Origin of the sequence: Dyadobacter sp. 22481, from assembly GCF_052044875.1 — a bacterium.
Lineage (GTDB): Bacteria > Bacteroidota > Bacteroidia > Cytophagales > Spirosomataceae > Dyadobacter > Dyadobacter endophyticus.
Genome location: NZ_JBQENV010000003.1, coordinates 1,095,757 through 1,153,427 on the forward strand (window position 1 = coordinate 1,095,757; position 57,671 = coordinate 1,153,427).

45 protein-coding genes (2 of these 45 only partly in view) are annotated in these 57,671 nt (G+C 49.3%); 28 read left to right on the forward strand and 17 right to left on the reverse strand.

The window, feature by feature from the left end:
- On the forward strand, nt 1-1,431 hold the final stretch of the coding sequence (locus ACTJJJ_RS23220; RefSeq protein ID WP_188936076.1) for an efflux RND transporter permease subunit. It extends 1,677 nt beyond the left edge of the window; the window shows 1,431 of its 3,108 coding nt (coding positions 1,678-3,108); its start codon lies off the left edge, out of view; the stop codon is at nt 1,429-1,431.
- A 77-nt stretch (nt 1,432-1,508) separates the two neighbouring features.
- Here the strand turns inward: ACTJJJ_RS23220 and ACTJJJ_RS23225 are convergent, their stop codons facing one another.
- From ACTJJJ_RS23225 to ACTJJJ_RS23245, 5 genes are all read right to left on the reverse strand, one after another.
- Nucleotides 1,509-2,372, reverse strand: a complete 864-nt coding sequence (locus tag ACTJJJ_RS23225; RefSeq protein WP_440703165.1) for a hypothetical protein — start codon at nt 2,370-2,372, stop codon at nt 1,509-1,511.
- Between the two features lie 85 nt (nt 2,373-2,457).
- Nucleotides 2,458-3,888, reverse strand: coding sequence for an ATP-binding protein (locus ACTJJJ_RS23230; protein WP_440703166.1), 1,431 nt, complete (start codon nt 3,886-3,888; stop codon nt 2,458-2,460).
- Between the two features lie 20 nt (nt 3,889-3,908).
- On the reverse strand, nt 3,909-5,369 hold the full coding sequence (locus ACTJJJ_RS23235) for a sigma-54-dependent transcriptional regulator (RefSeq protein ID WP_440703167.1): 1,461 nt from the start codon (nt 5,367-5,369) through the stop codon (nt 3,909-3,911).
- A gap of 29 nt (nt 5,370-5,398) precedes the next feature.
- A complete protein-coding gene (rpoN, locus tag ACTJJJ_RS23240; RefSeq protein WP_188936083.1) occupies nt 5,399-6,841 on the reverse strand; it encodes an RNA polymerase factor sigma-54 in 1,443 nt (480 codons plus the stop codon).
- 462 nt (nt 6,842-7,303) lie between these two features.
- Nucleotides 7,304-7,570, reverse strand: coding sequence for a YtxH domain-containing protein (locus tag ACTJJJ_RS23245; protein ID WP_188936085.1), 267 nt, complete (start codon nt 7,568-7,570; stop codon nt 7,304-7,306).
- A gap of 208 nt (nt 7,571-7,778) precedes the next feature.
- On the opposite strand from ACTJJJ_RS23245, the gene ACTJJJ_RS23250 reads away from it, so the two are divergent.
- Nucleotides 7,779-8,156, forward strand: a complete 378-nt coding sequence (locus tag ACTJJJ_RS23250; protein WP_188936087.1) for a response regulator — start codon at nt 7,779-7,781, stop codon at nt 8,154-8,156.
- A 127-nt stretch (nt 8,157-8,283) separates the two neighbouring features.
- On the opposite strand, the gene ACTJJJ_RS23255 is transcribed toward ACTJJJ_RS23250, so the two are convergent.
- From ACTJJJ_RS23255 to pgmB, 3 genes are all read right to left on the reverse strand, one after another.
- On the reverse strand, nt 8,284-10,560 hold the full coding sequence (locus ACTJJJ_RS23255) for a tetratricopeptide repeat protein (RefSeq protein WP_188936089.1): 2,277 nt from the start codon (nt 10,558-10,560) through the stop codon (nt 8,284-8,286).
- 141 nt (nt 10,561-10,701) lie between these two features.
- A complete protein-coding gene (locus tag ACTJJJ_RS23260) occupies nt 10,702-13,017 on the reverse strand; it encodes a glycoside hydrolase family 65 protein (RefSeq protein ID WP_440703168.1) in 2,316 nt (771 codons plus the stop codon).
- On the reverse strand, nt 13,014-13,664 hold the full coding sequence (pgmB, locus tag ACTJJJ_RS23265; protein WP_440703169.1) for a beta-phosphoglucomutase: 651 nt from the start codon (nt 13,662-13,664) through the stop codon (nt 13,014-13,016). Before pgmB ends, ACTJJJ_RS23260 begins: the two co-directional genes overlap by 4 nt.
- A 132-nt stretch (nt 13,665-13,796) precedes the next feature.
- Between pgmB and ACTJJJ_RS23270 the strand changes: the two genes are divergently transcribed.
- The 3 genes from ACTJJJ_RS23270 (at nt 13,797) to ACTJJJ_RS23280 (ending at nt 17,573) form a co-directional block, all read left to right on the forward strand.
- Complete coding sequence (locus tag ACTJJJ_RS23270) at nt 13,797-15,536, forward strand: alpha-amylase family glycosyl hydrolase (protein ID WP_440703170.1); 1,740 nt, start codon at nt 13,797-13,799, stop codon at nt 15,534-15,536.
- Between the two features lie 131 nt (nt 15,537-15,667).
- Nucleotides 15,668-16,486: an N-acetylmuramoyl-L-alanine amidase-like domain-containing protein gene (locus ACTJJJ_RS23275; protein WP_188936097.1), complete on the forward strand. Its 819-nt coding sequence runs from the start codon at nt 15,668-15,670 to the stop codon at nt 16,484-16,486.
- A gap of 7 nt (nt 16,487-16,493) precedes the next feature.
- A complete protein-coding gene (locus tag ACTJJJ_RS23280; protein WP_440703171.1) occupies nt 16,494-17,573 on the forward strand; it encodes a mechanosensitive ion channel family protein in 1,080 nt (359 codons plus the stop codon).
- A gap of 286 nt (nt 17,574-17,859) precedes the next feature.
- On the opposite strand, the gene ACTJJJ_RS23285 is transcribed toward ACTJJJ_RS23280, so the two are convergent.
- The 3 genes from ACTJJJ_RS23285 to ACTJJJ_RS23295 all read right to left on the reverse strand — a co-directional run bounded on the left by ACTJJJ_RS23285 (nt 17,860) and on the right by ACTJJJ_RS23295 (nt 20,674).
- Nucleotides 17,860-19,230, reverse strand: coding sequence for a HAMP domain-containing sensor histidine kinase (locus tag ACTJJJ_RS23285; protein WP_440703172.1), 1,371 nt, complete (start codon nt 19,228-19,230; stop codon nt 17,860-17,862).
- On the reverse strand, nt 19,227-19,904 hold the full coding sequence (locus tag ACTJJJ_RS23290) for a response regulator (RefSeq protein ID WP_188936103.1): 678 nt from the start codon (nt 19,902-19,904) through the stop codon (nt 19,227-19,229). The genes ACTJJJ_RS23285 and ACTJJJ_RS23290 overlap by 4 nt, the downstream gene beginning before the upstream one ends.
- A gap of 209 nt (nt 19,905-20,113) precedes the next feature.
- Nucleotides 20,114-20,674: a DinB family protein gene (locus ACTJJJ_RS23295; protein ID WP_188936105.1), complete on the reverse strand. Its 561-nt coding sequence runs from the start codon at nt 20,672-20,674 to the stop codon at nt 20,114-20,116.
- A 271-nt stretch (nt 20,675-20,945) separates the two neighbouring features.
- On the opposite strand from ACTJJJ_RS23295, the gene ACTJJJ_RS23300 reads away from it, so the two are divergent.
- Genes ACTJJJ_RS23300 through ACTJJJ_RS23310 form a run of 3 tightly spaced genes read left to right on the forward strand, consistent with a single transcriptional unit; the run spans nt 20,946 to nt 24,396 of the window.
- On the forward strand, nt 20,946-21,554 hold the full coding sequence (locus ACTJJJ_RS23300; RefSeq protein WP_188936107.1) for a DUF4136 domain-containing protein: 609 nt from the start codon (nt 20,946-20,948) through the stop codon (nt 21,552-21,554).
- Nucleotides 21,555-21,557: 3 nt separating this feature from the next.
- On the forward strand, nt 21,558-22,217 hold the full coding sequence (locus ACTJJJ_RS23305; RefSeq protein WP_188936109.1) for an OmpW family outer membrane protein: 660 nt from the start codon (nt 21,558-21,560) through the stop codon (nt 22,215-22,217).
- 10 nt (nt 22,218-22,227) lie between these two features.
- Nucleotides 22,228-24,396: a hypothetical protein gene (locus tag ACTJJJ_RS23310; protein ID WP_440703173.1), complete on the forward strand. Its 2,169-nt coding sequence runs from the start codon at nt 22,228-22,230 to the stop codon at nt 24,394-24,396.
- Nucleotides 24,397-24,465: 69 nt separating this feature from the next.
- Here ACTJJJ_RS23310 and pheA read toward each other — a convergent pair whose 3' ends face one another.
- Both pheA and ACTJJJ_RS23320 read right to left on the reverse strand, forming a co-directional pair.
- The gene (gene pheA, locus ACTJJJ_RS23315) at nt 24,466-25,539 is read right to left on the reverse strand and encodes a prephenate dehydratase (RefSeq protein WP_188936111.1); all 1,074 of its coding nucleotides are present in this window, start codon (nt 25,537-25,539) and stop codon (nt 24,466-24,468) included.
- A gap of 108 nt (nt 25,540-25,647) precedes the next feature.
- Nucleotides 25,648-27,519, reverse strand: a complete 1,872-nt coding sequence (locus ACTJJJ_RS23320) for a DNA topoisomerase IV subunit B (RefSeq protein WP_440703174.1) — start codon at nt 27,517-27,519, stop codon at nt 25,648-25,650.
- 276 nt (nt 27,520-27,795) lie between these two features.
- On the opposite strand from ACTJJJ_RS23320, the gene ACTJJJ_RS23325 reads away from it, so the two are divergent.
- From ACTJJJ_RS23325 to nagA, 18 genes are read left to right on the forward strand one after another with little or no spacing between them, the layout of a single operon-like run.
- Nucleotides 27,796-30,327: an SLBB domain-containing protein gene (locus ACTJJJ_RS23325; protein ID WP_426291715.1), complete on the forward strand. Its 2,532-nt coding sequence runs from the start codon at nt 27,796-27,798 to the stop codon at nt 30,325-30,327.
- Nucleotides 30,328-30,329: 2 nt separating this feature from the next.
- Nucleotides 30,330-31,424: a hypothetical protein gene (locus ACTJJJ_RS23330; protein WP_426291716.1), complete on the forward strand. Its 1,095-nt coding sequence runs from the start codon at nt 30,330-30,332 to the stop codon at nt 31,422-31,424.
- Between the two features lie 2 nt (nt 31,425-31,426).
- Nucleotides 31,427-32,260: an ABC transporter permease gene (locus tag ACTJJJ_RS23335; RefSeq protein ID WP_188936119.1), complete on the forward strand. Its 834-nt coding sequence runs from the start codon at nt 31,427-31,429 to the stop codon at nt 32,258-32,260.
- Nucleotides 32,261-32,277: 17 nt separating this feature from the next.
- Nucleotides 32,278-33,534 (forward strand): ABC transporter ATP-binding protein, encoded by a 1,257-nt coding sequence (locus ACTJJJ_RS23340; protein ID WP_188936121.1) that lies wholly within the window; start codon nt 32,278-32,280, stop codon nt 33,532-33,534.
- Nucleotides 33,527-34,609 carry a DegT/DnrJ/EryC1/StrS family aminotransferase gene (locus ACTJJJ_RS23345; protein WP_188936123.1) on the forward strand — a complete coding sequence of 361 codons (1,083 nt, stop codon included), beginning with the start codon at nt 33,527-33,529 and terminating at the stop codon, nt 34,607-34,609. The genes ACTJJJ_RS23340 and ACTJJJ_RS23345 overlap by 8 nt, the downstream gene beginning before the upstream one ends.
- A gap of 4 nt (nt 34,610-34,613) precedes the next feature.
- Nucleotides 34,614-36,671: an ArnT family glycosyltransferase gene (locus ACTJJJ_RS23350; protein ID WP_440703175.1), complete on the forward strand. Its 2,058-nt coding sequence runs from the start codon at nt 34,614-34,616 to the stop codon at nt 36,669-36,671.
- Between the two features lie 8 nt (nt 36,672-36,679).
- Nucleotides 36,680-37,378, forward strand: coding sequence for a WbqC family protein (locus ACTJJJ_RS23355; protein ID WP_440703176.1), 699 nt, complete (start codon nt 36,680-36,682; stop codon nt 37,376-37,378).
- Between the two features lie 2 nt (nt 37,379-37,380).
- Nucleotides 37,381-38,037, forward strand: coding sequence for an acetyltransferase (locus ACTJJJ_RS23360; protein WP_188936129.1), 657 nt, complete (start codon nt 37,381-37,383; stop codon nt 38,035-38,037).
- Between the two features lie 41 nt (nt 38,038-38,078).
- On the forward strand, nt 38,079-39,302 hold the full coding sequence (locus tag ACTJJJ_RS23365; protein ID WP_440703177.1) for a glycosyltransferase family 4 protein: 1,224 nt from the start codon (nt 38,079-38,081) through the stop codon (nt 39,300-39,302).
- A complete protein-coding gene (locus ACTJJJ_RS23370) occupies nt 39,299-40,282 on the forward strand; it encodes a glycosyl transferase (protein WP_188936132.1) in 984 nt (327 codons plus the stop codon). The genes ACTJJJ_RS23365 and ACTJJJ_RS23370 overlap by 4 nt, the downstream gene beginning before the upstream one ends.
- A complete protein-coding gene (locus ACTJJJ_RS23375) occupies nt 40,282-41,037 on the forward strand; it encodes a DUF5672 family protein (protein ID WP_440703178.1) in 756 nt (251 codons plus the stop codon). Before ACTJJJ_RS23370 ends, ACTJJJ_RS23375 begins: the two co-directional genes overlap by 1 nt.
- A 6-nt stretch (nt 41,038-41,043) precedes the next feature.
- Entirely contained in the window at nt 41,044-41,997 is a 954-nt protein-coding gene (locus ACTJJJ_RS23380) for a hypothetical protein (protein WP_440703179.1), read from the forward strand.
- A gap of 10 nt (nt 41,998-42,007) precedes the next feature.
- Nucleotides 42,008-42,892 carry a glycosyltransferase family 2 protein gene (locus ACTJJJ_RS23385; protein ID WP_188936138.1) on the forward strand — a complete coding sequence of 295 codons (885 nt, stop codon included), beginning with the start codon at nt 42,008-42,010 and terminating at the stop codon, nt 42,890-42,892.
- Nucleotides 42,889-44,235, forward strand: a complete 1,347-nt coding sequence (locus ACTJJJ_RS23390; RefSeq protein WP_440703180.1) for a hypothetical protein — start codon at nt 42,889-42,891, stop codon at nt 44,233-44,235. Before ACTJJJ_RS23385 ends, ACTJJJ_RS23390 begins: the two co-directional genes overlap by 4 nt.
- A 51-nt stretch (nt 44,236-44,286) precedes the next feature.
- Nucleotides 44,287-45,336 carry an acyltransferase family protein gene (locus ACTJJJ_RS23395; RefSeq protein WP_188936142.1) on the forward strand — a complete coding sequence of 350 codons (1,050 nt, stop codon included), beginning with the start codon at nt 44,287-44,289 and terminating at the stop codon, nt 45,334-45,336.
- A gap of 55 nt (nt 45,337-45,391) precedes the next feature.
- On the forward strand, nt 45,392-45,688 hold the full coding sequence (gene trxA / locus ACTJJJ_RS23400; RefSeq protein ID WP_188936144.1) for a thioredoxin: 297 nt from the start codon (nt 45,392-45,394) through the stop codon (nt 45,686-45,688).
- A 15-nt stretch (nt 45,689-45,703) separates the two neighbouring features.
- The gene (locus ACTJJJ_RS23405; protein WP_440703181.1) at nt 45,704-46,267 is read left to right on the forward strand and encodes a pentapeptide repeat-containing protein; all 564 of its coding nucleotides are present in this window, start codon (nt 45,704-45,706) and stop codon (nt 46,265-46,267) included.
- Between the two features lie 59 nt (nt 46,268-46,326).
- Nucleotides 46,327-47,436 carry an N-acetylglucosamine-6-phosphate deacetylase gene (nagA, locus tag ACTJJJ_RS23410; RefSeq protein ID WP_440703182.1) on the forward strand — a complete coding sequence of 370 codons (1,110 nt, stop codon included), beginning with the start codon at nt 46,327-46,329 and terminating at the stop codon, nt 47,434-47,436.
- 4 nt (nt 47,437-47,440) lie between these two features.
- Here nagA and ACTJJJ_RS23415 read toward each other — a convergent pair whose 3' ends face one another.
- Complete coding sequence (locus ACTJJJ_RS23415; protein WP_440703183.1) at nt 47,441-49,639, reverse strand: B12-binding domain-containing radical SAM protein; 2,199 nt, start codon at nt 49,637-49,639, stop codon at nt 47,441-47,443.
- Nucleotides 49,640-49,731: 92 nt separating this feature from the next.
- On the opposite strand from ACTJJJ_RS23415, the gene ACTJJJ_RS23420 reads away from it, so the two are divergent.
- Nucleotides 49,732-50,505: a Fic family protein gene (locus tag ACTJJJ_RS23420; RefSeq protein ID WP_440703184.1), complete on the forward strand. Its 774-nt coding sequence runs from the start codon at nt 49,732-49,734 to the stop codon at nt 50,503-50,505.
- A gap of 176 nt (nt 50,506-50,681) precedes the next feature.
- Nucleotides 50,682-52,085, forward strand: coding sequence for a fibronectin type III domain-containing protein (locus ACTJJJ_RS23425; RefSeq protein WP_440703185.1), 1,404 nt, complete (start codon nt 50,682-50,684; stop codon nt 52,083-52,085).
- Between the two features lie 43 nt (nt 52,086-52,128).
- On the opposite strand, the gene ACTJJJ_RS23430 is transcribed toward ACTJJJ_RS23425, so the two are convergent.
- The 3 genes in view from ACTJJJ_RS23430 to ACTJJJ_RS23440 are tightly spaced (at most 48 nt apart) and all read right to left on the reverse strand, a layout consistent with a single transcriptional unit that may run on beyond the window.
- On the reverse strand, nt 52,129-55,113 hold the full coding sequence (locus ACTJJJ_RS23430; protein ID WP_440703186.1) for a glycosyl hydrolase family 28-related protein: 2,985 nt from the start codon (nt 55,111-55,113) through the stop codon (nt 52,129-52,131).
- Between the two features lie 6 nt (nt 55,114-55,119).
- Nucleotides 55,120-55,890 (reverse strand): ThuA domain-containing protein, encoded by a 771-nt coding sequence (locus tag ACTJJJ_RS23435; protein WP_440703187.1) that lies wholly within the window; start codon nt 55,888-55,890, stop codon nt 55,120-55,122.
- Between the two features lie 48 nt (nt 55,891-55,938).
- Nucleotides 55,939-57,671, reverse strand: the 3' portion of a protein-coding gene (locus ACTJJJ_RS23440) for a CocE/NonD family hydrolase (RefSeq protein WP_440703188.1). It continues 139 nt past the right edge of the window; the window shows 1,733 of its 1,872 coding nt (coding positions 140-1,872); its start codon lies off the right edge, out of view; the stop codon is at nt 55,939-55,941.

The window sequence follows — 57,671 nt, forward strand, 5'->3', positions numbered from 1 at the left end:
ACGCTTAATGAAGGCGCGTTGTGGGTGGAAGCCAAAATGCCGATGAGCAGCTCGCTGGCCGAAACTACCAAAATGGTGACGACGCTTCGCGCCAAACTGAATGAATTTCCGGAAGTAAACGGGGTATTATCCCAAACTGGCCGCTCCAACGACGGTACCGACCCCTCAGGCTTCTATTATGTGCAAATGCAGGTGAATTTGAAACCGAAGGATGAATGGAAGCGCAAAATCAGCCAGGATGACCTGATCGAGGAAATGGACACAAAACTGAAACAATTCCAGGGAATCAACTACAACTATTCGCAGCCCATTATCGACAACGTGGCGGAGGCCGTGGCGGGAATGAATGCGAGTAATGCGGTGAAAATTTACGGAGACGACCTCGAAACATTGAATAACAAGGCCAACCAGGTGCTGGAAGCGATCAAGGACGTGCCGGGTATCAAAGACGTAGGTATTTTACGGAATATCGGCCAGCCGGAGATCAGCGTGATCCTGCACGACCATAAAATGGCGCAATACGGTGTAAGCATCGCCGACGCACAAGCCGTAATCGAAATGGCGATAGGCGGTAAAACGGCGTCTATCCTCTACGAAGGCGAGCGGAAGTTCGATATCCGGCTGCGATACGAGCAACAATACCGCCGCACCGTCGACGACATTCAGCAACTGATGGTACCCACGCTTACAGGCGGCAAGATTCCTTTGAAAGAAATCTCGACGATTCGCACTGTGACCGGGCCGGCATTTGTGTACCGCGACAACAACAAACGCTTTATCGGTGTGAAATTCTCCGTCCGCGAGCGTGACCTCGGCAGCACCATTGCAGAAGCGCAGTCGAAAGTCAAACCATTGCTTTCTTCTTTGCCAAAAGGTTATTCGGTAAGCTGGTCGGGAGAGTTCGAGAACCAGGTGCGGGCAACGGCGCGTTTGGGACAAGTAGTGCCTATCAGCCTGATCGGGATATTCATCTTGCTTTTCATCATGTTCAGCAACGCAAAAGATGCCGGGCTGGTGTTAATCAACGTACCCTTCGCGCTGATCGGCGGTATCCTCGCGCTCCACGTCACACACATGAACTTCGGTATTTCCGCGGGTGTGGGTTTCATAGCACTTTTCGGCCTGTGCGTGCAGAACGGCGTGATATTGATTTCGGTCTTCAACAAAAACCTGGCTGCGAGGATGACGCTGGATGAGGCGATACGGCAGGGGGTGAAATCCCGCATCAGGCCCGTGATCATGACGGCGCTGATGGCCGCTATCGGGTTGTTACCGGCCGCGGTTTCAACCGGCATTGGTTCTGAAACGCAAAAGCCACTGGCTATTGTCGTAATCGGCGGCCTGATCACCGCCACGGTGCTCACGCTATTGATATTCCCGATCATTTACGGCTTCTTCAACCGGAAGGTCAAAGTTTCTAAGTATGCTTGATTTCCGTAGTCATGCAGAGCGGAGTCGAAGCATCACGCAAGATGATACTTCGACTCCGTTCAGCATGACACCTCATTTTATATTTTGCCGCTGCTATGATTCAGCTTAGAGAAGTCGTATTGAATATGAAACACATAGCGAAGCGAAATGCCGAAATTCCAGCCGGAGCCGTCGCCTTCGATCCGCGCTCGTTCCGTTTCCACACCATTGACCTTGTAGACCAGATCGGTTGTTAGCGAATTACCCATACCCCACTGCTTGCGGGCAAAAAGCGACATGTCAATCGATTTGGCAACTTTGACCACATATTCTGCCGACGCTTCCACAAGGCCTGTCATGGATTTGGCAATGTGTGTATCGCTCGACAAGAACAAAGTATCGACGCCCAGCCGCCGCCCCTTCTCCCGGTAACCCGAAAACTCCATATAATCCTTCGACCTCCCCGAATTAGGCACCAGTCCCGCACCCGCCCCAATCCAGAATGCCGATTTACGGACGGAAGGTCTACCAAAAAGCAGCCGCATTTTCCCGCGGAGGATCAGGCTATTCTTGTCGTTTTCCATCTGGTATTTCAGCGGATTATCGCCATAAATCATCAGCACATTATGGATTGCCGAGCGATCATATGCCAATTCGACATTCCATTGCTCTTTAAAAACCCACCCGGCAGCAACACCCCATGCCGATACCGTGGGCGACTCGGTGCCTATCAGTTCATCGAAATCGTTATCGATCGTATTCCTGTCGTTTCGTACAAAGCCGCTCACACCCACATACCAGCGGTCATGGATTCTCACATCGCCGAACTTTTTCAACAACGATTCGGCATTGTACGGCTTTTCGCCAATGGGCCTGGTGTAGATTTTCCGGTAGTAATCCGCGTCCTGTGCCCGGACGTGCAGGAAAATGGTTAAGAAGAGGATCGTAAAAATGGGTTTCATAGAAGTGCGTCGGTTTTTTCTCCCCTTACGCGTGTCCCCAACCGATCGTTGCATCAAAAAAGCCGACTGGTGCAGTCGGCTGTAATTATTTGGCAGTCTGGAAACTAATGGTGAAAGTAGTGCCCAGCCCCAGCTCCGATTGTACCTCGATGCGCCCGTGATGCGCATGAATAATGCTCATGGTCGTTGATAAACCGATACCCATTCCATTGTTTTTACCGGTGAAATAAGGCTCGAAGATCTTGTCCATATGCTCCTCGCTGATTCCCGAGCCATTATCCGCAAACAGGACCTCGATGTGGTCGCTGTGGTTTCGGGTCGTGATCCGCAGCACGCCCTTATCCTCTTCCATGGCCTCGATAGCGTTGGTAATGAGGTTCAGAAATGCCATTTGCAGCGACACACGGTCGAGCGGGAATGCGAGCTCTTCATCGGCAAACTCGTTCACGATCTGGATCCTTTTGAGCTGCACGCGGTCGAGCGCAGCGCTGATCGCCTGACTGAGCACCGCGTGTACCGAGCTTTCCACCAGCTCAATATCCTCCGACCCAGACGGTTGCAGCAACTGTGTAATAAGGTCGTTGATACGGGTGCAGTTGCGCTTGATGATTTGGGTGTAAAACTTGTGGTCTTCGTCGGCCAGCTCCATTTCCAGCTGCTCGGCCGAGAGGTTCACGTTTGTGAGCGGGTTGCGTACCTCGTGCGCAAGCATACGTACGAGGCGCCCAGTAACTGCCATTTGCTCGGAAAATAATCTTTCTTTTTCCGATTGCTTCCGCGCGGTCATATCATGCAGGCGCCCCTGGATATACGGATGGTTGTCATCTACTTCTACCGAAGCCGAAAACAGGCAGTATTTTTTATCGTTGTCTTTTGCCAGAAGGCGGACCTCGTGGTCGTGAATGGGGTGATCGGCAATCTCTTTCCAGCGCGTCGAGAACAAGGGATCTTCTACCAGCTCGGTGATCTTTTTCTCTTTCAACTGGTCGTCTGAATACCCCGTCAGGATACTCGCCGCTTCATTGAAGTCGATGATATTGCCGTCAAGGTCACTGATAAACAGAAAATCATTCGATTCTTCAAAAACCCGGCGGTAGCGTCGCTCGCTGTGGCGTAGTGCTTTCAAAACGGACGTCCGCTCCAATGCATACCGGATGCTTCGTTCCAGTTTTTCGGCATCCAGCTCGCTTTTGATGAGGTAGTCGGCGGCTCCGAGGCGTAAAGCCTCGACTGCGATCTTGGTATCGCCCTTGCCCGTCAGCAGGATAATCGGCTCCTCACATTCGAAATTGCACGCGAGCTCGATCAGGTCTATCCCGGTACTTTCGCCGAGCAGGTAATCGAACAGGTAAAGGTCGTATTTATTGTTTTTGATCTGCGCCTCCGCGTCCCTGAAAGTGGCGCACCAGGTGATATCGAATTTCCAGTTGACCAGGTCCTGAAAATATTCGCGGGTCAGGAAATAATCATCCTCGTCATCGTCCACCAACAATACCCTGATCAGTCTATTACTCATTCCGCAATGCTATTCCTCTTTCAGATATCAAATTGTTTCATTTTGTTATAAAGCGTCTTGCGGTCGATGTTCAGCAAACGCGCCGCCTTACTTTTATTGAAATTGACATCCCGCAGCACCTGCATGATCATGTCATATTCTGCCTCATTGGCAACCGTTTTCAGGCTCGGCTTAGTATCATCTCCGTCGGCATTGTCCGACAATTGTGATATTCCGGAACTTGCAGCCGGTGTCGGCTCGTCGTCCAGGTCTTTCAGCCGTTTATAATTAACGATCTCGAACGGCAGTGCTTTTTCCTCGATCAGTTCGCCGTCGGAAAGCAGTGTGGCTCGCTTGATCACGTTTTTTAGCTCGCGAAGGTTACCCGGCCACGAGTAGTTGAGAAAATCGTTTTTAACCTCCTCCGAAAATCCTTTCACATTCTTGCCCAACTCCACATTGGTTGTTTCCAGAAACGAACCGGCAAAAAGCATCATATCTTCTCTGCGGTTACGTAATGCGGGGACTTCGATCGTGAACTCGTTGAAACGGTAGTAAAGATCTTCCCTGAACTTGCCGCTACGCGCCGAATCCAGCAGCCGTTCGTTACTTGCGACGAGAATCCGCACATCCAGATCGATCTCTTTCGATCCGCCGATGCGGCGCATTTTGCGCTCCTGCACGACGCGCAGCAACGCAACCTGTATTTCGTAGGAAAGATTGGATACCTCGTCCAGGAACAGCGTACCACCGTTCGCCAACTCGAAATGCCCGATTTTGGTCTGTAATGCACCTGTAAAGGAACCTTTTTCATGCCCGAACAACTCACTGCCCGCCAATTCTTTGGAAATAGCACCGCAGTCCATCGCTACAAAAGGCATGTCCTTACGCCTCGACCGGTTATGAATTTCCTGCGCGATCGCCTCTTTTCCGGAACCGCTTTCGCCGTAAATAATCACACTGAAATTGGTAGGAGCTACGAGGTCTACCTGCTTGAAAAGGTTGTCCGAAACCTCGCCATTGCCCATAACATAGCCCGCCTTGGTCCGTAAACTACTCTTGCGGGCTGGTTTGACCGGGTCGGCGGTGCCGTCCGATGACGCCGGGGCAACATATTGCTGATCCTCATTTTGCGATGCTTCGGCATCGGCAATGGCCTTCTTTACGGTAACCAGGATTTCGTCTGGGAACAAGGGTTTGGTAATGTAGTCGTATGCGCCCAGCTTCATCACATTCACCGCAACTTTGATATCTGAATAACCGGTGATGATCAGTACGGGAACGTTGGGTCTTTTGGATTTAATGGTCGTCAATAACTCGGTACCAGTAATATCACCCAGCCTGAAATCGGTCATGACCAGGTCCGGAGAAATGGATTCTATCAAAGCGAGGCCATCTTTACCGTTCTGGGCTGTTTCAACTATAAAATCATTTTTTGATAAAAAACGCTTCAAAAGGAAGCAAATATCCGCTTCATCATCAACAACAACTATTTTTTTCATGCCTGTTATAAGGGCTTAACTTAGTTTGCTTAAATAGTAACTCTCAACCTCGCGGTGGGTATATTCAACTGCTCGCGGTATTTGGCTACCGTTCTTCTGGCAACAGAATAACCTTTCTCTGCAAGCATATCCGTAATTTGTTGGTCATTATAAGGGTGGCGTTTGTCCTCGTCGATTACAATCTCGCGGATCGCTTCCTGAATCTCCCGGTTCGAAACCTCCGTCCCGTCTTCATTTGTCACACCTTCCGTAAAGAGATCTTTCAATAACACGATCCCGAACGGTGTCTGCACATATTTGTTTGTGGTAACTCTGGATACGGTAGAAATATCCATATCGATGATTTCCGCCACATCTTTCAGGATCATCGGGCGCAATTTCTTGATATCGCCCGTCTGAAAATAATCATATTGGAGCCTTACAATTGCTTTCAGCGTGTTCAGCATTGTATTTTCACGTTGCTTGATGGCATCGATAAACCACTTAGCCGAGTTCATTTTGTTTTTGAGGAACTGGTTGGTGGCCTTATCCTGCTTTTGCTCCGCCATTTGGGTAAATACCTTGTTCAGCTTCAAGGCCGGGCTGTTTCCCCACGTCAGCTGCACTTCGATTTCGCCGTCTTCGGTGTACCAAAGCATAAAATCGGGCTTGATGCTTTCATTGACAATGGAGTCATTCCGCAGGCCCGACGCCGGTTTCGGATTGAGAGTGGTGATTAGCTGGATGGCTTTTTTCAGCGACTCCTCGTCCAGGCCGGTAATCCGCATGATTTTATCGTAATTGCGCGATCCGAGCTCGTCGAATGCATCCGTCACGATCTTATAGGCCCATTTCCAAGTGTCGTTCTGATTTTCCATGCGGTTCAGCTGGATAAACAGGCATTCCCGCAAATCGCTGGCTGCAATTCCCGGCGGATCGAGCTGTTGGATGATTTTCAGCATTGTGTTCACTTCCTCGGTATCGATAAACATGCTGTTAGCAAATGAAATATCGTCCGCAATCACGTCACTCTCCCTTCTGAGGAACCCATCTTCATCGAGTGAGTCGAGGATGAAGTCGGCGATCAGTTGCTGACGTTCATCCAGTTGCAGAAAGTGTACCTGCTGTTTGAGATCATCTCTGAACGAGATCGTCTCCACCATCGGTCGGGTATATAGTTCGTTGTCCGCCGATTGGTTGTTTGCATACGTTTTATAGTCCGGAATATCATCGTCCCGGAACTCGTCCCAGTCGTAGTAGTCTTGTACAGAATTGTCTTCTCCGCCCGATAAATTGTCTGCGTCATCGAATTCTTCGGGCGCTTCATCCGACGCACTCTCCTCCTTCCCTTCTTCCAGTATAGGATTCTCTTCGAGTTCTTCCTTAATTCTTTGTTCAAGCTCCATTGTAGTCAGGTGCAGTAAATTCAGCATCTGAATTTGCAAGGGAGAGTATTTTAAAGTCTGTCTCTGCGTCTGCGTCTGTCTTTGCATATAGCAACTAAGGGTAAAATTTACATTCTCTTGGTGCTTTAAATTTACGATTCTTTATCCAATCTTGACCCAACAAAGAGGTGCGTTACCGAAGATTGCGTAGTTATTTCCACATACTGAGTATTATAATTCAGAATGTAGAGCGAATCCCCATTTAAAAACGCGCCTGCGGTTACCCCGGCTGACTTTTGCCCGGCTGTCGAACCCGCGGCTTCGGGCGGGGAATCTGAACTCTCCTTCCGCATCCTCCCGTTCTATCTGACTGACAATCAAATATATCGTAACTTTCAAAGGGCTTCCCGCCTCCATTTCCCGATAGTCCCATGTTGATCACGCGGCATGGGGCTTGTCGAAACAACACTATACGAAAAGCAAAACCCTTGCCTACCCCTAAACGTCGGAACCCTCCGGCAAGGAGGGTTCCATATCTGATGTACGTGATGTCTAAGGTTTCCTACGCGATCACGGGGTGGAGCCTGCATACTCGCCGGCTTTTTCAACGGCCTCGTTGGCGTAAGCCTCCCCATCCTTTTTAAGCTGGCCCGCCGCATCTGCTACCTGGTTTTTGCTTTTCTCCAAAGCAGCGATCAGGTCGCCTGCCAGGCTATTCGTTTTCTTTTTAAGTTTCCTGATTGTCTTTCTGCTTTCCTCCGGTGCGAGCAACAAGCCTATTACCGCTCCTGCCACCGCCGCTGTCACCAGCCCTAAAATGATTTTGTTCGTCGACATAACACACTCGGTTTTAATGTGGATCATTTTGTTTCATTCAAAAACGCGGAAAATCTTGTACCAACCAACACCCCTTCCCGCAGCCGCCATATGGCAGGATTATTGCCTAATCCCCCCAAAGGTTAGCTTGTAATCCAACGCTCCACGAATGGCGCCGGAAAACACCTCCACTATCGATGGCTGAAATTATTACTTCTCACACAATGCTATGAAAATTGTTATTATAGAAGATGAACGGGATTTGGGAGTGTTGATGCGCAATTTTCTAATAAGGCAACTGAATATTAAAACACCCGAGGGATTGGTCCTGGTGGTCGCTTCATTATCCGAGGGACTGGATTGCGTCAGGGATCAGAGTCCCGATTGGGTATTCATAGACAACAACTTACCTGATGGAAAAGGCGTGGAGGCAATCAGGCAAATACGCGAGGCCCACCCGGCCAAACGCGCGAAAGTGGTCATGATGAGTGCCATGACTAACCTTAAAGAAGAGGCTTTCCGAAACGGTGCCGACTTTTTCCTCGACAAACCGATAAGCTTTGTAGAAGTCAAGAATATCTTCACAAAACACGCAAACGAACTCTGAGCTTACCAACCACCGGCATCGCTTCCAAATAGTGGAAAAATTTACATCAATTGGGGATTATCTTCGATTGGTCGTGGAAAATATTACTCAAAAAGGCCATTCCGGGCTGTTTAATCGCAGTTAACTTCTAAAACAGCACAGGACATTTTGTCCCGGACCGCGCCCTGCTTCCGGGCATCTTTACTTTCTGGCTACGATACCGCGCGTGCTTTTTCTTTTCGGGACTAGTCTTCTTTTTCTCGTAAGGAACGAGTTTTAAATCGTATTCAGGGATAAAATAGTCTTCCTTATACTCAGCTACCGGCAATGGCATGTAGTGGCGGCCCGGAAAAGTCAGTACATCGTATTCGTAGTCGTAGAGGTAGATGGTTACGAAACCATCGCGGCTGTACTTGATTCCAATATCTGAAAACGGGCTGTCCTCGTCCGCCGAAGCCACCAGCCGCATCATCTCCTTTTGTTTGCCTTTCACCAGAACCGTCATATTGTACTGGAAAACGCGATGCAGCGAGTCGATCTGGATGGCGACGCCGAGGTAATACTTTGCGTCTTTAAGCCGCTCCTGGCCCGCATACATAACTGCCGTATTGTTCAATGCACTTTTGTCCTGGTAAGTCTGGTAACTCAGCTTTGCGTCGTCGAACCGCTCCATATACCGGTACACATTTCCCTGGTTCACGTTATAAAACTTCCGGCCGGGTGCAGCTGCCATCGCGAGCTTGAAATCCTCGAAAGCGCCGTTATACCGGGCATTGGCCTCGTTCACCTGGTGCTTCTGGTCGTGCCGGTTACCAATGTAAGCCTGTACGATCCCGTGGTTGTTGTGCAGGAACGGCAGCTCCGGCTTCTCGCGCACAAGACTGTCAAAAACGGCCATCGACTTATCCAGCTGGTCATTTTCCAGCAGTGCGATTCCCCACCCGTTCTGGGCGTTGACATTCGAGGGATTGAGCGAAACCGCTTTTTTGAAAACCTGATAACCCTTTTTATACATATCAAAATGCAGCAGCAGGTTTCCGTAGTTACTCCACATAAGGTCGTACCCCTGCTCATACTGGAGTGCTTTGGCCAGATATTGCCCCGCCTCCGAATACCGCTTCTGATCGATCATAATGCCGCTCATCCCCGCCAATGCTTCGTACCGTATCGGGTCGAGCTTGATTGCCTTCTGAAAATCTTCCTGTGCCAGGGCGCTCTTTTTCAGGTAGTATTCTGAAAAAGCCTTGGTCACAAAAAGGTCGGCAAAGAACTTGTTATCCTCGTTCAATGCCTTCTCGCCCTTCTTGAAATCTTTCAGTGCGAGGTCATATTTCTTTTGGCCATAGTTGGCAACTGCCCTTCCGAGGTAAGCTGGCAAATACGTTGAATCTTTTTTGATAACCCTGTCAAAAAGGGTGAATGCAGTCTGGTACTCATGCTTGCTAAGATGGGTATTCGCGATTCCGGATTGCAATGCGGGTGTTTCGCGTTTTAAAGTCGATGCAAGTTTGTAATACCGTTGCGCCTCACCGATCTGGTGCAGCCCGTAGCACGAATGTGCCATTCCCAGGTAAGCATCGCCGCGAAAGGTACGGTCGTCGGTTTCGAGGTATTTTTCAAAAACAGCCTTGGCCATCCCGAACTGGTTGAGCGAAAGCAGCGCATTCGCGTAGCGTATCTGCGCCTTCAGGTGCGTGCGTGCTACCTTCTCGAAATCCTTCACTGCCCGCTTTTCATTGCCGGTGCGCATTAGGATATCGCCGCGTTGCAGCCGGTAAGCCATCTCATCCTTCTGGCGAATCGCGGTAGTCAGTTCATCCACGGCTTCCTCCATACGTCCGCTGTACTTATGTACCATCCCGACGTTGAAATTCCATTTTCCGCCGGTGTTTTTCGCCGAATTATCACTCGCGAAGCTGGTCGCTTCCTGATACTTTTTCTGCTTCCCCAGCGCCACCAAAGTATTCAGCGTCGCCTCGGAACCACCGGGTGAATCGGCAAAATCGTTGCGTGCAGCATCGAATTTGCCCGATAGCAACGCAAAAAGTCCACGGTTATAATGCATATGCGGGTCACCCTCGGCGAGATCGAGCGCTTCCATGATGTGCAATGCCTTTTGGTAATTCCCTGAAAGCGCGAGGATCACGGCCTCGTTGTTCATGCGCTGAACCGAATCCGAAGGTTGGAAGGCCAGCTTGTGGTAGGCCGCATAGGCTACCTGCAAATTGCGGACGCCACGCTGGTATTCCTCGCCGCGCAATAATGCAGGATTATTCTCTTCGAATGATTTATTAAAAAGGGGTAGAAGTTCTTTTACAAATCGTTGGCACTCACTAAAATCCTGGGCTGAGAGCTGCCGAGGTGCTAACACCATCAACATCAGCAACATACCTGTCATCACAAGTAAGTGAATTTTCTGTACCATAGGGGGTGCTTAATGGCTCAAAAGCTACTAACCTACAAGTATTCTCGGAAAATTACAATTATTGCTTAGACCGTTTGATAAATTATCAGCAAAATATAACTTTTTAAATAAATAAGATCATTATAAGTAAACTGCCGTTGATTAAAGTTGCACAGAAGCGAGCGCATCGATAAATATCTTCTTATCATTAACCAAAACAGTGAGCGCACTTTCCGAGGCATTTTCAATTGAAATCGATTGCTTTGACACCGTTACTTTCAGCAAAACGCTCCTGAACCCGATCCGGAAAGAATATCCTTCCCATTGCTCAGGAATGTAAGGTTTAAACGATAGCAAGCTGTCTTTCACGCGCTGCCCAGCAAAGCCTTTTACAACGCTCATCCAGGTACCGGCCATCGAAGTAATATGCAGTCCGTCCTCGGTGTCGTTATTGTAATCGTCCAAATCCAGGCGGGCTGTCCGGAGGTACATTTCATACACTTTTTCACGCATGCCCAGCCCGGCTGCGAGGATCGAGTGCACGCACGGCGACAGCGACGACTCGTGCACGGTCATCGGTTCATAGAATTCGAAATTCCGGCGGATGGTCGCCTCGTCGAATTCATGCTCGAAGAAGTAAAGACCCTGCAAAACATCGGCTTGCTTGATGAAGCACGAGCGCAATATCCTGTCCCACGACCACCGCTGGTTAATTGGCCGCTGCTCGGCAATGTCGGCTACGGTGAGCAGTTCCTTGTCGAGGAAACCCTGCTGCTGCAAATACACCTGCCTGTTTTCATCAAATGGGTAATGCATATTATCCACAATATGCTTCCAATCAGCCAGTTCCGTATTAAGTTGCAGATTCGTTTTGAAAATAACCTCGTTCAATTTCCGGGAATCTTCCTTCCACAGCTTATCGATCACTTCCAGCGTGTAGCGAAGCGTCCAGCAGGCGATGTAGTTGGTATACCAGTTGTTGTTGACATTATTTTCATATTCATTCGGTCCGGTCACGCCCAGCATCACATATTGCCCCTTTTCTTCCGACCAGTTGATCCGCTGCTTCCAGAACCGGGAAATGCCGATCAGTACTTCAAGACCCTGGTCGGTTGCGTAGCTTTCGTCACCCGTGTAGCGGGCATAGTCGTAGATCGCGTAAGCAATGGCTCCGTTGCGGTGGATTTCTTCAAAAGTAATTTCCCACTCATTATGGCATTCTTCGCCGTTCATGGTCACCATCGGATAAAGCGCGGCGCCATCGGAAAAACCGAGTTTCGCTGCATTCTCGATGGCTTTTTGCAAATGTTTGTAACGGTAAACGAGCAGATTGCGCGCTACTTTATCGTCGGCCGTCGAGAGGTAGAACGGAATGCAATAGGCCTCCGTGTCCCAGTAGGTACTCCCGCCGTATTTCTCCCCGGTAAAGCCTTTTGGCCCGATGTTCAGGCGCTCGTCCTCGCCGGTGTAGGTTTGCCCCAAATGAAAGATATTGAACCGGATACCCTGCTGCGCGGCCACGTCGCCGGCAATAGTAATATCGTTTTTCTCCCACTTGCCTGCCCACGCCTGTACCTGCTCCGCGTACATGCGGTCGAATCCCTTTTCCGCTATGCGGGCAATGTAGGCTTTGGCTTTGGAAATGAGCTCCTCGTGCGGGTAGTTGGCCGACGAGAGGTTTACGGCATATTTATAAATGGTAATCTCCTGCCCTTCCCGCACTTCAACCTGGGCGGTACCGGCTACATATTTATCCCTGGAAGCCGTTTGCACGGTTGCCGCTGCCTGCATTCCATTCAGTTTTATATCAAACTTCATCCCGGTCGCAACGCGGAACTGCTCTACCTGATAGGGGTTGCTTTTTGTTTCAAGCACCAGGTATCCTTCCGGGCCGTACGCCTCATGCGCGATGCCGTTCCAGAACGATTCATCATAGTTGGAATCACGATTACGGATATTGCCGTCCAGGAATGGGGTAATGGTGAAATGATCGGTAAAATTGAGCGGTACCATGCTGTAACTGATGGCGCCGGCCTCGTCGTCGGCCATGCTGCAAAATCGCCTGGAATGAATGCGCAGCTTTCTGCCGCCGGTGAGTGTAACAGTTGCAGTGCGCTCAAGGACACCTTCCTTCATATTCAGCACACGGCGAAACTCGTCGATTTGGCAGGTATTCAAGTCGAGCAGCTCGCCACCGACGCGGATTTCAATGCCCGTCCAATTGCAGGCGTTGAGTACTTTGGCGAAATAGTTGGGATAGCCGTTCTTCCACCAGCCAACCCGTGTTTTATCAGGAAAATAAACACCCGCAACATAATTCCCAAGCAGTGTTTTACCTGAATATCCTTCCTCAAAATTGCCCCGCTGGCCCATCCGGCCATTGCCAAGGCTCATGAGGCTTTCGGTGATTTCGTTGTGTTCGGGGTGAAAACCTTCTTCTACGATGCACCATTCATCGTGTGTAATATAGTTCTTCATATTTTTTCCAATTGGGGCAGACCAAAATTTTCAAAACCGGGGATCACAATATCGGCTTCGGTCAGTACCGACGCTTCCCCTATGCCTACCGCCAGCATTCCGGCGGCCTTTGCCGACTCGATACCAGCCACCGCATCCTCGAATACCGCGCAATGCGCGGGCGTTACATTTAAATCGGCCGCGCCCATGAGGAATACCTGAGGGTCGGGTTTGCCTTTTGTAATGCGGTTACCATCTACGATCGTATCGAAGTAATGCAGCATATCAATCCTTTCCAGAATGACCTTCGCATTCTTGCTCGCTGAGCCCAGGCCACTTGGAATGCCGTTCTGTTTCAGTTCGTCGAGGAAACGGCGCACGCCGGGCAATGCGTCGTCGGGCGTCATTTGCATGCAAAGGTCGAGGTAACGGGCATTCTTGCCAGCAGCTCTGCGAAGTTTCTCTTCTTCCGATAGGTGAACACCTCCGATAGACAGCACTATCTCCAGCGATTCCATCCGGCTGATGCCTTTAAGTCGTTCATTTTCTTCGCGCGTAAGGTCGAAACCGAGATCCTGCGCCATTTCGCGCCAGGCGATGTAATGGAATTGTGCAGTGTCAACGATCACCCCGTCGAGATCAAAAAGGCAAGCTTGTATTGAGGGCATATCATTTCAAATTTAATATCTTGCAAAATAGTAAAAAATAGCAATTTGCTGCGCCAAGGCCGAAATACAGGCCTTCCGGCCTCGCCGGGCCGTAGCTTACGCTTTCTTGTAACATTCACAAAACCGAAAGAGATGTCCGCCGTTAACAAGGATAAATTCATTATATACCAGCTATTTACACGCCTGTTCGGCAACCGGGAAACGACCAACAAGCTTTACGGAACGATCGAAGAAAACGGATGCGGAAAATTCAACGATATCGACGATACCGCCCTGGCCGCATTGAAGGCGTTTGGCGTTACGCATCTTTGGTATACCGGCGTGCTCGAACATGCCACCCTGACGGATTACTCGCAATTCGGCATTAATGCCGATCATCCGTTGATCGTGAAAGGCATCGCAGGTTCACCATATGCCGTGAAAGATTATTATGATGTGGATCCCGATCTGGCCGTGGATGTACCTAACCGGATGCAGGAGTTTGAAAATCTCGTCGCCCGCACCCATGCGCACGATCTCAAGGTGATCATTGATTTTATCCCAAACCACGTTGCGCGGCAATATCACTCGGATGTGCGCCCCGAGGGCATCAGGGACTTTGGTGAGGACGACGATAATACCGTTACTTTCAATCCTGCCAACAACTTTTATTACATTCCGAACCACGACTTCATCGTACCGGAAGGGCACAAGCCGCCGCTCCCCGTAACATCACCCTACCACGAGCGACCCGCGAAAGCGACCGGTAACGACGTTTTTCAGGCCCAGCCAAGTCAGTTCGACTGGTACGAGACGGTCAAACTGAACTATGGCGTCGATTACCTCGACGGCCGGTCCCGCCATTTCGACCCTCTTCCTTCGACCTGGCTCAAAATGCGGGACATACTCATTTACTGGACTAGAAAAGGGGTAGACGGTTTCCGGTGCGATATGGCCGAAATGGTGCCGGTCGAGTTCTGGGGCTGGGTGATCCCGGAAGTAAAAAAGGAGAATCCTGCGGTCATTTTTATCGCGGAGATCTATAATCCGTTTGAATACCGCAATTATATCAATATCGGCAAGTTTGATTACCTGTATGATAAAGTAGGGTTGTACAACTCGCTGCGGCGTATCATCGAAGGCCACGGCAGCGCCGAGGACATTACGCGCATCTGGCAGCAAGAGTCGGGCGATTTCAGCGAGCATATGCTGCGGTTTCTCGAAAATCACGACGAGCAGCGCATCGCTTCCCGCTATTTTGCGGGCAATCCGTGGACGGCTTTGCCTGCCATGGTCCTGAGCGCCACTTTGCATACCGGCCCGCTCATGGTCTATTTCGGACAAGAACTGGGCGTGGATCCTACCCAGCAAGAGGGCTTTCAGGGCGAAGACGGCCGGACTACCATTTTCGATTACTGGGGCGTACCCGAATTTCAGAAATGGGTCAACGGCGGCAACTTCAACGAGGAACTCCTCACCACCGAGCAGAGGACGCTGCGTAAATTTTACAGCGACCTCAATGCATTTGTCCTGAAAAATGAAGCGGTATATGCTGGCGCATTTTATGATTTGCAATATGTGAATGTCGACGGCCAGTCGTTCAACTACGACAAGACGGTCATTTACAGCTATTTGCGGCACACCGCCGATCAGAAATTATTGTTTGTATACAATTTTCACGAGTCGCGGACCGTAGAGACTTTCATTAAGGTACCGCAGGATGTCTGGACGGATGTGTTGAAACTGGGCAATACTGGATCTTATAAATTGAAACCCGTATTTCCGCCCGAAGTGGCTCAGGTACAGTTACCAACGGCCGACATTACCTCTACCGGCGTGCACATCGAGCTTCCCCCGATCTCGGCATTTGCTTTCGAAATTGTGCCGAAGTAGCGGGTTCTTCGCCCAGCCGGCCATTGGAAAAGGAGCTTTTGATCGTTAATTTTACATTGTCCACGAGCTTGTGGCTTTTTTTCCATGACAAGTATTTTGTCATTACGTACCCTGGTTTAAAGAATTCAAGTATGATGAGATTTGTAGTGCTTTCCATTTTGTTACTGGGTTCTGTTGCCTCATTCGGGCAAGCCAGCCTGCAAAAGACGTTCGTGCAGAAAATGGAACTGCCCGCCAGTCCGGATATTGGCACGCAGGTGCTGCGGATCAGCGAGTCGTTCCTCGGCACGCCCTACGTGGCAGGAACGCTGGAAGGCAACCCCTCCGAGCGGCTTGTCTGCAAGTTCGATGGCCTGGACTGCACTACGCTGGTTGAAAGCGTGATTGCGCTGGCGGTGGCCAAAACCGAAAATTCGACTTTCGAAGAATATAAAAACGAATTGACCAGGCTTCGTTACCGCGACGGCGTGATCGACGGCTATCCTTCCCGGCTGCATTACATTCTTGACTGGATGTATGAAAACCAGAAACGCGGACGCCTCGAAGACATTACTGCTAAGGTGGGCGGCGTACCCTTCACGAAGGAGATTAATTTCATGACCACCCACGCCAATCTGTACCCTTCCCTGGCGGCAAGCGAAGTGTATGAAAAACTGAAAGAGCAGGAAACGGTGATCAATTCGAGGGAACACAGCTACATTCCCAAAAACAGCATCCAGAAAGCCGAACCCATGCTGCATGATGGCGATATTGTCGCGTTTACTTCATCGGTGGAGGGGCTCGATGTGAATCACATGGGTATTATTTCGAAAGTAGGCAGCCGTGCTTACCTGATCCACGCTTCGCTGACGGGCAAAAAGGTAATTATGACGAACGTTCCACTGGCCGAGTATGTGGCTTCCGTTCCGAAACACACGGGTATGATCGTGGCCCGGCTCAACGATATCTGATGAATGAATGGATTTAACCGACCTGATTAATTACCGGAATTCCCCCTGGCTGTTGCTGCTCCTCTCCGGCGTCATTGGACTGGTTATCAGCATTATCATCATCAGCCTGATCAAAATAACGGCATCGAGGAAAAGCTGGCCCCCGGTGCGCGCCGTCCGCGAAAACCTCACCAGTGTACTGCATTTCTTCATACCGATCGTACTCATTACGGCCGCGGCCAAAACTTATACTTACTCCAACCCGCAATACGACTGGGTGTTTGCATTGAGCAAAACCGCACTGATAGGCATTACCACCTGGCTAATGGCCCGCATCGTGATCATCGTCGAAAAGATCCTGATCGCCAAGCTGGATTTCAATACGCCCGACAACAATCAAGCACGGCGGCTGTTCACAAAGATCAAATTCGTGAAACGCATTGTCGTGATCATGGTCGCGACGATCGGCGTTTCGATATTGCTGCTTAGCTTCGATAGTGTGCGGCAATATGGCGTCGGGATCCTGACTTCTGCCGGTATTGCGTCGGTAATCATCGGTTTTGCAGCGCAAAAGTCGCTGGCGAACCTGATGGCCGGCATCCAGATCGCATTCACGCAGCCGATCAAAATCGACGACGTGGTGATCGTGGAAGGCGAATGGGGACGCATTGAGGAGATCAACCTTACTTACGTCGTGGTCAATATCTGGGATTTGCGCCGCATTGTGCTGCCCATTACCTACTTCATTGAAACGCCCTTCCAGAACTGGACGCGCAACGAAAGCGCGTTGACCGGAGCAGCATTTTTTTACCTCAATTACCACACACCGGTAGACGAGCTCCGGACCAAATTGAAAGAAATTCTCGACAGTACACCGCTTTGGGACGGGCGCGCATGGGCGTTGCAGGTGACCGACACCCAGGGGCAGCTGATGGTGGTCCGTGCACTGATGTCGGCACGAAATTCCAGCGAGACCTTCGACCTGCGTTGCCTGGTACGCGAGAAACTGATCGAATTTATCGCCAAAGAGCATCCCGAAGCGTTACCCACGACCCGCGTCGAAGAGCCGTCCCTGACGAAATTTAAGATTTCGGAAACAGGCATATAAAAAATTGGCCTCCGGAAGTTCCGAAGGCCAGTCTTTTCTTACTACTCACCTAACTCAATTTAACTCAATACAGTTTTTCTTTGATATTTTGAACCTCTCATTTACGCATCGTCGCAGGCGCCACTTTGACTTGAAAAAATGTGTAACGGCTTGCAAAAATGGTGAAAATGAAACGGGGAAAGCCTATGGAAATGCCTGACGGCGCACGCAAATCTGAACGTGCGATTTACATTACAAAGGAGCTTTTCCGTTGTTAAAGAGGCATTAACGCTGAATTAAAAAGGAATTAAAAAGGTGGGAACTTCAAAATGAAGGTGGTACCGGAGCCCAATGCGGACTCCACTTCGATGCTCGCGCCTTGCATGTTGATAATGCGTTTGGTGAGTGCGAGGCCGATGCCATAGCCCGCTTTGCTGATCGTGGACTGGCTGCGGTAAAAAGTATCGAAAATATAGGGCAGCTCTTCCTGTGCAATGCCGATACCCATATCCCGAAAATTTATAACGATGAGCCTGTTTTTAATTTCAAGGAACACGTTGCAGGTTTTATCGGGCGAATACTTGCAGGCATTGTCCATCAGGTTCAGGAACGCTGTCCTGAGCAGACTTTCGTCGCCGAAGCGTTTCAACTGTTCCTCGTCCTCAGGGATTTTGTCATAGTGAATGTGCACCTGGTAGCCCGCATTCTTCTGCTGTACCGATGTTTTGGCCTGCCACAACACCTCGTCAATCCTGATCTTCGAGAATGTTACCCTAAATGCGTTTTCCTCTGTCCGTGCGAGTTCAAGCAGGCGGCTTACCAGCTCGTTCATTTCCTTCGCTTCCGACCAGATACCTTTCAATGCGTCCTGATAATCAGTAGGTGAGCGCTCTTTCATCAGGCTCAGCTCTGCCTCGCTCATAATGAGCGCCAGTGGCGTACGCAGCTCGTGCGACGCGTGCGAGACGAAGTTTTTCTGCGCCACGAATGCGATTTCAAGCCTGGTAAGCATCTGGTTGAATGTCTCCGCCAGCAGCGCAAGCTCGTCCTTTTCGCGGCCTACCCGTACTTTTTCATGCAGATTACCCGCCGAAATGTTGTTTACCTGGTCGATAATGTCGGCCACGGGCTTAATCGCGTCGTTCGAGAACTGCCAGCCCGCAACACCTACGAGAATCATAGACAGCAGCCATCCGATGAGCAGGATTTCCCTCAGGCGATTCAGCTGGTTCATACCGAGATAGTCATTCGCGATCACAGCCACGACCCAGGGTTTCCGGTGATCCTGCAAAATGTGCCGGATAATGATCACCTCTTTCTTCTGATGTTTGGTATGGATTTCCCTCCCGGCCCGCGCATCCGTGAGCATGGGTCTGGAGAGCTTGAAATTCTCCTTTCCACTGATGAATATGACCGAATCGGAACCATCGTAAATCGTGATTTCCTCGTCGAGCAGGATTGTCTTGTTTTCCTTTTCGATCTTTTCGATATCCGCTTTGCTGATACCCTGGCTTGCTTCTACAAGTTGGGCGATCGTCTGGCCGCGCTCGTTCAGGAAGGAATAAAATTGCTTTTCGCGGTACTGGTCGTAGAAAAAGTAAATAGCAAGACAAAACAGCGCCATTATGGAGCCTACCAACAGGGTAAACAGCAGCGTCAGGCGCGATTTGATGTTCATTCTTCCTTGAAAATGTAGCCCATGCCCACCACCGTGTGGATCAGCTTGGTAGGATAGTCTTTATCGACTTTTTTGCGGAGGAAATTAATGTACACGTCGATCACGTTGGTACCGGTATCAAAACGGATGTCCCACACTTGTTCGGCAATGTCTACACGCGAGACTACCCGCCCGCGGTTACGCATGAGGTATTCAAGCAAAGCGAATTCCTTGGCGGTGAGATCGATTCGGTTACCGCCCCTTCTGGCCACTTTTTCATCGAGGTTCAGTTCAAGGTCGGCCAGTGAGAGTACCTGACTGGATTGTTCGCGGACACTGTTGCGCTGCGAAAGCACTTTAATACGGGCGATCAGCTCGCGGAATTCGAAGGGCTTTACCAGGTAATCGTCTCCGCCCGCTTCGAAACCGTCCAGCTTGTCATCGATCGTGCCCAGTGCCGTCAGGAAAAGGATCGGGGTTGTCAGGCCGTCGGCGCGGAGCTGCTTGGCGAGGTCGTAGCCGTTGAGGAGCGGCAGGTTTACATCCAGAATGATCACGTCGAACCGGTAGTTGGAGGCCATTTTCTTACCGACTTGTCCGTCGTAAGCCAGTTCCACTTCCCACGACTGCTCTTCCAGGCCCCTTTTGAGAAAACCTGCGAGTTTTGGTTCGTCTTCAACGATTAGTATTTTCATAGATGCCAAGCGGTTTAAAGTGCCAAATGTTGCACAGATTTTTGCTTAAAAAAAGGCTGCCCGAAATATCGGACAGCCTTTTTGTCTATATCCACACCATTAGAACGTTGGCATTTCTCAATATCCCACGTTCCATTATAATGCAAAATATAAAATTTAAATTATAAACAATAGGTATTTCCCTATTTTCGCGAAATTTCATGCAAGTATCAGTAATAATCTGCGGAATTGTCATAGTCCGAACGATCGCCGAAAGCGCCGAAATCATCGTCTTCTTCCAAACGCATGGCCTTCGCTGCTTTTTTTATGAGTCCGATCTGGCCGGCATGGTACACGTCATGCTGGATCACGCCGTGTATCAGAGTATAATAGGAGTAGTCACGCCCCGGTACAAATTCTTCCAGGAAGCTATCATCTTCGATCTTTTCCAGTTCCGAAACGAGCTCTTCCTGTGACAGGCTCAGCTCCATCTGGATCGCCTCCCATTCGAACTCGTCGACTACCGGAAATTTTTTCCAGTCCTTGTCCTGGGTCTTAATGTCAAACTCAGCGTCGCCCTGCAATTTCCGAACGGCAAAAATGCGCCAGGTAGTCATGTGGTACACGATTTCGGCGATTGAATGCGTATTGCTGCTCAGGCGCGCTTCCGCGATTTTCGGGGTTACATCGCGCAGCGCTTCTACTACCGACGGTCCATACCATGCTTCTTCGCTTTCGTAGGTGTCGTTAAGTACATCTATAATTCTTAAAATCTCTTCTTTTGCTTCCATTACGATTAGATTAAACAGCTGCAAATTTAAGGTGATTCGGACGAAGATTGCCCAAATGTGGTTTCAATATTAAAGAGACATTTTGACGGCATCCATACTCTCCCGATCCAATCCGCGAAAATCGGCTTTTCCAACCTTTCGCGAAGTGATACCGTCACAAATGCAGTTGCTAAGTCCGGGCTGGTAAACTTTAAAATCATGAACTCACGGGCTCATAAACTTTAAGCATTTCAATTTTCGTTTATTTAACAAATTTTAAAATACAACTCAAATGTTCAAGAAAGCTTCTTTCCTCTTACTGATCGTCGGCCTCGGGTTGATGTCGTGTTCGAAAGACCCGATCAGCGACCTTTCCAATGAGGAGTCGTTGGTATACATTACAAATCACGATCAATCCGCCAATTTTAGTCAGTACAAAACATTCAGCATCGTGGATTCCGTGCTGATCGTCGAAAATAGCCGCGCGGGTACTTCCCTGGACGACATCGACCGCGCCATGCTTCAACGGCTCATCACCAATATGCAAAGCATGGGTTACAAGTACGTGAGCCGGAAGGACAACCCCGACGTCGGTATCAACGTGTCGTGGATCACCAATACTTACCTCAATGTATATCAACCGCTTTCTTCCTACTATGGCGGTTACTGGGGTGGTTACGGCTACGGTTACCCGAGCTATTACAACTATTATGAAACCAGCGAAAGCTCCTGGATGATCTCGATGCTCGATTTCAAAAATCCTAAGACAACGGCATCCGGCAAGACTTTCAATGTGATTTGGGACGCACAGATCCGCGGCTCGGCCATTGGCGACCAAAACCTCATCGACAAAATGGCGGATTCCATTTTCGGGCAATCCGGTTATCTCAAAATCAAGTAACAAATGAAACGAATCATCATCATTGCCCTTTTCCTTGGAAGTGTACTCCCCGCATGGGCACAGGAGAAACCCAAGTTATACACCATTGCGTCGCCGTTTGAGCGGTACACCTATTACCTGGCTACTGCGCGTTTCATCGGCGCAGTGCCCATGGGCTCATTCAAGGATAATTATGTCGACAAATCCTCTTTCCAGAATGCATCGGTGTCTATCGAATGGGTCCTGAGAAACTCCCAACTTTCTGTGGGCGGAGAAATCGGCTCTACTTATTTTGAAAAACGCGTTCCGAGAGCCTTGTACGAAGGCGACGGGGGCACTATCTCAGCTGTTCAAACGCGCACCGTTTCGCAATATCCGGTGGAATTGTTTGCTAATTACCACTTCCTCCCACGCAACTCGCAGGTACAGCCATACGTGCAGGTGAGCGCAGGCGCGAGCATTATCGATTACACCGTTTACTATGGCACTTTGTCATCACAAGATCAGGCGGTACGTTTTAAATACGGCATTGGCGCCGGGTCCAAATTTTTCTTCAAGAAGGATGGGACGTTTGGCCTTGATGTTCGTGTCAAATATGATGGCACGGCTTATAAATATGACTACATCGACAAAGGCATATCATCCGTGAACGGTTCGATAGGCCTATTCTATCGTTGGTGGTAAATAACGCATCGTGACACATAAAAAGAAGGTTTTGACCAAAACATCGCTTATCTGGCTTAGTGGCATTCTCGCATTCCTGATCGGTTCCGGGCTTTGGGCCTGGAACCGTTTTGGTCCCAGCCACCACAAATCTTACGTTCAGGTTACCGAAAGCTTCCCCATGGCGCGGACGCTCGACTCCGCCTCCAATGCATGTGACCTCACGATCCGGCGTTACCGCCAGATCGGCCGGGAAATGCAGTTCGAGCTGGCAGCGAATGCAGGCGGGCTTTCTCCTTACGACGTAAAAATCAGCCAGAACGGCAAAACACAAACCTTCCAGGCCGTGCCGCACCGTTACGGGACATGGCTCACAATCCCCGGCGTGCAGGTCAATGGCGGCGAAGCGCAGATCAATGTGGTAAGCCGCGGCCAGCAAGGGTGCCAGACCACCGCCGCATTCAATTTCGAAGCTGCGATGGCCAATGAAGTGATCGATGCCAAAGAGTGGATCCGGCAGGGAAGCAAAGACAATTGGCTCGATGTGAGGCCCATTCGCAAAGATGGCAAACTCCTCCTCCGCGACTTTGCCAATTATAACGACAACCGCACGAAAGTGGTCATGATCGACGGTATTGTCGTGCAGGGATTGGAAAATGGCATTGAAGTGAAACCGGGTTATTTGTATTCGGTAACTTCCCGCTGGATCGACGCTCCCTACAATGACTGGTGGAATGCGGCCAAAAACCGCACAGTCCGCCAGCAGAACATCTACATTGCCGGCAAGCCCGACCAGGCAGCCTCCAATGCGCTGACGCGCATCAGCATCCCCGACTGGTTTTCACCTTCACGCACCATCAACGTCGATTTCGACACGCGTTTTCCCGAATTTGAACCCATTAAGGACAAGCTGGTGATGCAATACCGGCTGAATAACTATGTTTCTTCTGACAACTATTACAAACGCGGGATCGGTTTTTTGTCCAATACTGAAAAAGAGTATCCGTCGGAAAAGCTGCATTACACGGCCACTCCCAATTACTTTGGCGATAAGGATGAAAAGTGGTTTGCGAGCCTTTCCAAAGAACAGGTAGAGGCATTGGCGGGCATCCCCGGTTTTGGCGTGTATGCGTACGATTTCGAGTTTTGGAGCCAGCATTATTCCAAAGAGGTTATACAACGGCTGATCTGGTTTTCCAAAGTGGTTAAAAAGAACCATCCGCATATGCATTTGATGGATTACTGGGGGGGCGGGGCCTATACCAACCCACATATTAATACGGTTGGCGGTGCTAACCCGAAGGATTTTATCAAAGAATACAGCGAACCGAAAGCCAACAATCCGAACTTCGATCCACTGCCGAACGGCGATAGCTTCCGGGATATCTTCAACACTGTCCCCATTGATGTGTATCCCAAACCGATGTTTGCGATCGACAATGCAGGTAATTCGCCGAACAACTTCGTGCTGCTTTCCGCGATCCATTCGCTGCGCATCAACAAGCTCCTGCCCTACCAGAAAAACAGTAAATTCATTTTCTACGGCTGGAACCGGTACATGCCGTTATACAAAGACCCCATTGTCCCCTGGAACTACCAGCTTTCCGACCCCAAAGGGGAGCTCATCATGAACCAGCTCGAAATGATGCCCGCGAGTCAGGCATTAAGCTTTTCATTGTTCTCACTAATCCTGTTCGACGGCTACTACCTCTGGCACGACGGTGCGCCGAGCGCACAAAACCCGAATGCCTACAAACTTTCGAAAGATATGTGGGGCTGGGGCTACGAATGGTACCCGGCCGATAGCAAAACACCCGAAAACGAAGTGGGCCGCAACACTACCGGAGGAACTGCCGCTCCTTACTGGGACTTCCCGACCGAATATTATGCACTGGGTAACTGGATGGCGAAACAGGTGGAGGACGTAATTGTAGGCGGCCGGAACCAGGACCTTGCATTTCAACTGAACGGACAATGGATCCAGCCTAAAAAGGAACAGGCATTGCTGGCCATCGACGGCAAGCAGCCTTTTATTACTGCCGTCGTGAAAGGCAATCAGATCGTGGTACTCGGCGTCGATTCGTTCCAGCAGCCTTCTGCCCAGCGGAAAGTGAAAGTTCGCCTTCCGGATGGCGTGGAAGCAGAAATCGAGCTGTATGGCAACTGGCCTGCGCTTTACCGGGGTACCCTGAAGAAATAGTTTTGAAATACATCATAAAAGCAGAAAGCTCGCCGATGAAGCGAGCTTTCTGCTTTTATGATAGAAATACTAGGCAACTTTCACATAGCTGCCGAGCCATTTCAAATGCGTCCCGTACTTGTGCATGATCTCCTGCACCTGCGGATCGTCCATGTGCCCGAGGAATTCCACCAGGAACCACGCCCTGAACGACGCTTCGCCACGCAATGGGCGACTCTCGATCTTGGTAAGGTTAATGCCGCGATCGTTGAAATCTTTCAGGAACTCGTACAGCACGCCGGGGCGGTTGGTATTGGGCAGGTTAGCGATGATCGTCGTCTTGTCGTCGCTGCTCTTCATATTTGTAAACTCCTTAGCCAGAATCAGGAAGCGGGTCTGGTTCTGATCGCTGTCTTCGATATTATCAAATAGGATAGGAACACCAAACAACCTTGCCGAAATCGACGAGCATATTGCCGCCGCATCGGGCTCCTGGGACGCCAGCTTAGCCGCTTTGGAAGTCGAATCCACGGCGATCAGCTCGATACCCATGCCTTCCAGGTATTCACTGATAAATTTGCCGCATTGCCGGAATGCAATGTCTTTGGAATAAATCCTTTTAATCGATTTCAGGCTATCGGATTGCGACGCGAAAGTAAAATGCACTTTCAAGAGCATTTCCGCTACAATCGAAAGGTTTTTTTCCCGCAGGAAATCGACCGTCTCGACCACTATACCCTCCTGGTTATTCTCGATCGGCACCACGCCAAATTTGGCGCGGCCGGTTTCCACGCTTTCAAATACCGAGTGGATCGTCGGCAACACGAGGTACTCGCTCATCGCCCCGAAACGACCTTCGGCCGCCTGATGCGTGAAGCTTCCCTCCGGCCCCAGGTAAGATACCCGCTCAGGCAGTTCCAGATTGCGGGATACCGCGAAAATCTCGAAGAAAATGGCATCTATCGCCTGGCGGGTGAGTAACCCATTGTTGTGCTTCGCCAGCCGGTCGAGGATTTGTTTTTCTCTTTCGGGGCGGTAGATAATCGACTGGGAAGACCGTTTCAGCTCACCAACCTTTTTGACAAGCTCCATACGCTCGTTCAAAATGCCCAGCAACTGGTCGTCCAGCCCATCGATCCTGTTTCTTAAATCCTGTAATTCCACAAAGACTCTTTAAATATGATGTTCAAACCGGGAGGTGCGTTTACACTTTTGAATAAAGAACTTCCCGGCCTGATATTACTTGACCACGCCAAAGATAATGCACGGGGGCTACCCTGCGAGCGCGAGTTCTTCAACGTTCTTCTCCACTTTGAGATTATCGATGATAAATCGCTGTCTCTCAGGCGTATTCTTGCCCATAAAATAACTCAGCAGTTTCTGAATGGACGTTTCCTTTTGAAGGATCACCGGTTCCACACGCATATCTTCTCCGATAAACCGGCCGAACTCTTCCGGTGAAATCTCTCCTAATCCTTTAAAGCGGGTAATTTCCGGCTTACTGCCCAGCTTGTCGATGGCGGCCTGCTTTTCCTCCGGGGTGTAACAGTAAATAGTTTCTTTCTTGTTACGGACCCGGAACAACGGCGTTTCGAGCACAAACAAATGTCCGTTCCGAACCAGATCCGGGAAGAATTGCAGGAAGAAGGTCATCAGCAGCAAACGAATGTGCATACCGTCTACATCGGCATCGGTAGCGATGATAATGCGGTTGAAGCGAAGATTTTCCACACCGTTTTCCACGTCCAATGCGTGTTGCAGCAGGTTAAACTCTTCATTTTCATAAACAATCTTTTTCGTAAGCCCGAACGAGTTGAGCGGTTTACCGCGCAAAGAGAATACCGCTTGCGTCTGAATATCCCTCGATTTGGTGATGGAACCGCTCGCCGAATCCCCTTCCGTGATAAAAAGTGTGGTTTCGTAGCGCTGGTCACTTTTCAAATCGGTGAGATGCAGGCGGCAGTCGCGAAGCTTTTTGTTATGTAAATTGGCCTTTTTGGCACGGTCGTTGGCGAGTTTCTTGATCCCTGCCAGCTCCTTACGCTCCCGCTCCGACTGCTCGATCCGTTTTTTCAATGCATCGCGCGCTTCGGGATTCATGTGCAGGAAATTATCCAGCCTTTCTTTGACGAAATCGTTAACAAATGTTCTTACCGTAGTGCTGTTCGGGTCGGGTGTGATGGTGTTGGAACCGAGCTTGGTTTTAGTTTGAGACTCGAAAACCGGCTCCTGAACGCGGATCGCAATGGCGCCGATGATGGACGAACGAATGTCTTCGGGGGCATAATCTTTACCGAAATGTTCGCGAACGGCTTTAACAACTGCTTCCCTGAATGCAGCGAGATGGGTACCTCCCTGTGTCGTATACTGACCATTCACAAACGAGTAGTATTCTTCACCGTACTGGTTACCATGAGTCATCGCCATTTCAATGTCCTCACCCTTCAAATGAATGATCGGATACCGCAAAGTTTCCGCGTCGGATTTGCTTTTCAGGAGGTCGAGCAGGCCGTTTTGGGAGAAGTATTTCTGCCCGTTAAAATTGATCGTCAACCCTGCATTCAAATAGCAGTAGTTCCAGATCATGTTATCGAGGTACTGCGGAATGTAACGGAAGTTCTTAAAAATAGTACCGTCCGGCTCAAACGCTACGTGCGTGCCGTTCCGTTGGCTGGTAGTGCCTTCCGGCGATTCACTCACAAGCGCTCCCTGGTTAAACTCCGCACTCTTAGTCTTGCCGTCGCGGAACGATTGCACCTTGAAATGAGCAGAAAGTGCATTCACCGCCTTGGTACCCACGCCGTTCAAACCCACCGATTTCTGGAAGGCCCCCGAGTCGTATTTACCACCGGTATTGATCTTCGAAACGCAGTCCACGACTTTTCCGAGCGGAATACCGCGGCCATAATCGCGCACTTCCACGCGGTGTTCGGAGATCTTTATCTCAATTGTTTTGCCATTACCCATCATGTGCTCGTCGATCGAGTTATCGACCACTTCCTTCACCAACACGTAAATTCCATCGTCCACCGACGAGCCGTCCCCGAGCTTTCCGATATACATCCCGGGTCTGAGGCGGATATGTTCTTTCCAGTCAAGCGACCGGATACTGCTCTCGTCGTACTGAACATTTGTACTTTCCATATTTATAACTATTCTTTTAGGAGTATTATCGCTTTTGGAACTGGTATTTTAATAATTTGAATCTTTTGTCGTTACCCTGTTATACCTTTGCAGGGGTCCCTTGGGAAGGGAGCCCGATTAATAGAAATTCTTTAAAAATAGGAAAAATCTAATTTACTTTGCCATGATATACACTACCACAATATTACGTGTACTCGAATCCCAAATTCAAAAATACTAGTCTTACACATAGTTTTAATGAATTTTCAGACTTTCAATAGTACAATAATTCTTCTTATGAACAGATCCAGGTTGGCTAAAAGTTATAAATCTATACTTCCCTATTTCCTGAGTTTAATCATTTCACTACCCGCTTTTTCACAGGTTACTGCCCCGACAGCCCCTTCTGGGAACGCTCCGGCGTCTAACGGCGCCCAGGGCACAACGCAGTCAGGCCCGAGAGGTAATAGCACAGGCACCACTGGCTCTGGTAACACACAATCGGGCCCAGGCGGGCAGCAAGGCGGAAATCAGCAGGGAGGCAATCAGCAATCGGGTAACCAGCAGCAAGGAAACGACGGCCAGGGTGGCGACAAAGGTAAAAACGCCGCTAACCAGAACAGCCAGAACACCGAAGGCGGTGACCAGAGCAAAGTCAACACCAGCACGAGCACCGCGATGACTCCCGAAGAGCAAGCCAAAGAATCGCTTCGTCAGAAAATCTATGGCTACTCGATATTTGCGGATAAAAAATTAGGGCTAATTCCTGACTTACAGATCGTTACACCAACAACCTACGTTGTAGGCCCGGGTGACGAATTGAAGATCTACCTCTATAACTACGCCGAAAGCACTTACGAAACGATTGTCAATAAAGACGGGTTCATCAGTATCCCCCGTGTCGGTAACGTAATGGTCGCAGGTCGTACAATTGAAGAAATCAAGAAAATCCTGATCGACAAGTTTGCCAAGTTTGTACCGGGAATGATCGGCACAGGCGGCGAAACGGCACGCACCAAACTGATGGTTACCCTTGGAGAAGTGCGATCGGTGAAAGTTTTTGTAACGGGAGAAGTGATTAACCCAGGCACTTACACGGTATCTTCCCTCTCCTCCGCATTCAATGCATTGTACCAGGCTGGTGGCCCTAATGAAATTGGATCTTTCCGCGAAGTACGTGTTGTTCGCCAGGGCAAGGTCGTGTCGAGAATGGATATTTATGATTACCTCGTAAATGGTAAGATCGACGGCGATATCCGTGTTCAGGAAAATGACAACGTCGTAGTCGGCTACTACCTGAAACGCGCCGAAATCGCCGGTATGGTGAAACGTCCGGGCATTTATGAATTGAAACCAGAAGAAAAACTGGGCGATGTAATCCGTTATTCAGGCGGTTTCAGCGACAAGGCTTACCGCGCAAGATTGAAGATACAACGCATTACTTCCAGGGAGCGTAAAATCCTGGACGTGCCCGAAGACCAGTACGACAGCTTCGAAATGGCCACCGGCGACTCGATCAATGTAGAGACCGTGCTTGACCGCTTCGAGAACATTGTAAATATCGAGGGTGCGGTAATGCGCCCCGGCCAGTACTCGCTCGACAACAGCCCTACGTTGAAAAAGTTGATCGAAAATGCACAGGGAATGCGTGAAGACGCATTTGTGGGACGTCTGAACGTACTGCGCACCCGCGAAGACCTGACCATCCAGACAATCCCCATTAACTTTACCGATGTGCTGAACGGCACAACTCCCGATCTTGTGCTCACCCGCCTGGATCAGGTTATAGTTCCTTCGAAATTCGAAATGGCGGAAACTGCCTTCGTAAGCGTTGAAGGGGAAGTTAACAATACCAAAATCGGCGAGAACGAAGGAAAATTCCCTTACACTACCGACATGACACTCGAAGACGTACTCGTACAGGCAGGCGGTTTGAAGGAATCGGCTTATACGTCGGAGGTCGAGGTGGTCAGAAGAAAAAGAAATTCGGTAGCCGGTGCGGCAAATGCACAGATTTCGGAGGTTTATAAATTCAATGTAAACCGCGACCTGTCCCTGAATGCGAAAGCAACCAATTTTGTGCTCTTCCCGTTCGACCAGGTGATCGTCCGCAAGTCGCCCAACTATGTTGAACAACAGACTGTTTTTGTTGAAGGAGAAGTGCTAGTGACCGGCCCCTATACGATTGTCAACAAGAATGACAAGATCAGCGACATTATCAAAAGAGCCGGTGGACTGACCGAGCTCGCTTATCCGGAAGGAGCAACCCTGCTGCGTCGTACGGTTGTGAAAAACCTCGAAGAGGCTGTGGACTACGAGCAGGTTCAACAAACCGAAAAAAGCATCAAACAAGGAACGCTTACCGGTGACCTGCCGAACGTGAAGGAAGAGAAAATCGGTATCGTTTTGAAAAACATTCTGAAAAATCCGGGTTCATTCGAAGACCTTGTGGTTCAGGAAGGTGATATTATCCGTATTCCTAAGCGCCTGGAAACCGTTCAGGTAACCGGCTCGGTACTTTACCCTACTACCGTGAAATACGGCAAAGGGATGAACTTCTCGGACTACATTTCGCAATCGGGTGGTTTTACGGTGCAGTCGCTCAGAAAGAGCTCGTACATTAAGTATCCTAACGGCAATATCGATCGGACGAGAAGATTCATGTTTTTCAATGTGTACCCGAAAGTACAGCCTGGATCGGAGATCTTCGTTCCGACAAGAAATGCTCCTGCATTGAGTACACAGCAGACTATTTCAACAGCTACGACCCTGTTGAGTTCAATTATGGGATTAATTGTAACAGTATTGGCATTCCGTTCACTTAAGTAACTATGGCGACAGCGACCACACAAGAAATTCCGGAAGACGAGCTATCTCCAAAGGAAGTCGTCGAGAAAGTACTAGTAGTTAAAGATGCATTGATCCGTAACTGGAAATGGATGTTGCTCCTGCCTATTGCTGGCTTTGGTATTGGCTTCGCTATGGATACTTATCAGAACAAACCACCCACCTACGAAGCCAACGTGGTGTTTAACCTCGGTGCAGCGGGAGCGAGTTCCGGTCTGGGTGACATGGCTGGCCTGTTGGGCCTGGGCGCGCAGCCGGACGCGAATATCTTTACCGGAGAGAACTTCTTCTATTTCGTAAAGTCCCGTCCGGTATTGGAACGAACCCTGATGAAAGAAATAGAAATCAACGGAAAAAAACAGATTCTGGCTAACTTTTATATCGATTCGAGCGGTATTAAAACTTCCGATTGGGCAGACTATCCCGATTTGCAGAAATTCCAATTTACGACGAATGATATCAAAAAACTGGACATTAATTCGCGCATAAACCTCAATACCATCGTAAAGCGTACAGCCGAGGCTACCGAGATCGCTTCGCTCGACCGCAAGTCGTCTTTCACCTCGCTTTCCACCAAAATGGAGAACGAACACCTCGCAGGATTGTGGGTGACTACCCTTCTGGAAACTGTGGAAGAAATGTACACCGAAAACCAGACCCAGAAAACAAGGAAAACGCTCCGTTTGCTCAACCACCGTGCAGATTCACTCGCAGTGGTACTGGGAATTGCGGAGCATAAGCTGGCCAGACAACTCGATTACAGCGCGCAGATCATGATACCGGAAGCCAAAGTATCGGCCAACAGCGCGGAAAGAAAATCGTCCTTCCTGCAACAGCTGTATTACGAAGCAATGGCCAATGCCGAGAAAATGCGTATTTCTCTCGTAAAGGAAGCTCCTCTGTTCACAGAGATCGAAGGTATTAAAGTGCCTCTGGATGTGAAATATGAAGACAAGCGCAATGCTAAAATCGGGGCATTGGCAGGTTTGATGATCGCACTGATCTTCGTTTATTTCAGAACAGTGTTTTCTTCACCAACCACCACCACTACCGTGCGTAAGGAGGCAGTAACGGCGTAATCATGGCAACTCAACACTCTATTACAATCAAGGCCGGCGGGTCTGAGAAGGATTATTGGAAAGACCTCTGGCTCAACAAGCAACTCCTCTGGATCCTATCGAAACGCGATATTTCCGTTCGCTACAAACAAACCCTCCTCGGCGTGGCGTGGAGCGTCTTGCGACCGCTCATGACGATGATTGTCATGGTATTCGTGTTCAGCTACCTGGCCAAAATCAAAAGCGACCCGGGTATTCCCTATCCTTTGATGGTATTGAGCGGGCTGACGATCTGGACATTTTTCGCAAACACGTTCACTCAGATCAGTAACAGCATTCTCATCAACTCCAATCTCGTTTCGAAGGTTTACTTCCCGAGATTGCTTATGCCGCTCAGCTCTGTTGCTGTCGGTTTCGTCGATTTTATGATCACATTCGGGATATTTCTGATCCTGACACCATTCTTCGATCACCCTATCAGCTGGAAGATCGTGTTTCTTCCTTGCTTCATTTTACTTACATTTATTACATCAATGGGCTTTGGCCTGTTTTTTGCGGTGCTAAATGTGCGCTTCCGCGATATTGGTCAGTTAATCCCGTTCATGGTTCAGGTTGGGATGTACGCCTGCCCTGTCGCTTACAGCAGTACGCTTGCGCAGGGTACATGGTTCGAAAAATATTATAATCTGAACCCGCTGGTGGGTATCATCGACGGTTTCCGCTGGTGCCTGTTGGGAGATAAGGCTTACTTTAATCCGGATAGCCTGTATTCCACAGCAGCAATTTCATTGATTATACTGATCGTGTCGCTGATCTATTTCCGCAAAAAGGAGAACACTTTCGTTGACCATATCTGAAACAATCACACTTGGGCATGTCTGTAATTGTAGCTGAAAATATCAGCAAAAAATATATCATCGACCACCAACGCAAAAACGGCTCGTCCGGTTTACGCGACATTGTTTCCGAGACGGTTAATAAATTGTTCGGCAAACAAGAGAAGAATGGTTTCGCTGAGAAAGAAGAATTCTGGGCATTACAAGATGTCAACTTCTCCATCGACAGGGGCGACCGCATTGGTATCGTTGGCCATAATGGCGCAGGAAAATCCACGCTGCTGAAAATCCTCAGCCGCATTACCGAACCTACCACCGGCCAGATCAAGATCGATGGCCGCATTGCCAGCTTGCTGGAAGTGGGGACCGGCTTTCATCCGGAATTGACGGGACGCGAGAATATTTTCCTGAATGGAGCTATTCTGGGAATGTCAAAGGGCGAAATCCGCGAGTCATTTGACGCTATCGTTGATTTTGCTGGGGTTGAAAAATTCCTTGATACGCCCGTTAAAAGATATTCTTCGGGGATGTACGTCCGTCTGGGTTTCGCGATCGCGGCGCACCTTAATCCCGAGATCCTGATTGTGGACGAAGTACTCGCCGTAGGCGATACCGAGTTCCAGAAGAAATGTCTCGGCAAAATGCGTGACGTTTCGGAAAGCGGCCGCACTTTGCTTTTTGTGAGCCATAACCTGACCGCCATCCAGGCGCTTTGCAACAAGTCATTCTATTTTGAAAAAGGCCGGCTGATCGACCAGGGCGAAACAACGCATATTGTAACGAACTATCTCAGCAAGGTTTCGCATAAATCCCTTGAAAAGCATTGGGACAATATCGAAGCCGCTCCCGGCAACGACCAGGTCCGCGTGAAGAGCTTCAAACTTTTCCCGGAATACCAGGACGACCTTACCCATATTGATGTCCGTACGCCGATCAACTTCCAGTTTGAGTTCTGGAACCTGGTAGAAGGCGCTTCACTGAACCTGAGCATGCACTTGTACACGTTTACCGGTGAATGTATCTTCAACGTAGGCACCACGGCTGAAAACTTCTCGAAAGGTATTGTCAGCGGCACCTGCGAAATCCCCGGCAACTTCCTGAACGACGGTTCCTACGTCGTTTCGATGATGATCGTGAAAGATACGAGCACCGTGCTTTACAATATGGAGGAAGCCCTTGTTTTTGATATTGAGGATTACCGTGAAAATGTGACCTGGTATGGCAAATGGCCCGGATATATTCGTCCTCAACTCAATTTTTCTATTCGCCAATCTGAACACGTAGTGAATGATTAACGTCACTAAAACCTTTCTACCTGATCAGGAAGAATATCTGCAATATGTCCGTGGAATCTGGGAACGGGGTTATCTGACCAACAACGGACCACTTTTACAACAGCTCGAAGGACAGCTTAAAGAATATCTGAACGTCGATCACCTGTACTTCTGTGGTAATGGAACGATCGTTCTGCAAATCGCGATCAAGGCGCTTGAACTGAAAGGCGAGATCATCACGACGCCCTTCTCCTACTGTGCCACTTCCAATGCGATTTTGTGGGAAAACTGCACGCCTGTTTTCGTGGACATCGATGCTTCGACATTCAATATCGATGCGGAGCTGATCGAGGCGTCCATTACACCGGCAACATCGGCGATCCTCGCGACGCACGTCTACGGAAATCCCTGTGACGTAGAGGCCATCGAGGCGATTGCCAAAAAACACAACCTGAAAGTTATTTACGACGCCGCGCATGCATTCGGCGTAACTTATAAAGGAAAATCACTGCTTTCCTACGGCGACCTGAGCACTTGCAGCTTCCACGCCACGAAAGTTTTCCATACGATCGAAGGCGGTGCATTGATCTCCAACCATCCCGAGCTCGACCGCAAACTGCATTTGCTGCGTGCGTTCGGCCACCAGGGCGACGAGCATTATGAATTCGCGGGAATCAATGGTAAAAACTCGGAATTCCATGCGGCAATGGGTTTGGTAAACCTTCCGCAGGTGCCGGCGATCATCCAGGCGCGCAGGGACGTTTTCGACGCCTATGACGGCCTGCTCAATTGGGATATTCTGTTTAAACCCACATTGAGCGCCGACATCGAATATAACTACGCTTATTATCCGGTAGTGTTCCCTTCGGAGGCGGTTATGTTCAGGGTAATGGAGGCATTAAAAGTGGAAGAAATCATTCCAAGGAGATATTTTTATCCGTCGCTTAACACCCTTTCATTCATGCCAAGGCAAATTGCCTGCCCTGTTTCCGAGGATATCGCGGCAAGAGTGTTAAGTTTGCCATTATATGTAGGGCTTCCTTACGAAGATATTGAAAGGATTGCCCGCATTATCAACGGTCATTTATCACCATAGTAGCATGGTCATTTTTTATTGGCTAACTTTTTTCCTGTTTTTATACGGTATCAGCTTTGTTGCAAAAAAAATTGCTCAACCTTCGCTCACGGAGCTGATTATTACCTTCTTCATTCTATTTGTCGGTAGCATTATCCCTACCGGCTTTATTTTGTCGGCGCTGGATCTTACCGCGAACGTATTCGCATGGATCGGCGGCACTTTCGGTATTCTCGCATTACAGTACCTGCTCTGGACAAAGCTCGTACCACAACAAGCGCATTATACCATTCGCGGGCTGATCGCTAACCGGCTGAGCACATTCCGGCTCTGGACCAGGGAGCTATCCGTTTACCTGAAAGTGATTTTCGGTGCGATGTTCCTGACGTTCGCGATCATTGGAATAACCAACCTGATCCTCGTGCTATTTACCGCTCCCAATGAATGGGACAGCATGACCGGGCACCTGAACCGCGCTATCCGCTATATTCAGCGGGGCACTATGGAGCATTTCGGCGGGGCCAACTGGAACATGGATACCTATCCGAAGAGCCTCACCACGATCCATATTTACTCCTACCTGATCAGCGGGGACATTGAAAATTCATTTAAACTCATTCACCAGCTATCGTACTACGTAACGCTGGCGTCGGTATTCGGTATAGCACAAAGGATTGGAAGGAACCTGTCGGCCAGCTTTTTCTGCGCATTGGCATATAGCGTGTTCCTTGATTTCCTGATGCAGGCCGTTACAACGGAAACGGACATTGTTCTGACGGCCTATCTGAGCTGCCTGCTGTATTTCCTATTTACCTATTTCACCAACCGCGACAACCGCTACCTCTATCTTACAGGAATCACATTCGCGATCGTTACCGGTCATAAGGCTACATTTGCCTTGCTCATGCCATCGGTATTCGTGATCATGATCTATACCGTATTCCTGGCACCGGGTTTTAAAGTGTTTTTTGAAAGGACTTTAAGGCTTGGCCTCGCGATCGCGTTTTTTGCGTTGATTTATACTATTCCAACCGGCTATATCCGTAATATCCAGGTTTTCGGCCATCCCATTGGCCCTCCTACAGCCCGGTACCACCAGTCGTATGAGCGCGCAGGAGGGGCAGCTAACCTGTTTGAACAGGGCAGCCGGAATGTGATCCGCTATACCTATGATTTCTGTAACCTCGACGGCATCCGGAATGCGCAATGGGGTTATGACCTGAATACCGCCATCAGGAAGCCACTGGTAGTTCTGGAAGATAAGCTGCGAATGCGCCTCGACGAGGAGGCTGATTTCACTATCGTCCCATTTTCGTTCCAGCGCGGATTTTATTATTACAATGCGAATCCCTACTGGGGCGTATTCGGATTTGCCTTGATCCTTCCGCTGATGCTGTTGGTACTGATCCGCGTTTTCAGATCGCGCGTGCATTTCTTCCTGGTCATTGCATTTTGTCTTAACCTCGCGGCGATCTCCTATTCTGCGGCCTATGATCCGTTCAAAGGCCGATACTTTATGGAGGCCGGGCTTTTTGGTGTACTTTTCCTGCTCCTGCTTTTCTCACATCACCGTTTATCGATCATCAAGCCGCGCAGGAATGTCTGGAAAGGCTACATTATGGTGGTTGTAGGACTGGCATGTATTTCCGGGATTATGGCTGTTTACCTGAATATCCGCTGCCTTCCGCTGCCATCCTACGGCATGGAATCGGCATTGACGATGGATCGTATTCCTTACCAGACATTCGCACGACCGGACATTACAAAGGCTTACGTCCGTTTCGATTCCATCGTGCCGGAGAATGCAACCGTGGCGCTCGCTACCGTGAACAGCGATTTTGAGTACCCGCTCTACGGTAAGGACCTGACCCGGAAACTGATTTCAATCAATCCTTTCGAAGAAGGCCTGCGACCTATTCCCAAAGATGCTGATTACCTGTTCTATGCCCGCAAGGTGATCAACGACACGAGTAAGATACGTGCATTACCGACCGATATCCGGCTCGGCTCCGACACCACCTTGTATCACCGAACCTTTTTGAGTGAGAAGGGGGAAGATTATTATCTGAGAAAACTCAAATAGCCCAAGCCATGACTATTGCCATCATGCAGCCGTATATTTTCCCATATATCGGCTATTTCCAGCTGATCGATGCCGTGGACAAGTTCATTATTTACGACGATGTGAACTTCATCAACAAGGGTTGGATCAACCGGAACAACCTGCTCGTCGGTGGCAAGGCGCATCTTTTTACCATTCCGTTGAAAGACGCCAGCCAGAATAAACTGATCTTCGAAGTGGAGCTTGCCAAACATGAGCAGTGGCAGAAAAAGTTATTGAAAACCATTCAGCAATCATATCAGAAGGCACCCTGTTATCAAAAGGTTTTTGAACTGATAGAAGAAATCGTAAATTTAGAAGTTGATTCAATCAACGAGCTATCTATATACGCATTAAAAAAAACTTGCGCATACTTGGGCATAGGCACGGAGATTGTTCCCTCTTCAGCGATATATAACAATAAACACCTGAAAGGACAGGACCGGATTCTGGATATCTGTAAACAGGAGCAAGCAAACCACTACATCAATCCGATTGGCGGAGTGGAATTGTACGACAAAGGCAAATTTGAAAACGAGGGAATAAGACTGGACTTCATAAAAAGTATATCTAGCCCGTACCCCCAATTTAAAAATGCTTTCGTACCTTGGTTGTCTGTTATAGACGTTCTGATGTTTAACGGCCCGGATGGCTTCAGGAAACAATTAGAGGCATACGAACTTATTTAGGAATGGCGAAGATTATCGTTTTTGGAGTACTCGACACAGCAGAACTAGCGCACTATTACTTAACCCATGACTCTGATCATGAGGTTGTTGCATTCGCCGTCAATCGCCAATACATCGAACAAGACACTTTCCACGGCCTACCTGTGGTAGCATTCGAAGATGTGGAAAGTATTTTCCCGCCTTCCGAATACAAGTTCTTTGCCCCTATGACCGGCCGCAATATGAACCGCAACCGCGAGGCGATTTACAACCACGCCAAAGCGAAAGGCTACCAGTTCATTTCCTATATCAGTTCCCGTGCGACGATCTGCAATAATGTGATCGGCGAGAACTGTTTTATTCTCGAAGACAATACGATCCAGCCGTTCACGACCATCGGTAACAACGTCGTGATGTGGAGCGGCAACCATATCGGCCATCACGGCCAGATCAAAGACCACGTCTTCTTTACTTCGCATGTGGTGCTTTCGGGGCATTGTGTGGTAGAATCGTACTCCTTCTTTGGAGTGAACGCCACCATCCGCGATTACACGACCATTGCGCAGGGAACATTGGTGGGGATGGCATCGGCCATCATGAAAGAAACCGAAGAATGGGGCGTCTATGTCGGAAATCCTGCGAAAAAGGTACCCGGAAAGATGAGCTACGAAGCTTATTGAGACGATCCGGTGACGAAAGTTTGAGCTAGCTAATATCGGTAATGGACCAGAAGAAAATACTTTTTGTAAGTCATGATGCTAACAGGGCAGGAAGTCAGTTGCTGTTGCTGCAGTTATTGAGGCTATTGAAAGAACGCGGCGTCCCGATGCACCTGCTGCTCTGTAACGGAGGTGAACTTGAAGCGGAGTTTGAGGACGTAGTAGGTGTTACGCGCCTTCATCAAAACAAAAAGATTACCACGCCTCCCTTCACCGGCAAGCTCCTCCGCAAGACCAACCTGCTGAAAATTTATGAAGAACGCTCCCTGCAAAAAGGCAACGAAAGGGTACTGGCGGAACTGGAACAGCAGAATATCGGCCTCGTTTTCATTAATTCCATTGCCAACGCGGAGGTTTATTATGACTTTCTGAAATCCTTTCACGACTTGCCGCTGGTACTCTTTGTACATGAGCTGGCGATGTCGGTGAAAATCTATACCCAGGAGGAGCAACTGGCTTTTCTGCTTAAAAAGACTGATCGCCTGATTGCCGTCTCCAATGCGGTAGCCGATCATTATATCCGGAAATACGATTTCCCCGCGACGCACGTAAGCACTTTCACGCTTATCGACCATGAGCGGATTGATCAGCGATTGCTTGCGGTACAGCACGATATTCTCGAAAAAACCTATAAAATCCCCGAAGACGCCATTGTGATAGGTGGCTGCGGAAACGCCGAATGGCGCAAGGGCAACGACATTTTTAACTGGATCGCCAGCAGGGTGATCCGCAAAACACAGCCACTGCCCGTTTACTTCGTGTGGGTGGGCGCAGGCCCGCAGCATGAGATCTACGAGTTGATCGAAAGCGATATCCGGCTAATGGGATTGAGCGACAAAATCATCCTCATTCCGCCAACTCCGCGTGCGCTCGACTACATTAACCGCTTCGACGTGCTACTATTGAGTTCCCGCGAAGATCCTTATCCGCTCGTGGTGATGGAAGCCGCATTGCAGGAAATTCCTGTGGTTTGCTTTGAAGACGCCGGCGGCGCACCGGAACTGATCGAGGGCGATGCCGGTTTTGTAGTTCCGTATATGGATATCTCGGCAGCTTCGGACGCGATCATCCAGCTGATCCTCGATCCGTCGCTACGGAACACGCTGGGGCAGAATGCCCGTAAAAAAGTCTTGGAAAGGCATAACACGGACAAAAGCGTAGCGAGCGTCGAAGCCATTATTCAAAAGTATCTACCTATGCAGGTTTCGGAACAGCACAATCAATGACCATTGCCTTTACCATTTGCTCCATCAATTACCTCGCGCAAGCCCGGACATTAGGAGACTCGCTGAAAGCGACCAATCCCGATGTCCGGTTTTTCATTGGCCTGGTAGACACACTTCAGGGAGTTGCATTTGAAGACTCCTATGCGCACGACTACCCGATGATCGAGATCGACAAGATTGAAATCCGCGATTTTCAGGAGATGTGCGCGCGTTACAATATTACAGAGCTTAATACCGCGGTAAAGCCGTTTTATTTCACCTATTTCTTCAAACATTACCCCGAGGCAAAAAACGTCATCTATTTCGACCCGGATATCATTGTATTTCAGCCATTAACAGGCCTTACCGACTCGCTGGCGAAACACAATGCCGTGCTTACACCGCATATCAACACGCCGATCAACGACCGACTGATACCCAACGAGTTGCATCACCTCAATACGGGCGTTTATAACCTCGGCTTCGTGGCATTCAGCCGTTCCGAAGAGAATGACCGGTTTATTTCGTGGTGGGAAGAGAAACTGCGCTACGAATGCCTGATCGACCTCTGTAACGGACTTTTTGTTGATCAGAACTGGATGAATTTCCTGCCCGTCTTTGTCCCGAATACCCATATTGAAAGAAACCCGGGCTACAACGCAGCTTACTGGAATTTGCACGAGCGTGACTTTTCGCAGCGCGACGGCCATTGGTATGTCAACGAAGAAAATCCCCTGATCTTCTTCCATTACAGCGGGTACGACCCCGCCAAACCCGACATCCTCTCGAAATACCAGAACCGCTTCGAGCTGAACGCCCGCACCGACCTGACCGAGCTTTTTGCATTATACAAAAACAGCCTGATCAGCAACGGGAACGCCTATTACCGCAATTTCCCCTGCTCCTACATCAAGCCCGCGCCTGTGCGTCGTTACCAGCGTGTGAGGAAATATCTCAAAATGCCTGTCAATTATCTGATCGGCAAGCTGCAAACGATCTGATGAAAGAGCTGGTTACCGTTATTATTCCTATTCTTGAACGCCAGATTGACCCAACGGAGGAAAAGATGCTGCATCACGCATTGGATATCCTGGCGGAATATCCGATCATATTCATTGCGGGAGAAGGCGCCGATCTATCGGTAGTGCGCGAACATGCCGAAAATATCGATGTCGTGCATTTCCCAAAGCATTTTTTTCAGTCGAGACAGCATTTGGGCCGGCTTTTCCTCATGTCGGATTTTTACGACCGGTTCAACTGGTGCGACTTTTTACTCATCCATGAACTGAACAGTTGGGTGGTTAAAGATGAACTGTATTATTGGTGCAAGCAGGGTTATGATTATTTCAAAACAGGTTCTGCGCTGGCTCATGCCGGTGGTGCACCGGGTATCCTGAAACGCATTTCGGGACTTTCCGAGGAAGAAAAACGATTATACGGGTCGGGTTATGCCGACAACGGGCTTTACCTTTGCCGGATCGAGCGGATGACGGCTACTTTGAAAAGCAAGAAAAAACTGGCGCACGAATACCGCCACAATGCGAATTTACCTTATGCCGATTCGCTGTTCTGGGAGCTGGAAGCCAATCGCTTTTTACCGCATCTGAGAACACCCACCGACATTGTGCGCAGCCATTTCGCGCAATATGGTGTCCAATATCAAAATGGCACAACGTTACCTTTTGCTTTGACGGGCATTTCGCATAACAACATCGGTGAAATACCCTTCTTTAAAACTTTGCCTGAAACGGAATAGTCGTTCATGAATATTATATACACAGTCTGTAACCGTACCAACCTGGCGCATGCGCTGGCGCTGGCGGATTCTGTGTTACAGCACCAACCCGACGATGTTTTTTACCTCGGACTGGTTGATTCCATTAGTATTAACAACCTTCCGGAGCGTGTAAAGCTTCTTCCGGTGGCCGCATTAGCTATTCCCGGCTGGGATACAATGGTTGCGGATTATTACGATTTCGAATTACTGCCCGCCTGCCGTCCCTGGTTCGCGTTGGAAATATTGAAGAAGCACACCGAATGCAGACAACTCACGTTCCTGGCACCGACGGTGCAGCTCAAAAAGACATTCAATAGCTTGCTGGATGCCGGCTCTGAGATGTTTTTGACACCCAATATTTCGGTTCCTTTGAAAAAATCGCCCATTCTGGACGACAAACGCATTCTGAATGCAGGCATGTACCACTCGGGAAGCTGGACATTGCGACCTTCGGGGAAAACCACACCCGTGCTGGAATGGTGGGCGCAGCGGACTATCGACCGCGCCAATTTCGATCTTTGCAATGGCATGAATACCGATCAGCTTTGGCTCAATTATGTGCCGGTTTGGGTACCTGCGACGCAGACACTGCATAATCCCGGCTGGCATTATGGTTTGAATGCAGTTTTGAACAAAATGCTCGTTGCAAAAAATGACGGTTACGAGGCCGATGGACAACCACTCATCTCGCTCGACTTTGCAGGGCTTGGGCATTTCGATCCAATCTGGTCAGATCACGCGGGGTTGGTTGCCGAAAACAAGGCATTTCAGACATTGTTCATGGAATACCAGCGCATTGTAGTGAAAAAGAGGTACGACCTGGAAGTCAGCGGCCAACCGGCATTTGGAAAACATGCCGATATCCTACCCAACCGGTTAATGAGAAAAGGCATTGCCGCGAAATTGAAGGAGTTGACTAGATATATCGATCAGTTTTAAACAGGATTCCATGCATTTTTTAGAACAAATCACACAGGACCTGCGGAACTCCGTATCAGCACTGAAACCGGCCACGGCAGCCGCCAACGCGCAGCGGTATCCGAAACTGACGGTCATTACACCTTCCTACAACCAGGCGGCATTCCTCGAAAGAACAATCCTGAGCGTGCTTAACCAGGGATACCCCAATCTCGAATATATCATCGTCGACGGCGGCTCGAACGACGGCAGTGTAGAAATCATTAAAAAATACGAAAAACACCTCTCCTGGTGGGTTTCGGAGAAGGACCGCGGGCAGGTTCACGCCATCAACAAGGCGCTGGAACGGGCGACGGGCGAGTATATCAGCTTCCAAAATTCCGATGATGTATATTTTCCCGGTACTTTCGCTCGTTTTGGAGAAGCAGCTTTGAAATACCCGGTCGATATCCTGTATGGCGACCTGTACATGATCACCACCGACGACGAAGTGACCGAAATACTCAAAACAACTTCTTACGACTTCGATTGCCAGATCCTGGAAGGGATGCAGATCCATAACCAGTCGCTGTTTTTCAAGCGCTCACTGGTAGAAAAATATGGGATGTTCGATGAATCGTTCCGTTTTGCATTCGACTACGACTTCATTACACGGTACACGTCGCACAAATCGACTACGACTAAAAAGATCGATGGCCTCGGGGGCGCATTACGCGTACATGCGGAAGCGAAGTCGTCGACCATCGCGACAACCGTCGGCCGTGAGGAACATGCTAGGGTACAAAAATTGTACATTTCAACGAACGGTTCCCCGGTAGTCAACAAAATGAAGTATCTTTGGTGCCGCGTCCGTAAAATTGCCTATTTCATTCTGCGGTTAGATATTCAGTACATCAGATTCAGGCTTTCCAGATGAATTGGAGCTTATTTAATGTAGCCAACAATTTTAATTATCTCCGGTATTCGATGGGCATCGCGATGATGTTCAACGGGTTTCCGCTGATATTTTTCATTCGCGATACACTCGGCATTGGGCCTGCGAGCAGCGTTTTTACCGCGATTTTCTTTTCGCTCGCGCTGGTGCTGATGGTCCCGCCAACGCTTTTCAAACGACTTTACAAGCCGAATATCATCCTGATCAACCTCGGAGCGGGATTTCTGCTGCTCACCCTCTGGTACTTCATGTTCATGAACCACCAGGGAAAGGCGGTAGCGGATATCGGTAACTTCGTGTTCACATTCGGGTTCCTGGCATTGCTCATGCACGTCCCTAACGACGTGAAAGACACGCTGATACAGGTACTTTTCCTGTTTTCATTCTTTACAAACATTACTCTTGTTTACTCACTCATCACCGACCCGAACTGGACGCCGGGGATGCGGGCTGCGGTAAATTTCGCCAACGAAGGTGCCCAGCCGGGCGGTAACCCGCACATTACGGCGCGCAATGGAGTTATTACCCTCCTGTCTGCGATGGTATTGCTCGGTAACACCAAGCATCTGCTCACGAGGCTATTCCTGTTTTTCTCGATGTTGTTTGGAATGGGCGTGGTGGTACTATCACTCGCGAAATCAAGCTACCTGGGCCTGGGGATCGCTTTCGGAGCGTACTTTCTCTTTCATTTCAAATTTTCGGACATTACTTCGGCCATCGGCAGTGCCTTTAAGTTCAGGAATATGGTGTTTATCATACTCATATTACTGGCGATCAACTATTTTCTGTCACGCTATGGCAATATTCTGAACCTGCTTCTAGGCTATTGGGATATTTTCCAAGACCGGATCATGAACGTGATCTTTACTTCCACCGGGGTGAGGCTTTCGGAAGAAGCGGATGTCGATTATTCGGCGATGGGACGGGTGAGTGGTTTCGGAGAATTTTTGGAAACACTGTATTCATGGGACATCTTCCTCGGCAGGGGTTATAAGAACGACTATCTGGACGTTCCGCTGCTCGAATCCTGGGTAAACCACGGAATTTTCGGGTTTATCTTTTTTGCCAGCTTCAACTTCTTCATGTTCCTGTACGTGATCCGCGAGGTACGCCGCCATACCAATCCGCTGACGACCTTTCTGGCGTACTTTTTCCTGTCGATGGTGGTGCTGCTCTTTACCGGTGGCCGGCCCTACGATATTGCGTTCTGGTTCCCCTATTCGGTGATGATCCGTTTTCTGGGTATCAAATACCTCGACACCGTACCACGTCTGAGAAAAATTATCAGACCCCAGCCGCAACCCATAAGCACCATAACCACCTGACACGCTCCCCCGAGCCGGGGAACCTTCCCGGAAGGTTCCAGCATTCCACGCATGAAGAACAGAGTTGAACAACTGGATGGGTTAAGGGGCATATTCGCTGTCCTGGTCATTGCCCACCACCACAATGCATTCAAGGAGTCGATTCTTTACAACAACTTTTTCGTGATCAACGCGAGCCTGTTTGTTGACTTTTTCTTTGTGTTGAGTGGCTTCGTAATTGCACTTAACTACGTCGATCGCATTCACAGCACAGGCGATTTTCTGACGTTTCTGAAAAAGCGCTTTATCAGATTGTATCCGCTCCTCTTCTACACCGAAGTCGTTTTTGTATTAGCCAACCTGCTCGGTGAGCACAGCGCATTCAAAAACGTCGGCGGAATGGGACTGGGGTATTACTTATACACATCTCTGGACGCGCTCACATTCATGGGTTCCAGCACGGTATTTGGGGGTTGGATCAGCAATAACTATCCGTCCTGGTCGATTTCCGCCGAAATGATTTCCTATGTCGTGTTCGGGCTGGTCGTTTTGACCTTACCAAGGTTTAAATATGCCGCATTCGCGATCATCGGGTTGCTATCAGGTATTTTCATTTATTCGAGAGGAGAGTATCTGCTGGCCTACGATTACGGCTATGTGCGCGGGCTCCTGTGTTTTTCGCTGGGCATATTCACGCAAAGGCTATTAAGCCGGAAAACATTTCAGCTTTCCGCATTCGAGATCCCGTTCCTGCTCTTTTTGATGGCCGCCATGTATTTCGTGCACCATTGGGAGCTAAACCTCTGGAAACTTGTTTTCCCGTTCATTTTCTCGATTGGTATCGTCATTTTCGCAAATTCCACGGGTGTTGTTACGAAGATGTTGAGCAGCAAGCCGTTCCAATACCTGGGTAAAATCTCCTACTCCATTTACCTGAACCACGCGATCGTGCTCATTTTCATCAATATCGTGTTGTTCAGGTTCTTAAATTCGCCGCATAACGAACTGATGTTCGGGGTTTCGCTGCTCAGCGCAATCGCCCTCACGATCCTGTATTCGCATTTCACTTATGAATTTGTGGAAAAACGTGTGGGCAAGTTTCTTAGGGATAACTGGCGTTAGATTAAACCTTTCGCGGTCCGGATGGGTTATCCTTTCAGACAAAAACAGTAGCGTTATGGCAACTTTCTCAGAATTGATCAACAGCGATAAACCGGTTTTAGTAGATTTCTCGGCTGAATGGTGTGGCCCTTGTAAAATGATGAAACCTATCCTTGAACAAGTTAAAGCGGATTTGGGCGATTCTGCCACAATCATCAAAGTCGACGTGGACAAAAACCAGTCGGCGGCGCAGGCGTACCGTATTCAGGGCGTTCCTACGCTGATCGTGTTCAAAAACGGTAAGCCGCTCTGGCGCCAGTCGGGCGTAGTGCAGGCCGATCAGCTGAAATCCATCATCAAGCAATACATTTAATATCCATTGGGCTCAATGCGCAACACCCGCGATTTCGAAACTATTGAAAATAAAGATTTTAGCATTGAGCCATTGCTGGAAAACAGCTACGAACAAGTCCGGTTTGTGCAATGCAGCTTCACCGACCTGGCCGGTATTGATTTCATCGACTGCGTTTTCGAGGAGTGTAACCTGAGCAATGCATCAATCAAAAATTGTAAAATTTCCGATATCGGGTTCCTCAATTGCAAACTTACGGGCGTCAATTTCTCGGAGAGCAAAGACTTTGCATTTGCAGCCGTTTTCGAGAATTGCATTCTCGACTATGCCATTTTTGAAAGGAAGAAATTGAACAAAACGGTTTTCAATAACTGCAAAATCCACAATGCCGATTTCACGCAGAGCGACTTGTCGAAATGCAAAGTGCATAACTGCGACTTCTGGGATGCCGTTTTCGATGGTACCAACCTCAGCAGCACCGATTTTTCGACCAGCAAGAACTTCACCATCGATCCCACGGCGAACAATATCCGCAAAGCAAAATTCCTGTCGTCGGACCTGGCCGGGCTTTTGACCAAATTCGACATAATTATCAAATAGTGCTTTGACTGCCTGCCCATTTTTCGTTTCTTGGGCGCTTCTAAACCAAGCCTTTGATTATGTCCACCCAGTTTTTTGCAGAGAAAGTTTTTACAGGAGCAGAAGTCCTGTTCAACCAGATTATCGTCGTCGAAAATGGCCGCATCAGCAGCGTCGAAAGTGGTACACCCAAGACGGGCATGCCACAGGTAACTAACCTTGCGCCGGGGCTTTTTGACAGTCACATCAATGGGGGTGAGCAGTTCTATTTCACCGAGCGCGCCGACCAGGAGACGATCGATGATATTTACCAGGCAAGCGTCCACACCGGCACCGCCTACGTGCTACCGACCCTCATTACTTCACCGCACGATAACATTCTTAAAGGTATCGAAGCCACGCGCAGCTATATGGCCAAAAACCCGGATTCGGGCGTGCTGGGCATGCATTTGGAGGGCCCTTACCTGAACCCGATCAAGCGCGGCGCGCATTTGGCGGCATTCGTTCGCAAACCAACCGACCAGGAACTCGACGAGATCATCCGCTATGGCAAGGACGTGATCCGCCTGATCACCATCGCGCCGGAGATGTTTACCGAAGACCAGCTGCAAATGTTGCTCGAATCGGGTATTGCCGTTTCGGCAGGCCATTCCAATGCTACTTACGCCGAAGCTATGACCGCATTCGACCAGGGCATTCAGCTTGTGACGCATTTGTACAACGCTATGTCGGCATTTGGCCACAGGGCTCCCGGGCTCGTGGGCGCTACTTTCGACACCGAATTTGTTTATGCGCCAATCATTATAGACGGTACCCATTGTGATTTCGGCGCGGCGAGTGTTGCTTACAAAATCAAGCGCGATAAGCTCTTCCTGATTTCGGATGCATTGTTTTTAGGCCAAAAGGTCACGCAGTTTAAATGGGGGGAATTTGATGCCTATTTGAAAGACGGGAAATACATCAACTCGGATGGTAACCTCGCAGGCGCTACTATTTCGCTCGGCGACGCGGTACGGAATGCCGTGGAAATCATCGGAATACCAGTTCAGGAAGCGATTGAAATGGCGACTGTCCGGCCGGCAACCGCATTGGGGCTGCAAGACAAGATAGGTAACATTGCACCGGGCTATCCCGCTGTATTTACCGCTTTCGACGACAACCTCGAAAATTTCGAAGTGCTTCGTTATTAACGCCTTAAAGCACAAGCATACCCCCTTTTTTCAACTCCTGCCACGTGCGGGAGTTGAGGAATATATCGAAATTTCCTAGTCCGGCTGCTTCAAAATCATTTCTAAATTGCTCGAAAGCATAAGGTTCGGGATTGGCAATGAGCAATTTGGGAAGCATTTCAGTCAACCACTCCCCTACTTCGACGTCGGCTTCAACGGCCCATTCTTTTTTCTTGTTATAAAAAACGAGTTCCGCTATTTCGCGTACTTTCCTCCCTTTTCTTTCCTCAAAAACAGCTATTTCGGGTAAACTGCCGGTCCATACAATGAATGCATTCGGTCGTGCCGCCAGTTCTACGGGTTCGTGGATGCTCTTTTCAAGGTAATTCGGCGGAATAGACGTCGGCGGCGTTTTGAAATCGAACCATTTGGACAATGGAAAATCGAGGCAAACGCCGTGCATAAAATTGAAAAGCGATTTGCGTAAGCCTTCTGCAAACCGGTCATGATCGGCACCCAGCGGGTCGTTATGTTCCAAATCATTATTCGCAAACGTGCCCGTATCCGGCCCCAGCCGCATGACATCGAACGCTTCCGGATGTAAACCGACCGGACTATGCGCGGTCATTGCGAACCGGTGCCAGAAGCCCGATTGCACCACGCCCAGCTGGAACATCTGCCGCACCATTTCCAGCGAATCGATTGTCTCCTGTGCGGTTTGCGTCGGGAACCCGTACATCAGGTACGCATGCACCATAATGCCCGCCTGCGTGAACGCGTCCGCCACACGCGCCACCTGCGCAACGGTAACACCTTTTTTCATTCGTTCGAGCAGGCGATCAGAGGCCACTTCAAGCCCGCCTGAAATAGCGATGCAGCCCGAAGCTTTCAATAGCAGGCAGAGGTCGTAAGTGAAGTTCTTTTCGAAACGGATATTAGTCCACCAAACGACCGTGAGCTTCCGGCGGATAATTTCCAGCGCCAAGTCGCGCAGCAATGCGGGCGGCGCAGCTTCATCTACAAAATGGAAGCCGTTCTGCTGCGTCTGCGCGATGATTTCCTCAATGCGGTCGCAGAGCAATGAAGCTGTCATCGGCTCGTAACGGCGGATATAATCCAGGGAAATGTCGCAAAACGAGCATTTACCCCAATAACAGCCATGTGCGAGCGTCAACTTGTTCCAGCGGCCGTCACTCCAGAGACGGTGCATCGGATTCACGATCTCGATGACCGAAAGATAATCGTGCAGGGGCAAATCGCTGTAATCCGGCGTACCTGTTTCGCGCTGCGGTACATCCTTTTCCTTCGCACCATTGTGATACACCACCTTTCCCTCTACCAGCGAATACACTCTTTTCAAACTGGCGAGGTCGCGCTCACCATCCAAATGCTCCAAAAGGGATTGCAGCGGCGCCTCTCCGTCGTCGAGACATATAAAATCGATGTAATTAAACACTCGCGGCTCTTCCAGTGAACGCAGTTCCGTATTGGCGAAGCCGCCACCCATCACGATTTTGATATGTGGGTAATGTGCTTTCAAATACTGCCCGCATTTAAAACCACCATACAAATTCCCGGGAAAAGGCACCGAAATGCATACGATATCGGGTTGGTATCGCGTCACTTTTTGTTCCAGCACATCCTTCAACGTCTGCGAAAGCAGCGTATCCGGCGTTTCCAGTGCGGCTTCCATTTCATCAAAGCTCGTCGCAGACCGACCCAACCGCTCCGCATACCGGCTGAAACCGAAATGCGGGTCGATGGCTTCCTGGATCAGATCGCCGAGGTCTTCGAGGTATAATGTCGCCAAATGCCGGGCTTTATCGTGGATACCCATCGTTCCGAATGCCCAATCCAGATCTTCCAGTTGCTGAAAGCGACTAGCCTCCGGCAGATAGCTGCGATCGCAAATGCTATGGGCCAGTGTGGGGTTATTGTTTTTAAGAAAACGGATCACCGGATCGATCGTCGAAATGTATTCATCCCGCAGCGCGTAAATACGGAAACTATTGTCCGTCAGCTCGATATCCGACGCTTCGAGCATGGCAAAAATCTTTTTCAATCCCTTTGAAGAAAATAATTCCAGGATCACATCAATCCCCAGATCAGCCTGATACGACGCTCTGCCCAAAGTATTCAAAAACCCTTTGAGGTAAGCGGTAGCGGGGTAAGGCGTATTGAGCTGGGTAAATGGCGGGGTAACCAGAAGTATTTTCTTTTTCACGGACGCGCGTTTTCTACGGTGCAAAGGTAAGGTTTTTGGATTTGAAAGAATACTGGTAACTTGACCTACAACCGAACCTGCGCCGCTTTGCCATGAAGATCATCCCGGATACGTTACTTGAAAACTATCGCAACCAGCTTGGGAGCAAGTTGCATGAGGCATTGCAGCAACTCGACGAATCGTTCGTGCGGCCGGATTCTTTCAACTTTTACACCTCCATTGCCGTCATCACATCCTCCAAAATCGAAGGCGAACCCATGGAGGTCGACAGCTACATCAAACACAAGCTCCAGCACATCGAATACCTCCCTGAACTGACCCAAAAGCCCAACGACCTTTTCCGCGCATACATTTACGCGAGGGAGAACAGGCTCACCAACGAGCACTTTTCACAGGTGCACCGGATACTTACCGAACACCTCTTGCCGGCGCATTACCGGGGCGCTCACCGGCGGAACGCCATGGTGGTGATGGAACATAAAACGGGCCGCATTCAATTTGAAGCAGCACCTGCTCATTTGGTAGAAGGAGAAATGGACAAGCTGTGGGAAGATATTGACGAACTCCTGCGTTGTAATTTATCACTGGAAGAAACTTTCTATTACGCCTCGTTCATCCATTTGCTATTTGTTTGCATCCACCCTTTCAACGACGGAAACGGCCGCGCCGGACGGCTGCTAGAAAAGTGGTTTCTATCGGACAAGCTTGGGCCGGTGGCATGGTATGTGCAATCGGAGCAACATTATTATCAGCACGTAGACGATTACTACCGGAACCTGAACCGGCTCGGGGTTTTCTACGAACAGCTGGATTTCACCAAGGCTGAACCGTTTTTGATGCTGCTGCCGGGCGCGCTGGATAAATGAGAGACGATATTTGGAAAGTTAAGGCGCAAATGGGCAACCATGTTCTTCCAGGCAGGCTAGTCGTAACCAAAAGCCTTCCGGCACTCCATATTATCAAAATGTAAAATAAGAACAGCTGCTAGCCCGATTACCTTCCGAACGGGTAATATTGTGACCACAATTCTCTGGCAGTTCCTATGCAATATTTCAGTCATGTATATTTTAGATTCCTCCTTGCAGGAACGCTGCTAATTGCCGGTGTCGCTACCACGCAAGCGCAGCAAAACAAAACTTACCCGCCCTCTGCATTTCCCGACCGGTTGATATTAGGCTACAAAGGCGATCCTGCTACTTCTCAGGCGGTAAACTGGCGTACAGATTCGACCGTGACAGGCGCCGTTGCAGCGATTCATGAAGCCGATCCCTCGCCTGATTTCCCGGCCAAAGCACGCATCGTTCAGGCGGCTACACACAAGGTGGTGATAGAAGGCAAGACTGCCCATTACCACGAGGCCAATTTCGGTGACCTCAAACCATCCACACAATACGTATACCGCGTCGGTGACGGGAAATCGTGGAGTGAATGGTTTCATTTCAAAACGGCCTCCGACAAACCGGAGCCGGTTTCGTTCCTCTATTTTGGCGATGCACAAAACGACATTCGTTCCCTATGGTCGCGGGCGGTGCGGGGTGCATTCGCTAATATGCCCAAAGCCAATCTGATGATCCACGCGGGCGACCTTATCAACAATTCCAATGCGGATTACCAATGGGGTGAATGGTTTGAAGCAGGTGGCTGGATCAACGGGATGGTTCCTAACCTGGCAACGCCCGGTAACCACGAATATTACCGCGATGCGCAGCGGAATCTTTTTGTTTCCATGCATTGGAAACCGCAATTCGCACTACCTGAAAACGGTCCGGAAGACCTGGCAGAAACCGCATATTATATTGATTACCAAGGAATTCGATTTATCTCTCTCGACTCGCAGGCAGCTATCCTCGATTCGACCACAATGAAAAAGCAAGCTGCGTGGTTTGAGCAAATTACTACCGGCAATCCAAACCGCTGGACGATCGTGGTGCATCACCACCCTATTTACTCTACAAAAAATGGCCGCGATAACGACGAATGGAGGTCAACAATGGAGCCTTTGTACAAAAAACACAAGGTTGATATCGTGTTGCAAGGCCACGACCATACCTACGGGCGCGGATTGAATATCCCCATTGGTCAGAGCCGCAAAAAGCCCGACGGACCAATTTACGTAGTATCTGTAAGCGGCCCGAAAATGTATGACATCGGCTTGCAAAACTGGATGGACCGCGCCGCTTCAAATACGCAACTGTACCAGGCAATCACCGTCGATCAGAACAAACTCGCCTTCAAAGCATTTACTGTTAATGGCGATTTGTACGATGCATTTGATTTGAACAAGGACAAAAACGGCGTCAACACGTTAGTCGAGCTTTCCAATACATTGAAAATGAAGGAGCGGCTCGATTTGCCGGCAAATTATTTGAAGACATTCAAGGATGAAGAGCTGAAAGAATATAACCGGCGTTATCAGGAATATAAGAAGCGCAAGGGGATCAAGTAAGTATAAACGGCTGGCATTTAGCGAAATACCAGCCGTTTCATTTCTATTTCAGTTTTACAGCATACAATCCATTACGGCTAGTAATAAAAAGCGTGTCACCGGCTACGGTAATGGTCGAAGGTCGCTCCGGCGTTTCGATTATATTGATTTCCTTGCCGGTAGAGTCAAACACATAAACCTGCCCGTCAGCGATATACACGTTCCCTTTGCTATCCACTGCCGAGCTGAATTCACCTTTTTCGGCAAATAGTTGCGGCTCCGACAAATGTCCCTTCGATCCGATATTGAACCGGACAGTTCTTTTTAGATATTCATCAATCCCATAAACTACTTTCCCCGGGTAACCTTCCACCAATGCATTGGAACGTGCCAGATCGTAAACTTCCGGCACTATGGTCACCATATCAGGTGCTACCCAGCAAGTATTGAACTGGTTGGTACTTACCGTCAAAAAATCGCCAGAATCGCGACGGCGGTTGGAGGGATTCAGCGTTTTGACAAAGTGATGGACTTTCCCAAATGGCAACCATAGCAGGTGGCGAATCGTCTCATCCGGCCGATCCGTATTCATTGAATATACCTTCGTTGTAAATCCGCTATTACCCCAACCACTGAACGAAGTACCAGCTGCATCGGGCCGGGTAGGGAAAATTTCGGCCCTACCATTTCTCGTATAACCCGGTTTCGGAACATATTTGAATACCACCAATAGGGTATCCTTCGTATCAACCCCCAGTGAAAGCGGTTCCCAGGGAAAGTCGGCCACGAGGCCCAGTGTATTCGTTTCGACCGACCATTTGTAAATCCTTCGCGCCCGCGATTCGCTGAAATACACATTACCCTTGCTATCGTGGCAAATGCCGTCCGCAAATTCGAAGCCTTTGGCTATTTGTACCACTCTTCCTACCTGTAAATCAATCGGACGCGGTTTGGGCGTGTCAATTACCAGGCGGTTAAACTCCCACGGCCGCACTTCAATGCCCGAATTCACGTCGTACAACGGAACCGTCGACGGATACTTGGTCTGGCTGTAATTATGCACATTCAGAAATTCCAGCCTGCGGTTGTTCCACGAGCGGATCGAATGCGGGTAGGGCGTACTGACGCGGATCACCCGGAACATATATAAGTTTGCAAAAAGTATATTATCGCACGATTCGATTTCCAGCGGCTGGCAATTCGAACTTTCCTTGCTCTCCTCTTCCAGCTGCAATGCATAGACCTTCCAGTTGGACACATTTTTGAACCGAACTTCATTCCGTACATGGTGCTCTATCGACATCGCGTAGATACGCCCCGGCGTAGTCGTATTAGACACGTACGCGCCTGCGGATGCGAAGGTATTCGCAGTCCAGATGTTTTTAAATGTGCCACCACCATTATTGGTTATCCAAAGGCTCCAATATTGCGTGTCCCAATGTTGCTCGTTGCCCACGTGCGAGGAGTTATTCGAAGCCTCCTGCCCTGGCCTTTTACGAGGGATGTTGCCATGGCCACCCAGGAACTTCACATCGTTCACATAAGAGCCGGCTCCCGCCATCCATTTCAAACCTACCGCCCGGGAATTGCTGGCTGCCGTCGAAATGCCGATGCCCGTCAGAATATTGCTTCCTCCCTCCGATGACTCCACCATCGGCTTCGGTGGCCCGAAACTTCCGAATGCTTCTGTATTGTCCTGCAAGATAAATTGGGTTGAAACCGGGTTAAGGCCGATCAGAACCGTTTTCTGCTTCAATTTTAGGGTTTCGGTAATGCGGTACCAGCCTTGCGGCACGTATATCACGTCGTACTGATCGATAGCTGCCTGAATGGCCTTCGTATCGTCGGTTAGCCCATCGCCTTTCGCGCCAAGTGCTTTAAGATTTCTCCAAAGACTGATGTCCGGGAACACCGGAATATCCTCCTGAACCGGTACAGGCTCTGTTTTAAGCACTTCGATGTCCTGCGTTGTGGTTTGAACCGGTTTTGAATCGATTGCCGTCATTTGAAGGCCGTGGTTCAATGCCTTTATTTTGTATAGCTCACCTGGCCCGGCAATCTGCCTCCCGCTTGTTCGGAAACCCACCAGGACAGGTACTTTTTTGCAATCGATATTGCGCAAACTTATCTGGGTATACGCGTTGTTTTCATTGCTGATCACGAACGCCGGCCCGCTTATGTTTTCCAGACGACTGTCCTCCATGAACAGTTTTTCGTAGAAATCCGGATTGGTCTCGATTACAGTCGGCACATTCTTTACCGTCAGCCGCACGATCGTCAGCCCCGATTCCTGCGAGCGGATCGCCGCTTTGCGCTGTCCTTCGAAATAAGTATCGACCATCATAAACTGCCAGCCCGGCGATGGCTTGAAGGTGTAAATACCATAGTCGCCGCCATAGAACCGCACATCCTCCATTTCGTTACCCACATCGAACATTCCAGCTTTGCCAGTACCGGCATGAATATCGACGTGTGAAATAAAACTATGCTGCGCGAAATGCGTCCGCAATGCCACCGCCGACGGATTACCCGATCCTATCCGCAAATCCACATTCGACATCGCACTATAAAACGTGCTCGCGCCGGCATCGGGGATCGGTTGCCCTTCTTTTGGAATAGCCGACGTGAACCAGAACATATATTTGGCATTACCCTTGTCCTGGGGATATTGCTCCTGAAAACCAGGTGCATTGTCGGCCAGGATAATCAGCGGCCGCCTTTTGCCATAGCCGATCACCCGGACGGCCGTGGGAATATATATTGTCTTGCTAATCTTGTAAGTTCCCTCCGGAATGAACACGACCCCAAAATTGAAATTGGTTTTCACCTCATTGATAGCCCGTTGCAGCTCGTCGGAAACGTCGATTTTGCCGTCATTGCTGATTTTGAAGGTTTCAGGGGTAAAATAGGTGGCGTCATCATCGTTCAGCCGCGCCTGGTAGAACGACTTGCTTTCAGGAGTTGGGACAACCTTCGACTTTTTCTTTTGCGCAAAGCCAATATGCTGCACCGAAACGATCAGCGCAAGCATTAAAATTCTTTTCAGCATATCCGGTTATTTTTGGGCAGCCCAGAGGATCGCGTTTTTGAAAATCGTTTTATAAACGTCGCTTTCGAACAGCACCGGCGAATGTCCCATAAAAATGTAGACATTCTTGGCCTTCTTTTCAGGATTCGACCAAATGACCGGATGGTCTCCCATTTTAATTTTCGAATCGGGTATATAAGTCGATTCGTCCACGCTCGCGATCACATCCACATTTGGGCGCGGGCTTTTGTCGTAGATATACCATTCCTCTTTCTGAACCGGAAACGACGCAGGTACGCCCTTCATAATCGGATGCTTGCCGTTTTCTACCTTCACCGTCGCGGCGGCAAAGTCACTTATGTAGTTCTTGTAACGGATACCGCCCATGAATTCCGCAAACCAGGGCCATATTTTATAACCGTCGAATTCACCCAACAAGGTCGCATGATGAAACCCAATCCAGCCGCCTTTGCCTTCATCGATATACTTTTCAAATGCGGCAGCGGCCTCCGGTTTCCAGGCATAGGGTACATAGTCGAGCTGGATAATGAGCTGATATTCAGATAAAAAAGCCTCGTTAACCGGATCCGTTTTGTCAATATAATCGATACTGAAATGCGCTTCGGCAGCCAGAGAATCCAACCACAGCCGGGCTGCTTTGGAATAGGCAATGTGATGCCCACCGGGCTCGGCCATCGCCAAAACGTGGAATTTCGGCTTTACCTGCGCCCATGTCGTGCCGGCAATAAGCCACAACACGACGCAACAAACCGGAATTTTCCGGAATACATTTTTCATTGGATTTAGGATTAAGGGATTTAGGATTAAAAGGGCATTACCTTGTTATCAGCGCATTACCGGCAAAGTAATGCTGCTGGGATTCCTGGCGTTGTGATGGATCGTAATCTCCGACTTCTGAAAATCCGATTCCGACGCTTCGAAAATATTCATGAATTTCTGAGGGTTCCGATCGACCAGCGGAAACCAGCTGCTTTGTACCTGTACCATCACACGGTGGCCTTTTTTGAATGTATGCGCTACCTCATTCAGTTTCACAGTTACTTTTTCGATTTTGCCTTTTACAAATGGCTCCGGCTTTGAAAAACTGTTCCTGAATTTACCTCGCAGGACTTCCGCGCGCACCATTTGCTGGTATTCGTCCATGATCACGGGTTTTCCGCCTTCCTGCACCGCGGGCACCGTCGATCCGGCTGGCCAGACGTCAATCACCTTTACGATAAAATCTGCATCGGAGCCGGTCATCGAAACCATCAGATGGGCCACTATTTCTCCCGTTAATGTCAAATCCTCGGTCAGCGTATCCGTCTGAAAACTCACCACATCGGGGCGCCGGGATGCAAAACGCTGGTCTTCGGCCATGTACTCGTTGTTGCGGTGGCCGCTGATTACATTGGTGTATGGCACGGGTTTGGCCGGGTCGCTTTCGTATGTGGTTGAACCCGGTTCCGACAGCAGTCTTTCAACAGCCATTCCTCCGTTTTTAGTAAAATAATAAGTTGTAGGCTGGCTATTAACAGGCGGCCATTGCTGGTAATACCTCCACTGATTTGACCCAGTTTCAAAAACGGTAACCTCCGACTGCTCAAATGTGCCTTTTCCTTTGAGATAGAAATTGAAAAACTTTGTCTCAATCTCTTCCTGGTAATATTTGTTCACGTCAGCCCCAAACTGATATTGCGCAAAACCCTTCCACGAAGGCGCGGCCCAGCCGCCGTGCGTCCATGGCCCCATTACGAGGCGGTTGTTGTTACCCGGGCTTTGCTTTTCGATGGCCGCGTAAGTTTTCAATGCGCCGTACAAATCCTCGGCATCAAACCACCCTCCTACTACCAGAACCGCCGGTTTGATGTTTTTCAAATGCTTTTTAATGTTCCGCGATTGCCAGAACTCGTCGTATACCGGATGCGCCGTCGTTTGCCGCCAAATCGAATTCGGGTCAGCGAAATAGGGCGCGGCATTCGTCTTCTTTAGTGGGCCAAAATCGAGAAAATACTTGTAGGCATCGTTATACTCTGCATTAAAATGGCTTAGGTAACCCGTGCCATCCTTGGTTTTAGGGCCATCAAAACCACTGTAAAAACCGAAGTTATCCATTAAAAAGAAAGCGCCATTGTGGTAGCAATCGTCACCGATAAATTCGTCGGACATAGGTGCTTGCGGGGAAACGGCCGCCATGGCCGGGTGCGCATCCGGCAGGCCGGCGGACGAATAGTAACCGGGAAACGAAATGCCCCATTGGCCTACCTTACCATTGTTTTTAGTGTTTTTCAAAAGCCATTCAACGGTATCATAGGTATCGCTCGACTCGTCCACATCGTTATTGCTCTTCTTGTTTTCGATCGCGGGCGTCATTTCGCGGAAATTCCCTTCGCTTTTATAGCGGCCGCGGGCATCCTGATACACAAAAATGTATTTCTCCCGCATTAGGTACGCATTAGGCCCGAGACTGCGCCGGTAGTTACTTTCACCGTAGGGCCGCACGGAATAGGGCGTGCGCTGCATGATGATCGGGTAGGTCTGTGAATCGTCTTTGGGCGTGTAAATGGCGGTGAAGAGCT

Coding starts and splice junctions, on each gene's coding strand:
- ACTJJJ_RS23225 (WP_440703165.1), bottom strand. CDS start 2,372: ATGAAACCCATTTTTACGATCCTCTTCTTAACCATTTTCCTGCACGTC.
- ACTJJJ_RS23230 (WP_440703166.1), bottom strand. CDS start 3,888: ATGAGTAATAGACTGATCAGGGTATTGTTGGTGGACGATGACGAGGAT.
- ACTJJJ_RS23235 (WP_440703167.1), bottom strand. CDS start 5,369: ATGAAAAAAATAGTTGTTGTTGATGATGAAGCGGATATTTGCTTCCTT.
- rpoN (WP_188936083.1), bottom strand. CDS start 6,841: ATGCAAAGACAGACGCAGACGCAGAGACAGACTTTAAAATACTCTCCC.
- ACTJJJ_RS23245 (WP_188936085.1), bottom strand. CDS start 7,570: ATGTCGACGAACAAAATCATTTTAGGGCTGGTGACAGCGGCGGTGGCA.
- ACTJJJ_RS23250 (WP_188936087.1), top strand. CDS start 7,779: ATGAAAATTGTTATTATAGAAGATGAACGGGATTTGGGAGTGTTGATG.
- ACTJJJ_RS23255 (WP_188936089.1), bottom strand. CDS start 10,560: ATGGTACAGAAAATTCACTTACTTGTGATGACAGGTATGTTGCTGATG.
- ACTJJJ_RS23260 (WP_440703168.1), bottom strand. CDS start 13,017: ATGAAGAACTATATTACACACGATGAATGGTGCATCGTAGAAGAAGGT.
- pgmB (WP_440703169.1), bottom strand. CDS start 13,664: ATGCCCTCAATACAAGCTTGCCTTTTTGATCTCGACGGGGTGATCGTT.
- ACTJJJ_RS23270 (WP_440703170.1), top strand. CDS start 13,797: ATGTCCGCCGTTAACAAGGATAAATTCATTATATACCAGCTATTTACA.
- ACTJJJ_RS23275 (WP_188936097.1), top strand. CDS start 15,668: ATGATGAGATTTGTAGTGCTTTCCATTTTGTTACTGGGTTCTGTTGCC.
- ACTJJJ_RS23280 (WP_440703171.1), top strand. CDS start 16,494: ATGGATTTAACCGACCTGATTAATTACCGGAATTCCCCCTGGCTGTTG.
- ACTJJJ_RS23285 (WP_440703172.1), bottom strand. CDS start 19,230: ATGAACATCAAATCGCGCCTGACGCTGCTGTTTACCCTGTTGGTAGGC.
- ACTJJJ_RS23290 (WP_188936103.1), bottom strand. CDS start 19,904: ATGAAAATACTAATCGTTGAAGACGAACCAAAACTCGCAGGTTTTCTC.
- ACTJJJ_RS23295 (WP_188936105.1), bottom strand. CDS start 20,674: ATGGAAGCAAAAGAAGAGATTTTAAGAATTATAGATGTACTTAACGAC.
- ACTJJJ_RS23300 (WP_188936107.1), top strand. CDS start 20,946: ATGTTCAAGAAAGCTTCTTTCCTCTTACTGATCGTCGGCCTCGGGTTG.
- ACTJJJ_RS23305 (WP_188936109.1), top strand. CDS start 21,558: ATGAAACGAATCATCATCATTGCCCTTTTCCTTGGAAGTGTACTCCCC.
- ACTJJJ_RS23320 (WP_440703174.1), bottom strand. CDS start 27,519: ATGGAAAGTACAAATGTTCAGTACGACGAGAGCAGTATCCGGTCGCTT.
- ACTJJJ_RS23325 (WP_426291715.1), top strand. CDS start 27,796: ATGAACAGATCCAGGTTGGCTAAAAGTTATAAATCTATACTTCCCTAT.
- ACTJJJ_RS23330 (WP_426291716.1), top strand. CDS start 30,330: ATGGCGACAGCGACCACACAAGAAATTCCGGAAGACGAGCTATCTCCA.
- ACTJJJ_RS23335 (WP_188936119.1), top strand. CDS start 31,427: ATGGCAACTCAACACTCTATTACAATCAAGGCCGGCGGGTCTGAGAAG.
- ACTJJJ_RS23340 (WP_188936121.1), top strand. CDS start 32,278: ATGTCTGTAATTGTAGCTGAAAATATCAGCAAAAAATATATCATCGAC.
- ACTJJJ_RS23345 (WP_188936123.1), top strand. CDS start 33,527: ATGATTAACGTCACTAAAACCTTTCTACCTGATCAGGAAGAATATCTG.
- ACTJJJ_RS23350 (WP_440703175.1), top strand. CDS start 34,614: ATGGTCATTTTTTATTGGCTAACTTTTTTCCTGTTTTTATACGGTATC.
- ACTJJJ_RS23355 (WP_440703176.1), top strand. CDS start 36,680: ATGACTATTGCCATCATGCAGCCGTATATTTTCCCATATATCGGCTAT.
- ACTJJJ_RS23360 (WP_188936129.1), top strand. CDS start 37,381: ATGGCGAAGATTATCGTTTTTGGAGTACTCGACACAGCAGAACTAGCG.
- ACTJJJ_RS23365 (WP_440703177.1), top strand. CDS start 38,079: ATGGACCAGAAGAAAATACTTTTTGTAAGTCATGATGCTAACAGGGCA.
- ACTJJJ_RS23370 (WP_188936132.1), top strand. CDS start 39,299: ATGACCATTGCCTTTACCATTTGCTCCATCAATTACCTCGCGCAAGCC.
- ACTJJJ_RS23375 (WP_440703178.1), top strand. CDS start 40,282: ATGAAAGAGCTGGTTACCGTTATTATTCCTATTCTTGAACGCCAGATT.
- ACTJJJ_RS23380 (WP_440703179.1), top strand. CDS start 41,044: ATGAATATTATATACACAGTCTGTAACCGTACCAACCTGGCGCATGCG.
- ACTJJJ_RS23385 (WP_188936138.1), top strand. CDS start 42,008: ATGCATTTTTTAGAACAAATCACACAGGACCTGCGGAACTCCGTATCA.
- ACTJJJ_RS23390 (WP_440703180.1), top strand. CDS start 42,889: ATGAATTGGAGCTTATTTAATGTAGCCAACAATTTTAATTATCTCCGG.
- ACTJJJ_RS23395 (WP_188936142.1), top strand. CDS start 44,287: ATGAAGAACAGAGTTGAACAACTGGATGGGTTAAGGGGCATATTCGCT.
- trxA (WP_188936144.1), top strand. CDS start 45,392: ATGGCAACTTTCTCAGAATTGATCAACAGCGATAAACCGGTTTTAGTA.
- ACTJJJ_RS23405 (WP_440703181.1), top strand. CDS start 45,704: ATGCGCAACACCCGCGATTTCGAAACTATTGAAAATAAAGATTTTAGC.
- nagA (WP_440703182.1), top strand. CDS start 46,327: ATGTCCACCCAGTTTTTTGCAGAGAAAGTTTTTACAGGAGCAGAAGTC.
- ACTJJJ_RS23420 (WP_440703184.1), top strand. CDS start 49,732: ATGAAGATCATCCCGGATACGTTACTTGAAAACTATCGCAACCAGCTT.
- ACTJJJ_RS23425 (WP_440703185.1), top strand. CDS start 50,682: ATGCAATATTTCAGTCATGTATATTTTAGATTCCTCCTTGCAGGAACG.
- ACTJJJ_RS23430 (WP_440703186.1), bottom strand. CDS start 55,113: ATGCTGAAAAGAATTTTAATGCTTGCGCTGATCGTTTCGGTGCAGCAT.
- ACTJJJ_RS23435 (WP_440703187.1), bottom strand. CDS start 55,890: ATGAAAAATGTATTCCGGAAAATTCCGGTTTGTTGCGTCGTGTTGTGG.